The 53,390-nt window shown below is 58.1% G+C and carries 59 protein-coding genes and 4 tRNA genes (1 of these 63 only partly in view); 56 read left to right on the top strand and 7 right to left on the bottom strand.

What is annotated here, in order from left to right:
- The first annotated feature begins 91 nt into the window (after positions 1–91).
- The 50 genes from birA to bfr all read left to right on the top strand — a co-directional run bounded on the left by birA (position 92) and on the right by bfr (position 36,672).
- Positions 92–1,048 carry a bifunctional biotin--[acetyl-CoA-carboxylase] ligase/biotin operon repressor BirA gene (gene birA / locus J7E36_RS06430; protein ID WP_215001011.1) on the top strand — a complete coding sequence of 319 codons (957 nt, stop codon included), beginning with the start codon at positions 92–94 and terminating at the stop codon, positions 1,046–1,048.
- Entirely contained in the window at positions 1,038–1,787 is a 750-nt protein-coding gene (locus J7E36_RS06425; RefSeq protein WP_215001009.1) for a pantothenate kinase, read from the top strand. The genes birA and J7E36_RS06425 overlap by 11 nt, the downstream gene beginning before the upstream one ends.
- Before the next feature lie 7 nt (positions 1,788–1,794).
- Positions 1,795–2,253, top strand: coding sequence for a hypothetical protein (locus tag J7E36_RS06420; RefSeq protein WP_215001007.1), 459 nt, complete (start codon positions 1,795–1,797; stop codon positions 2,251–2,253).
- Between the two features lie 142 nt (positions 2,254–2,395).
- Positions 2,396–2,480: transfer RNA gene (locus J7E36_RS06415), tRNA-Tyr, on the top strand.
- A 25-nt stretch (positions 2,481–2,505) separates the two neighbouring features.
- Positions 2,506–2,579, top strand: a tRNA-Gly gene (locus tag J7E36_RS06410).
- Positions 2,580–2,605: 26 nt separating this feature from the next.
- A tRNA-Thr gene (locus J7E36_RS06405) sits at positions 2,606–2,681 on the top strand.
- Between the two features lie 85 nt (positions 2,682–2,766).
- A complete protein-coding gene (tuf, locus tag J7E36_RS06400) occupies positions 2,767–3,960 on the top strand; it encodes an elongation factor Tu (RefSeq protein ID WP_003186103.1) in 1,194 nt (397 codons plus the stop codon).
- 53 nt (positions 3,961–4,013) lie between these two features.
- Positions 4,014–4,089 (top strand) — tRNA-Trp (locus J7E36_RS06395).
- Between the two features lie 44 nt (positions 4,090–4,133).
- Positions 4,134–4,502 (top strand): preprotein translocase subunit SecE, encoded by a 369-nt coding sequence (gene secE / locus J7E36_RS06390; RefSeq protein ID WP_215001004.1) that lies wholly within the window; start codon positions 4,134–4,136, stop codon positions 4,500–4,502.
- Positions 4,503–4,511: 9 nt separating this feature from the next.
- Complete coding sequence (gene nusG, locus J7E36_RS06385; protein ID WP_010443972.1) at positions 4,512–5,045, top strand: transcription termination/antitermination protein NusG; 534 nt, start codon at positions 4,512–4,514, stop codon at positions 5,043–5,045.
- Between the two features lie 117 nt (positions 5,046–5,162).
- The gene (gene rplK, locus J7E36_RS06380) at positions 5,163–5,594 is read left to right on the top strand and encodes a 50S ribosomal protein L11 (protein WP_003176435.1); all 432 of its coding nucleotides are present in this window, start codon (positions 5,163–5,165) and stop codon (positions 5,592–5,594) included.
- Positions 5,594–6,289: a 50S ribosomal protein L1 gene (gene rplA, locus J7E36_RS06375; protein ID WP_030138521.1), complete on the top strand. Its 696-nt coding sequence runs from the start codon at positions 5,594–5,596 to the stop codon at positions 6,287–6,289. The genes rplK and rplA overlap by 1 nt, the downstream gene beginning before the upstream one ends.
- Before the next feature lie 199 nt (positions 6,290–6,488).
- Positions 6,489–6,989: a 50S ribosomal protein L10 gene (gene rplJ, locus J7E36_RS06370; RefSeq protein WP_215001001.1), complete on the top strand. Its 501-nt coding sequence runs from the start codon at positions 6,489–6,491 to the stop codon at positions 6,987–6,989.
- 78 nt (positions 6,990–7,067) lie between these two features.
- Positions 7,068–7,433: a 50S ribosomal protein L7/L12 gene (gene rplL, locus J7E36_RS06365; protein ID WP_215000998.1), complete on the top strand. Its 366-nt coding sequence runs from the start codon at positions 7,068–7,070 to the stop codon at positions 7,431–7,433.
- Positions 7,434–7,653: 220 nt separating this feature from the next.
- Positions 7,654–11,727 carry a DNA-directed RNA polymerase subunit beta gene (gene rpoB, locus J7E36_RS06360; protein ID WP_215000995.1) on the top strand — a complete coding sequence of 1,358 codons (4,074 nt, stop codon included), beginning with the start codon at positions 7,654–7,656 and terminating at the stop codon, positions 11,725–11,727.
- A gap of 64 nt (positions 11,728–11,791) precedes the next feature.
- A complete protein-coding gene (gene rpoC, locus J7E36_RS06355) occupies positions 11,792–15,991 on the top strand; it encodes a DNA-directed RNA polymerase subunit beta' (protein ID WP_215000992.1) in 4,200 nt (1,399 codons plus the stop codon).
- Between the two features lie 216 nt (positions 15,992–16,207).
- Positions 16,208–16,579 carry a 30S ribosomal protein S12 gene (gene rpsL, locus J7E36_RS06350; RefSeq protein WP_003186084.1) on the top strand — a complete coding sequence of 124 codons (372 nt, stop codon included), beginning with the start codon at positions 16,208–16,210 and terminating at the stop codon, positions 16,577–16,579.
- A gap of 104 nt (positions 16,580–16,683) precedes the next feature.
- Positions 16,684–17,154 carry a 30S ribosomal protein S7 gene (rpsG, locus tag J7E36_RS06345; RefSeq protein ID WP_003186074.1) on the top strand — a complete coding sequence of 157 codons (471 nt, stop codon included), beginning with the start codon at positions 16,684–16,686 and terminating at the stop codon, positions 17,152–17,154.
- Positions 17,155–17,184: 30 nt separating this feature from the next.
- Positions 17,185–19,290: an elongation factor G gene (gene fusA, locus J7E36_RS06340; protein WP_215000990.1), complete on the top strand. Its 2,106-nt coding sequence runs from the start codon at positions 17,185–17,187 to the stop codon at positions 19,288–19,290.
- A gap of 31 nt (positions 19,291–19,321) precedes the next feature.
- A complete protein-coding gene (gene tuf / locus J7E36_RS06335) occupies positions 19,322–20,515 on the top strand; it encodes an elongation factor Tu (RefSeq protein WP_215000987.1) in 1,194 nt (397 codons plus the stop codon).
- Between the two features lie 157 nt (positions 20,516–20,672).
- On the top strand, positions 20,673–20,984 hold the full coding sequence (rpsJ, locus tag J7E36_RS06330) for a 30S ribosomal protein S10 (RefSeq protein WP_003186070.1): 312 nt from the start codon (positions 20,673–20,675) through the stop codon (positions 20,982–20,984).
- 80 nt (positions 20,985–21,064) lie between these two features.
- Positions 21,065–21,700, top strand: coding sequence for a 50S ribosomal protein L3 (rplC, locus tag J7E36_RS06325; protein ID WP_003186059.1), 636 nt, complete (start codon positions 21,065–21,067; stop codon positions 21,698–21,700).
- A gap of 12 nt (positions 21,701–21,712) precedes the next feature.
- Positions 21,713–22,315: a 50S ribosomal protein L4 gene (rplD, locus tag J7E36_RS06320; RefSeq protein WP_003186057.1), complete on the top strand. Its 603-nt coding sequence runs from the start codon at positions 21,713–21,715 to the stop codon at positions 22,313–22,315.
- The gene (gene rplW / locus J7E36_RS06315; protein ID WP_002555488.1) at positions 22,312–22,611 is read left to right on the top strand and encodes a 50S ribosomal protein L23; all 300 of its coding nucleotides are present in this window, start codon (positions 22,312–22,314) and stop codon (positions 22,609–22,611) included. Before rplD ends, rplW begins: the two co-directional genes overlap by 4 nt.
- Positions 22,612–22,625: 14 nt before the next feature.
- Entirely contained in the window at positions 22,626–23,450 is an 825-nt protein-coding gene (gene rplB / locus J7E36_RS06310; RefSeq protein WP_003186055.1) for a 50S ribosomal protein L2, read from the top strand.
- Positions 23,451–23,466: 16 nt separating this feature from the next.
- Positions 23,467–23,742 carry a 30S ribosomal protein S19 gene (rpsS, locus tag J7E36_RS06305; protein ID WP_002555486.1) on the top strand — a complete coding sequence of 92 codons (276 nt, stop codon included), beginning with the start codon at positions 23,467–23,469 and terminating at the stop codon, positions 23,740–23,742.
- Between the two features lie 11 nt (positions 23,743–23,753).
- On the top strand, positions 23,754–24,086 hold the full coding sequence (gene rplV, locus J7E36_RS06300) for a 50S ribosomal protein L22 (RefSeq protein WP_003103908.1): 333 nt from the start codon (positions 23,754–23,756) through the stop codon (positions 24,084–24,086).
- Positions 24,087–24,099: 13 nt separating this feature from the next.
- On the top strand, positions 24,100–24,786 hold the full coding sequence (gene rpsC / locus J7E36_RS06295; RefSeq protein ID WP_003176422.1) for a 30S ribosomal protein S3: 687 nt from the start codon (positions 24,100–24,102) through the stop codon (positions 24,784–24,786).
- A 12-nt stretch (positions 24,787–24,798) separates the two neighbouring features.
- Positions 24,799–25,212 carry a 50S ribosomal protein L16 gene (gene rplP / locus J7E36_RS06290; protein WP_003186052.1) on the top strand — a complete coding sequence of 138 codons (414 nt, stop codon included), beginning with the start codon at positions 24,799–24,801 and terminating at the stop codon, positions 25,210–25,212.
- On the top strand, positions 25,212–25,403 hold the full coding sequence (gene rpmC / locus J7E36_RS06285; protein ID WP_002555481.1) for a 50S ribosomal protein L29: 192 nt from the start codon (positions 25,212–25,214) through the stop codon (positions 25,401–25,403). The genes rplP and rpmC overlap by 1 nt, the downstream gene beginning before the upstream one ends.
- Before the next feature lie 2 nt (positions 25,404–25,405).
- Complete coding sequence (rpsQ, locus tag J7E36_RS06280) at positions 25,406–25,672, top strand: 30S ribosomal protein S17 (RefSeq protein ID WP_040071277.1); 267 nt, start codon at positions 25,406–25,408, stop codon at positions 25,670–25,672.
- Positions 25,673–25,695: 23 nt separating this feature from the next.
- Complete coding sequence (gene rplN, locus J7E36_RS06275; protein WP_002555479.1) at positions 25,696–26,064, top strand: 50S ribosomal protein L14; 369 nt, start codon at positions 25,696–25,698, stop codon at positions 26,062–26,064.
- Between the two features lie 11 nt (positions 26,065–26,075).
- Positions 26,076–26,390, top strand: coding sequence for a 50S ribosomal protein L24 (gene rplX, locus J7E36_RS06270; protein WP_003186046.1), 315 nt, complete (start codon positions 26,076–26,078; stop codon positions 26,388–26,390).
- Between the two features lie 20 nt (positions 26,391–26,410).
- Positions 26,411–26,950, top strand: a complete 540-nt coding sequence (gene rplE, locus J7E36_RS06265; protein WP_003186044.1) for a 50S ribosomal protein L5 — start codon at positions 26,411–26,413, stop codon at positions 26,948–26,950.
- Positions 26,951–26,963: 13 nt separating this feature from the next.
- A complete protein-coding gene (gene rpsN / locus J7E36_RS06260) occupies positions 26,964–27,269 on the top strand; it encodes a 30S ribosomal protein S14 (protein WP_003186042.1) in 306 nt (101 codons plus the stop codon).
- A 210-nt stretch (positions 27,270–27,479) separates the two neighbouring features.
- The gene (gene rpsH / locus J7E36_RS06255) at positions 27,480–27,872 is read left to right on the top strand and encodes a 30S ribosomal protein S8 (RefSeq protein WP_003186040.1); all 393 of its coding nucleotides are present in this window, start codon (positions 27,480–27,482) and stop codon (positions 27,870–27,872) included.
- A 12-nt stretch (positions 27,873–27,884) separates the two neighbouring features.
- Positions 27,885–28,418 carry a 50S ribosomal protein L6 gene (gene rplF, locus J7E36_RS06250; protein ID WP_003186039.1) on the top strand — a complete coding sequence of 178 codons (534 nt, stop codon included), beginning with the start codon at positions 27,885–27,887 and terminating at the stop codon, positions 28,416–28,418.
- A gap of 10 nt (positions 28,419–28,428) precedes the next feature.
- Positions 28,429–28,779: a 50S ribosomal protein L18 gene (gene rplR, locus J7E36_RS06245; RefSeq protein ID WP_003186037.1), complete on the top strand. Its 351-nt coding sequence runs from the start codon at positions 28,429–28,431 to the stop codon at positions 28,777–28,779.
- Positions 28,780–28,782: 3 nt separating this feature from the next.
- Positions 28,783–29,283: a 30S ribosomal protein S5 gene (rpsE, locus tag J7E36_RS06240; protein ID WP_003186035.1), complete on the top strand. Its 501-nt coding sequence runs from the start codon at positions 28,783–28,785 to the stop codon at positions 29,281–29,283.
- A 2-nt stretch (positions 29,284–29,285) separates the two neighbouring features.
- Positions 29,286–29,462: a 50S ribosomal protein L30 gene (rpmD, locus tag J7E36_RS06235; protein ID WP_003186033.1), complete on the top strand. Its 177-nt coding sequence runs from the start codon at positions 29,286–29,288 to the stop codon at positions 29,460–29,462.
- Positions 29,463–29,465: 3 nt separating this feature from the next.
- Complete coding sequence (gene rplO / locus J7E36_RS06230) at positions 29,466–29,903, top strand: 50S ribosomal protein L15 (RefSeq protein WP_003186032.1); 438 nt, start codon at positions 29,466–29,468, stop codon at positions 29,901–29,903.
- The gene (gene secY / locus J7E36_RS06225) at positions 29,904–31,232 is read left to right on the top strand and encodes a preprotein translocase subunit SecY (protein ID WP_003186029.1); all 1,329 of its coding nucleotides are present in this window, start codon (positions 29,904–29,906) and stop codon (positions 31,230–31,232) included.
- A gap of 30 nt (positions 31,233–31,262) precedes the next feature.
- Positions 31,263–31,379, top strand: a complete 117-nt coding sequence (gene rpmJ, locus J7E36_RS06220) for a 50S ribosomal protein L36 (protein WP_002555468.1) — start codon at positions 31,263–31,265, stop codon at positions 31,377–31,379.
- 130 nt (positions 31,380–31,509) lie between these two features.
- Positions 31,510–31,866, top strand: a complete 357-nt coding sequence (gene rpsM, locus J7E36_RS06215; protein ID WP_003194635.1) for a 30S ribosomal protein S13 — start codon at positions 31,510–31,512, stop codon at positions 31,864–31,866.
- A 30-nt stretch (positions 31,867–31,896) separates the two neighbouring features.
- Positions 31,897–32,286: a 30S ribosomal protein S11 gene (rpsK, locus tag J7E36_RS06210; protein WP_002555466.1), complete on the top strand. Its 390-nt coding sequence runs from the start codon at positions 31,897–31,899 to the stop codon at positions 32,284–32,286.
- 18 nt (positions 32,287–32,304) lie between these two features.
- Positions 32,305–32,925 carry a 30S ribosomal protein S4 gene (rpsD, locus tag J7E36_RS06205; protein ID WP_003176404.1) on the top strand — a complete coding sequence of 207 codons (621 nt, stop codon included), beginning with the start codon at positions 32,305–32,307 and terminating at the stop codon, positions 32,923–32,925.
- A 22-nt stretch (positions 32,926–32,947) separates the two neighbouring features.
- On the top strand, positions 32,948–33,949 hold the full coding sequence (locus tag J7E36_RS06200; protein ID WP_003186012.1) for a DNA-directed RNA polymerase subunit alpha: 1,002 nt from the start codon (positions 32,948–32,950) through the stop codon (positions 33,947–33,949).
- Positions 33,950–33,991: 42 nt separating this feature from the next.
- Positions 33,992–34,378: a 50S ribosomal protein L17 gene (gene rplQ / locus J7E36_RS06195; RefSeq protein ID WP_003186009.1), complete on the top strand. Its 387-nt coding sequence runs from the start codon at positions 33,992–33,994 to the stop codon at positions 34,376–34,378.
- Positions 34,379–34,600: 222 nt separating this feature from the next.
- Complete coding sequence (locus J7E36_RS06190; RefSeq protein ID WP_215000984.1) at positions 34,601–36,049, top strand: catalase; 1,449 nt, start codon at positions 34,601–34,603, stop codon at positions 36,047–36,049.
- Between the two features lie 158 nt (positions 36,050–36,207).
- Positions 36,208–36,672: a bacterioferritin gene (bfr, locus tag J7E36_RS06185; protein ID WP_215000980.1), complete on the top strand. Its 465-nt coding sequence runs from the start codon at positions 36,208–36,210 to the stop codon at positions 36,670–36,672.
- A gap of 153 nt (positions 36,673–36,825) precedes the next feature.
- On the opposite strand, the gene uvrA is transcribed toward bfr, so the two are convergent.
- Positions 36,826–39,660 carry an excinuclease ABC subunit UvrA gene (gene uvrA, locus J7E36_RS06180; protein WP_215000978.1) on the bottom strand — a complete coding sequence of 945 codons (2,835 nt, stop codon included), beginning with the start codon at positions 39,658–39,660 and terminating at the stop codon, positions 36,826–36,828.
- A gap of 179 nt (positions 39,661–39,839) precedes the next feature.
- On the opposite strand from uvrA, the gene J7E36_RS06175 reads away from it, so the two are divergent.
- Together J7E36_RS06175 and J7E36_RS06170 are read left to right on the top strand one after the other, a co-directional pair.
- Positions 39,840–41,237, top strand: a complete 1,398-nt coding sequence (locus tag J7E36_RS06175) for an MFS transporter (protein WP_215000975.1) — start codon at positions 39,840–39,842, stop codon at positions 41,235–41,237.
- A 9-nt stretch (positions 41,238–41,246) separates the two neighbouring features.
- Positions 41,247–41,762 (top strand): single-stranded DNA-binding protein, encoded by a 516-nt coding sequence (locus J7E36_RS06170; protein ID WP_024778338.1) that lies wholly within the window; start codon positions 41,247–41,249, stop codon positions 41,760–41,762.
- A 93-nt stretch (positions 41,763–41,855) separates the two neighbouring features.
- On the opposite strand, the gene J7E36_RS06165 is transcribed toward J7E36_RS06170, so the two are convergent.
- Positions 41,856–42,413, bottom strand: a complete 558-nt coding sequence (locus J7E36_RS06165; protein ID WP_215000972.1) for a cysteine hydrolase family protein — start codon at positions 42,411–42,413, stop codon at positions 41,856–41,858.
- A 98-nt stretch (positions 42,414–42,511) separates the two neighbouring features.
- Between J7E36_RS06165 and J7E36_RS06160 the strand changes: the two genes are divergently transcribed.
- From J7E36_RS06160 to J7E36_RS06150, 3 genes are all read left to right on the top strand, one after another.
- Complete coding sequence (locus J7E36_RS06160) at positions 42,512–43,501, top strand: GlxA family transcriptional regulator (RefSeq protein ID WP_215000969.1); 990 nt, start codon at positions 42,512–42,514, stop codon at positions 43,499–43,501.
- 237 nt (positions 43,502–43,738) lie between these two features.
- On the top strand, positions 43,739–44,848 hold the full coding sequence (locus tag J7E36_RS06155) for a DUF3182 family protein (RefSeq protein WP_215000966.1): 1,110 nt from the start codon (positions 43,739–43,741) through the stop codon (positions 44,846–44,848).
- The gene (locus J7E36_RS06150) at positions 44,838–45,596 is read left to right on the top strand and encodes an alpha/beta hydrolase family protein (RefSeq protein WP_215000963.1); all 759 of its coding nucleotides are present in this window, start codon (positions 44,838–44,840) and stop codon (positions 45,594–45,596) included. The genes J7E36_RS06155 and J7E36_RS06150 overlap by 11 nt, the downstream gene beginning before the upstream one ends.
- 125 nt (positions 45,597–45,721) lie before the next feature.
- On the opposite strand, the gene J7E36_RS06145 is transcribed toward J7E36_RS06150, so the two are convergent.
- The 4 genes from J7E36_RS06145 to J7E36_RS06130 are packed head-to-tail and all read right to left on the bottom strand — an operon-like array spanning position 45,722 to position 49,749.
- Positions 45,722–46,726: a lysylphosphatidylglycerol synthase domain-containing protein gene (locus tag J7E36_RS06145; RefSeq protein WP_215000960.1), complete on the bottom strand. Its 1,005-nt coding sequence runs from the start codon at positions 46,724–46,726 to the stop codon at positions 45,722–45,724.
- Positions 46,713–48,011 (bottom strand): cardiolipin synthase ClsB, encoded by a 1,299-nt coding sequence (gene clsB / locus J7E36_RS06140; RefSeq protein ID WP_215000957.1) that lies wholly within the window; start codon positions 48,009–48,011, stop codon positions 46,713–46,715. Before clsB ends, J7E36_RS06145 begins: the two co-directional genes overlap by 14 nt.
- Positions 48,008–48,826 (bottom strand): endonuclease/exonuclease/phosphatase family protein, encoded by an 819-nt coding sequence (locus tag J7E36_RS06135; RefSeq protein ID WP_215000954.1) that lies wholly within the window; start codon positions 48,824–48,826, stop codon positions 48,008–48,010. The genes clsB and J7E36_RS06135 overlap by 4 nt, the downstream gene beginning before the upstream one ends.
- Positions 48,823–49,749 (bottom strand): DUF72 domain-containing protein, encoded by a 927-nt coding sequence (locus tag J7E36_RS06130; RefSeq protein WP_215000951.1) that lies wholly within the window; start codon positions 49,747–49,749, stop codon positions 48,823–48,825. Before J7E36_RS06130 ends, J7E36_RS06135 begins: the two co-directional genes overlap by 4 nt.
- Before the next feature lie 256 nt (positions 49,750–50,005).
- Between J7E36_RS06130 and J7E36_RS06125 the strand changes: the two genes are divergently transcribed.
- Positions 50,006–52,090: a mechanosensitive ion channel family protein gene (locus J7E36_RS06125; RefSeq protein ID WP_215000949.1), complete on the top strand. Its 2,085-nt coding sequence runs from the start codon at positions 50,006–50,008 to the stop codon at positions 52,088–52,090.
- A 53-nt stretch (positions 52,091–52,143) separates the two neighbouring features.
- On the opposite strand, the gene J7E36_RS06120 is transcribed toward J7E36_RS06125, so the two are convergent.
- Positions 52,144–53,390 carry the 3' portion of an Lhr family helicase gene (locus J7E36_RS06120; protein ID WP_215000946.1) on the bottom strand. It continues 3,067 nt past the right edge of the window, so 1,247 of the gene's 4,314 nt are visible here — the last part of the coding sequence; its start codon lies beyond the right edge, outside the window; it ends in the stop codon at positions 52,144–52,146.

Genomic DNA, 53,390 nt, shown 5'->3' with positions numbered 1-53,390 from the left:
TGTTTTGCCCGCAGGAAAGTCATTTTGTGTTTCTATGCAACCGTCCTGTGCATGGCTATCATGCGGGCCTCATTGTCAGGGCGCAGTCCGCATGCTCACGTTGCTAAAACTTTTGAAGGACGGGCGCTTCCATTCGGGCCAGGCGCTGGGTATTGCGCTGGGTATCAGTCGCAGTGCTGTGTGGAAGCAGTTGCAGCACCTGGAGGTGGAGCTAGGGTTATCGATTCATAAGGTCCGAGGCAGGGGGTACCAGCTGGCTAAGCCGCTATTGCTTCTGGATGCGGCGCAAATATGTGAAAACGGGCTTTATGTGTGGCCTGTTCACATATTTGACTCCATCGACTCCACCAACGCCGAAGCGCTACGTTCCATCGAGCGTGGGGTAGAGGCCCCGTTTCTGGTTTTAGCCGAGCGACAGACAGCTGGTCGTGGTCGCCGCGGGCGTAAATGGGTCAGTCCGTTTGCTGACAATCTTTATCACAGTCTGGTGCTGCGTATTGATGGCGGCATGCGACAGATCGAAGGTTTGAGCCTCGTCGTAGGGCTTGCTGTCATGCATGCATTGCGTGATCTTGGAGTTGTAGAGGCTGCCCTGAAGTGGCCCAACGATATCTTGGTGGGTGAAAAGAAGATTGCCGGCATTCTGCTTGAGTTGGTTGGTGATCCGGCTGATGTTTGTCACGTTGTCCTGGGTGTAGGAATCAACGTGAATATGCAATCGGCAGATGAGGTCGACCAGCAGTGGACCTCCATGAGTCTTGAGGCGGGTCGGGACTTTGACCGCAATGAGTTGGTCGCTCGGCTGGGTGCGAAGCTGCAGCACTACTTGACGCTCCATCATGCGTCAGGATTTGCCGCTATCCAGTCGGAGTGGGAGAAATATCATTTGTGGCAGGGTCGAGCGGTGTCGCTTATTGCGGGTATCAACCGCATTGACGGTATTGTTGTGGGTATCGACCACCAGGGTGCGCTGCGTTTGAAGGTGGGCGGTGTGGAAAAAACATTTAGCGGCGGTGAGCTCAGCTTGAGGTTGCGTGATGATTCTTGAGCTCGATTGCGGCAATAGTTTTATCAAGTGGCGTGTTCTTCGTATTGATGCGGTGACGCCCGTCGATGGTGGGGTAGTCAGCTCCGACAGCGACCTATTGGCGAGTCTGAGAGATGCCACAAAGTTTCAACTGAAGAAATGCCGGCTTGTCAGTGTCCGGACAGCCGAAGAAACAAACTCGCTAGTCGGCATGTTGGTTGATGCATTCGGCGTGTCCGTGGTTCGTGCTGTGCCCACCAGGGAAATGGCGGGTGTGAGAAACGGCTACGAAGACTATGAGCGCTTGGGCCTCGATCGGTGGCTGGCCCTGCTCGGCGGGTTCCATCTTGCTTCGGGTGCCTGTTTGGTGCTTGATTTCGGGACAGCCATTACCGCTGATTTCGTAGCGGCGGATGGTGAGCACCTTGGCGGTTTTATCTGTCCTGGGATGCCTTTGATGCGCAACCAACTGCGCACCCATACCCGACGAATCCGTTATGACGATACAGCAGCCGAGTTGGCCCATGAAAGCCTCGCTCCCGGTCGAGCGACTGTCGAGGCCGTGGAGCGCGGTTGCATGCTGATGCTCAGAGGGTTTGTCCTGACTCAGCTTGAACTGGCACGGCAATACTGGGGACAGGATTTCGTGGTGTTTCTCACTGGGGGGGATGCCAGCCTGGTTTCCGGGGTTGTCCCTGACGCCAAGGTGGTGCCTGATCTGGTTTTTGTCGGGCTGGCGATGGCTTGTCCTTTGTCTTGAGGTTTCTATGCGGTGGCTGTTTCTGTTGTTGCTGGTTTTGAATGTCTTCTACTACGTCTGGCACCAGCAGGAGGCCCCGCTCCGTGCCAAGGATGTGACCCCGCTGAGTTTGTATCGCGGTTCCCAGCAAGATATTCACCTCTTGAGCGAAACGGCTGATGGGCTTGCCAGGCGCGACCCTGCACATTCCGCTGACGCACAAAAAGTTACTTGCGTTTATCTGGGGGGCTTGACCCGTCCGGAGATGGCAAGGCAACTGGAGCAGCGGCTGGCGGCCTCGGGTATCGTGGCGCGTACCGTTGCGCTGAGCTCGCAAAACTCGCCTGAGCTTGAGGGTTTCTGGGTGCAGGTATCGCCAGACGGTGGTGCGAAGGTGAGCGAAACACTGCTGCAAAACCTTTCCAAAGAATTCAATGAGTTAAAACGTAAAATAATGCCCTGTGAAGGGGTTGCACCTGCTGGGTAGTTTGCATAGAATGGCGCCCGCTTCGCAGCGAAGACCTAAATCGGTCAGCGTCACGAAGTGAAGTCAACGCAGCTAACCTCAGGTTTTTAATGAGAAAATGCTTGACAGAAGGCTGGCATGATATAGAATGCCGGCTCGCTTAGGAGGGGTTCCCGAGCGGCCAAAGGGATCAGACTGTAAATCTGACGTCTACGACTTCGAAGGTTCGAATCCTTCCCCCTCCACCAGTTTCTAGCGTGAGCTGCAAGCTCCGCGGGTATAGTTTAGTGGTAGAACCTCAGCCTTCCAAGCTGATGATGCGGGTTCGATTCCCGCTACCCGCTCCATGTTTGCAGGTTGTGCAAAGTGTTTCGCTCTTGTAGCTCAGTTGGTAGAGCACACCCTTGGTAAGGGTGAGGTCAGCGGTTCAAATCCGCTCAAGAGCTCCATATAACAAGGCAGATATGAAAATATCTGCCTTTGTTTTAATGGCTTGTGTGACTCGCTAAATTTCTTCTCCGAAGGGTGATTTCGATGGCTAAGGAAAAGTTCGAACGTAATAAGCCGCACGTCAACGTTGGTACCATTGGTCACGTCGACCACGGTAAAACCACTTTGACCGCTGCTCTGACCCGTGTCTGCTCCGAGGTTTTCGGTTCGGCCAAGGTTGACTTCGACAAGATCGACAGCGCCCCGGAAGAGAAAGCTCGCGGTATCACCATCAACACCGCTCACGTTGAATACGATTCGGCCGTGCGTCACTACGCACACGTTGACTGCCCAGGTCACGCCGACTACGTAAAAAACATGATCACCGGTGCTGCCCAGATGGATGGCGCGATTCTGGTTTGCTCGGCCGCTGATGGTCCGATGCCGCAAACCCGTGAGCACATCCTGCTGTCTCGTCAGGTAGGTGTTCCGTACATCGTTGTCTTCCTGAACAAGGCTGACATGGTTGACGACGCTGAACTGCTGGAGCTGGTTGAGATGGAAGTGCGCGACCTGCTGAGCACTTACGATTTCCCAGGTGATGACACTCCAATCATCATCGGTTCGGCTCTGATGGCTCTGAACGGCCAAGACGATAACGAAATGGGCACCACTGCTGTCAAGAAGTTGGTGGAAACTCTGGATAGCTACATCCCAGAGCCAGAGCGTGCTATCGACAAGCCGTTCCTGATGCCTATCGAAGACGTATTCTCGATCTCCGGTCGCGGTACTGTTGTGACTGGTCGTGTAGAGCGTGGCATCGTCCGTATCCAGGAAGAAGTTGAGATCGTTGGTCTGCGCGACACTCAGAAGACTACCTGCACCGGCGTTGAAATGTTCCGCAAGCTGCTCGACGAAGGTCGTGCTGGCGAGAACTGCGGCGTACTGCTGCGCGGCACCAAGCGTGACGACGTTGAGCGTGGCCAGGTTCTGGTCAAGCCAGGTACCGTCAAGCCGCACACCAAGTTCACCGCAGAAGTCTACGTTCTGAGCAAGGAAGAAGGCGGTCGTCACACTCCGTTCTTCAAGGGCTACCGTCCACAGTTCTACTTCCGGACCACTGACGTGACCGGTAACTGCGAACTGCCAGAAGGCGTTGAAATGGTAATGCCAGGTGACAACATCCAGATGACTGTCACTCTGATCAAGACCATCGCGATGGAAGACGGTCTGCGTTTCGCTATCCGTGAAGGCGGTCGTACCGTCGGCGCAGGCGTCGTAGCCAAGGTCATCGAGTAAACAGTTGTAATGTCTTTTTCGGGCCGGCATAATGGTCGGCCTGATTTTGTTTTAGGTCAGTAGCTCAATTGGCAGAGCGACGGTCTCCAAAACCGTAGGTTGGGGGTTCGATTCCCTCCTGACCTGCCAGATTCACTCGGTGTGTCTGGCTTTCTTTTCACAGGATCTGATAGATGACTCCTAAAGCTGAAGCTCAAGGCTCTCGCTTCGATCTGCTGAAGTGGCTAGTAGTAGTCGCCTTGGTGGTTGTTGGCGTTGTTGGCAATCAGTATTACTCTGCTTCGCCGATCCTGTACCGCGTACTTGCATTGCTTGCCATTGCTGCTATTGCTGCCTTCGTGGGTCTGCAAACAGCCAAGGGCAAGTCTTTCTTTGTACTCGCTAAGGAAGCTCGCACCGAGATTCGTAAAGTCGTATGGCCGACTCGCCAAGAAACCACGCAGACCACGTTGATCGTTGTGGCTGTTGTTCTGGTAATGGCGTTGCTGTTGTGGGGGCTTGATTCCCTGCTCGGTTGGCTTGTTTCCTTGATTGTTGGCTAAGGGTGTCCCGTGGCTAAGCGTTGGTACGTTGTGCATGCTTACTCGGGTTACGAGAAGCATGTCATGCGCTCGCTGATTGAGCGCGTAAAGCTGGCTGGCATGGAAGACGGCTTTGGCGAAATTCTGGTCCCCACTGAAGAAGTGGTTGAGATGCGTAATGGCCAGAAACGCAAAAGTGAACGCAAGTTCTTTCCGGGCTATGTGCTGGTACAGATGGACATGAACGAAGGGACTTGGCACTTGGTCAAGGATACCCCTCGGGTGATGGGTTTCATTGGCGGTACCGCTGATAAGCCTGCGCCAATTACCGATAAAGAGGCGGAAGCGATTCTGCGTCGCGTTGCTGATGGTAGCGACAAGCCGAAGCCGAAGACATTGTTTGAGCCGGGTGAAGTGGTTCGCGTCACCGACGGTCCATTCGCTGATTTCAATGGCACGGTTGAAGAAGTTAACTACGAAAAGAGCCGGATCCAAGTGGCAGTGCTCATTTTCGGTCGCTCTACTCCGGTAGAGCTAGAGTTCAGTCAGGTCGAGAAGGTCTGATTGAGCAGGCATCCCAACCCCGCAGCCCTAGGCTGTGGGGTTTTGTCGTCACTGGGATAAACGCGCAAGTAACCGGGGAGCCTTTCGAGGCGTTCGAACCCGTAATTGGAGTGCCTCATGGCCAAGAAAATTACCGCTTACATCAAGCTGCAAGTGAAGGCCGCTCAGGCTAACCCAAGCCCACCTGTTGGTCCTGCCCTGGGTCAGCACGGCGTGAACATCATGGAATTCTGCAAGGCCTTCAACGCCCGTACTCAGGGTCTTGAGCCAGGTCTGCCGACTCCAGTGATCATCACTGTCTACAGCGACCGTAGCTTCACTTTCGAAACAAAAAGCACCCCTGCTTCGGTTCTGCTGAAGAAGGCTGCAGGTTTGACCAGCGGTTCCGCTCGTCCAAACACCGTTAAGGTTGGCACCGTTACCCGTGCTCAGCTGGAAGAAATCGCGAAAACCAAAAACGCGGATCTGACTGCAGCTGATATGGATGCAGCCGTGCGTACTATCGCCGGTTCTGCTCGTAGCATGGGCCTTAACGTGGAGGGTGTGTAATGGCTAAGCTGACCAAGCGTCAAAAGGCTATCGCCGGCAAAATCGAAGCAGGCAAGGCCTACAACTTTGTAGACGCCGCCGCTCTGCTGGCTGAGCTGTCGACTGTCAAGTTCAGCGAGTCGTTCGACGTTGCTGTGAACCTGGGCGTTGACCCACGTAAATCCGACCAGGTCGTGCGTAGCGCTACCGTGCTGCCACACGGCACCGGCAAGACCGTTCGTGTTGCCGTGTTCACCCAGGGCCCAGCAGCTGAAGCTGCTCTGGCTGCTGGCGCTGATCGCGTAGGCATGGACGATCTGGCTGCTGAAATGAAAGGCGGCGACCTGAACTATGACGTCGTTATCGCATCCCCGGATGCCATGCGCGTTGTAGGCCAGTTGGGTCAGATCCTCGGTCCACGTGGTCTGATGCCTAACCCTAAAGTTGGCACCGTAACCCCAGACGTAGCCACCGCGGTTAAAAACGCCAAGGCTGGTCAGGTTCGTTATCGCACCGACAAAAACGGCATCATCCACACTTCCGTTGGCAAGATCGGCTTCGACGCCGTCAAGCTGAAGGAAAACGTTGAAGCCCTGATCGCTGATCTGAAGCGCATCAAGCCAGCTTCTTCGAAAGGTATCTACGTCAAGCGCGTTACCCTGAGCACCACCATGGGCCCAGGTCTGATCATCGATCAGAGCTCGCTCGACGCGTAAGACTCAGGTTGGCGCGAGTCATTGCGCCAATCAAAAAAATTGGGGTCCCTGCCTGGCGGGGGCTATCCAAGACCGTAGGCGACGCAAGTCTTAAACCACAAGCCTACGCAGATGGTGCTCCCGGTTCCTTACCGAATCAGACACCAAAACGACATTCGGTTTCGATCGGATGAAACGGTAACAAGCAGGAGTTAAACCCGTGGCAATTAATCTCGAAGACAAGAAGGCCATCGTCGCTGAAGTCAACGAGGCTGCCAAAGCTGCCCTGTCCGCTGTCGTGGCTGATGCCCGTGGCGTAACAGTAGGCGCAATGACCGGACTCCGTAAAGAGGCTCGTGAAGCTGGCGTTTATGTACGTGTCGTACGTAACACCCTGCTCAAGCGCGCTGTTGCTGACACTGAATACAGTGTCCTCAACGACGTGTTCACTGGCCCGACCCTGATCGCGTTCTCCAAGGATCATCCAGGCGCTGCTGCCCGTTTGTTCAAGGAATTCGCCAAGGGTCAGGACAAGTTCGAGATCAAGGCAGCTGCGTTCGAGGGCAAGTTCCTCGCAGCTAATCAGATCGATGTACTGGCAACACTGCCGACCCGCGACGAAGCCATTTCGCAGCTGATGAGCGTGATTCAAGGCGCTACCAGCAAGCTGGCTCGTATTCTGGCTGCAGTTCGCGAGCAAAAAGAAGCTGCCGCAGCCTAAGGCTGAGCATTTTCTCTCGCGCTTTTTTGTTTATTTCGATGGCCGCGTAGGCCGTCCCCCAATTTAGGAATTAGAGTCATGTCTATCTCTCAAGACGATATCCTCAACGCCGTAGCTGAAATGTCCGTCCTGCAGGTTGTTGAGCTGATCAAAGCTTTCGAAGAAAAATTCGGCGTTTCTGCTGCTGCTGCTTCCGCCGGTCCAGCTGCTGCTGTTGCCGTTGCTGAAGAGCAAACCGAATTCAACGTCATGCTGACCGAAGCTGGCGAGAAGAAAGTAAACGTGATCAAGGCAGTACGTGAACTGACCGGTCTGGGCCTGAAAGAAGCCAAGGCTGTAGTTGACGGCGCTCCTGCCATGGTTCTGGAAGCTGTTGCCAAAGACGCAGCTGACAAAGCCAAGGCCACTCTGGAAGAAGCAGGCGCTAAAGTCGAGCTGAAGTAAGCATCGACTTTGCGTCTCCAGCCCGAGCGTTAAGCGACAGGCTGATGGCTGGTGGCTCTTGCCACCGGCCTTTTTCCGTTATTGGCAGCCGACTGGGTTGGTGCTGATAACGAGCTGTAACCACCCGATGTGGTGGCGCAAACCATGGGGTTTGCACGATTTTCTGGCTGCTCCCGTCGGGAGGGGCCAAACAAGCAGGTGACCAAGCTGGGGAACGCTGATGGCTTACTCATATACTGAGAAAAAACGTATCCGCAAGGACTTTAGCAAGTTGCCGGACGTCATGGATGTGCCGTACCTCCTGGCCATCCAGCTGGATTCGTATCGTGAATTCTTGCAAGCGGGAGCGACTAAAGATCAGTTCCGCGACGTGGGCCTGCATGCGGCCTTCAAATCCGTTTTCCCGATCATTAGCTACTCCGGCAATGCTGCGCTGGAGTACGTCGGTTATCGCCTGGGCGAACCGGCATTTGATGTCAAAGAATGCGTATTGCGCGGTGTAACTTACGCCGTACCTTTGCGGGTAAAAGTGCGCCTGATCATTTTCGACAAAGAGTCGTCGAACAAAGCGATCAAGGACATCAAAGAGCAAGAAGTCTACATGGGTGAAATCCCCCTGATGACTGAGAACGGTACCTTCGTAATCAACGGTACCGAGCGTGTAATCGTTTCCCAGCTGCACCGTTCTCCGGGCGTGTTCTTCGACCACGACCGTGGCAAGACGCACAGCTCCGGCAAACTGCTTTACTCCGCGCGCATCATTCCTTACCGCGGTTCGTGGCTGGACTTCGAGTTCGATCCGAAAGACTGCGTGTTCGTGCGTATCGACCGTCGTCGCAAGTTGCCTGCTTCGGTGCTGCTGCGTGCGCTCGGCTATACCACCGAGGAAGTGCTGGACGCGTTCTACACCACCAACGTCTTCCACGTGCAGGGTGAAAACCTCAGCCTGGAGCTGGTGCCTCAGCGCCTGCGCGGTGAGATCGCCGTCCTCGATATCCAGGATGACAAAGGCAAGGTGATTGTCGAGCAGGGTCGTCGTATCACCGCTCGCCACATCAACCAGCTGGAAAAAGCCGGGATCAAAGAGCTGCAGGTGCCTCTGGACTACGTCCTGGGTCGTACCACCGCCAAGGTCATCGTGCATCCGGCCACCGGCGAAATCCTGGCAGAGTGCAACACCGAGCTGAACACCGAGATCCTGGCAAAAATCGCCAAGGCCCAGGTCGTTCGCATCGAAACTCTCTACACCAACGACATCGACTGCGGTCCGTTCATCTCCGATACGTTGAAGATCGACTCCACCGGCAACCAACTGGAAGCCCTGGTCGAGATCTATCGCATGATGCGTCCTGGCGAGCCGCCAACCAAGGATGCTGCCGAGACCCTGTTCAACAACCTGTTCTTCAGCCCTGAGCGCTATGACCTGTCTGCGGTCGGCCGGATGAAGTTCAACCGTCGTATCGGTCGTACCGAGATCGAAGGTTCGGGCGTACTGAACAAGGATGACATCGTTGCGGTGCTCAAGACCCTGGTCGATATCCGTAACGGCAAAGGCATCGTCGATGACATCGACCACCTGGGTAACCGTCGTGTTCGCTGTGTAGGCGAAATGGCCGAGAACCAGTTCCGTGTTGGCCTGGTGCGTGTAGAACGCGCGGTCAAGGAACGTCTGTCGATGGCTGAAAGCGAAGGCCTGATGCCGCAAGACCTGATCAACGCCAAGCCTGTGGCTGCGGCGGTGAAGGAGTTCTTCGGTTCGAGCCAGCTGTCCCAGTTCATGGACCAGAACAACCCGCTGTCCGAGATCACCCACAAGCGTCGTGTCTCCGCACTCGGCCCAGGTGGTCTGACCCGTGAGCGTGCAGGCTTCGAAGTTCGTGACGTACACCCGACGCACTATGGTCGTGTCTGCCCGATCGAAACGCCGGAAGGTCCGAACATCGGTCTGATCAACTCCCTGGCGGCCTATGCGCGCACCAACCAGTACGGCTTCCTCGAAAGCCCGTACCGTGTGGTGAAAGACGCCCTGGTCACCGACGAGATCGTGTTCCTGTCCGCCATCGAAGAGGCCGATCACGTGATCGCCCAGGCTTCGGCCACGATGAACGACAAGAAAGTCCTGACCGACGAGCTGGTGGCTGTTCGTCACCTGAACGAATTCACCGTCAAGGCGCCGGAAGACGTCACCTTGATGGACGTCTCGCCGAAGCAGGTTGTTTCGGTGGCCGCGTCGCTGATTCCGTTCCTCGAGCACGACGACGCCAACCGTGCGTTGATGGGTTCGAACATGCAGCGTCAGGCTGTACCAACCCTGCGCGCCGACAAGCCGCTGGTAGGTACCGGCATGGAGCGTAACGTTGCCCGTGACTCCGGCGTTTGCGTCGTGGCTCGTCGTGGCGGTGTGATCGACTCCGTTGATGCCAGCCGTATCGTGGTTCGTGTTGCCGATGATGAAGTCGAGACTGGCGAAGCCGGTGTCGACATCTACAACCTGACCAAATACACCCGCTCCAACCAGAACACCTGCATCAACCAGCGTCCGCTGGTGAGCAAGGGTGATCGGGTTCAGCGCAGCGACATCATGGCCGACGGCCCGTCCACCGACATGGGTGAACTGGCGCTGGGTCAGAACATGCGCATCGCGTTCATGGCGTGGAACGGCTTCAACTTCGAAGACTCCATCTGCCTGTCCGAGCGTGTTGTTCAGGAAGACCGCTTCACCACGATCCACATCCAGGAACTGACCTGTGTGGCCCGTGACACCAAGCTTGGTCCAGAGGAAATCACGGCGGACATCCCGAACGTGGGTGAAGCTGCACTGAACAAGCTGGACGAAGCCGGTATCGTTTATGTAGGTGCTGAAGTAGGCGCAGGCGACATCCTGGTGGGCAAGGTCACTCCGAAAGGCGAGACCCAGCTGACGCCGGAAGAGAAGCTGTTGCGTGCGATCTTCGGTGAAAAAGCCAGCGACGTAAAAGACACCTCCCTGCGCGTGCCGACTGGCACCAAGGGTACCGTCATCGACGTACAGGTCTTCACTCGCGACGGCGTTGAGCGTGACGCTCGTGCACTGTCCATCGAGAAGACTCAGCTCGACGAGATCCGCAAGGACCTGAACGAAGAGTTCCGTATCGTTGAAGGCGCAACTTTCGAACGTCTGCGTGCAGCGCTGGTTGGCCACAAGGCCGAAGGCGGCGCGGGGCTGAAGAAAGGTCAGGAAATCACCGACGAAGTACTCGACGGTCTTGAGCATGGCCAGTGGTTCAAACTGCGCATGGCTGAAGACGCTCTGAACGAGCAGCTCGAGAAGGCCCAGGCCTATATCGTTGATCGCCGCCGTCTGCTGGACGACAAGTTCGAAGACAAGAAGCGCAAACTGCAGCAGGGCGATGACCTGGCTCCAGGCGTGCTGAAAATCGTCAAGGTCTACCTGGCAATCCGTCGCCGCATCCAGCCGGGCGACAAGATGGCCGGTCGTCACGGTAACAAGGGTGTGGTCTCCGTGATCATGCCGGTTGAAGACATGCCGCACGATGCCAATGGCACCCCGGTCGATGTGGTCCTCAACCCGTTGGGCGTACCTTCGCGTATGAACGTTGGTCAGATCCTCGAAACCCACCTGGGCCTCGCGGCCAAGGGCCTGGGCGAGAAGATCAACCGTATGGTCGAAGAGCAGCGCAAGGTCGCTGACCTGCGTAAGTTCCTGCACGAGATCTACAACGAGATTGGCGGTCGCAACGAAGAGCTGGACACCTTCACCGACCAGGAAATCCTGGATCTGGCGAAGAACCTGCGCGGCGGCGTCCCAATGGCTACCCCGGTGTTCGACGGTGCCAAGGAAAGCGAAATCAAGGCCATGCTGAAACTGGCAGACCTGCCGGAAAGCGGCCAGATGCAGCTGTTCGACGGCCGTACCGGCAACAAGTTCGAGCGTCCGGTTACCGTTGGCTACATGTACATGCTGAAGCTGAACCACTTGGTAGACGACAAGATGCACGCGCGTTCTACCGGTTCTTACAGCCTGGTTACCCAGCAGCCGCTGGGTGGTAAGGCGCAGTTCGGTGGTCAGCGTTTCGGGGAGATGGAAGTCTGGGCACTGGAAGCATACGGTGCTGCTTACACTCTGCAAGAAATGCTCACAGTGAAGTCGGACGATGTGAACGGTCGGACCAAGATGTACAAAAACATCGTGGACGGCGATCACCGTATGGAGCCGGGCATGCCCGAGTCCTTCAACGTGTTGATCAAGGAAATTCGTTCCCTCGGCATCGATATCGATCTGGAAACCGAATAACACGTGACGCGAATCGAGAGCGGGGCTGTTTCGCCCGCTCTCTGCTCCGCCAGGAGGAAAGGCCTTGAAAGACCTACTGAATTTGCTGAAAAACCAGGGTCAAGTCGAAGAGTTCGACGCCATCCGTATTGGATTGGCCTCGCCTGAGATGATCCGTTCGTGGTCGTTCGGTGAAGTAAAAAAACCGGAAACCATCAACTACCGTACGTTCAAACCTGAGCGTGACGGCCTGTTCTGCGCCAAGATCTTTGGCCCGGTCAAGGATTACGAGTGCCTGTGCGGTAAGTACAAGCGCTTGAAGCATCGTGGTGTGATCTGCGAGAAGTGCGGCGTTGAAGTCGCACTGGCAAAAGTTCGTCGTGAGCGCATGGCGCACATCGAGCTGGCTTCGCCGGTTGCCCACATCTGGTTCCTGAAATCGCTGCCGTCGCGTATCGGCTTGCTGATGGACATGACCCTGCGTGATATCGAACGTGTTCTCTACTTCGAGAGCTATGTCGTTATCGACCCGGGCATGACCACCCTTGAAAAAGGTCAGCTGCTCAACGACGAGCAGTATTTCGAAGCGCTGGAAGAGTTCGGCGACGACTTCGATGCCCGCATGGGTGCCGAAGCTGTCCGTGAGCTGCTGCACGCGATCGACCTGGAGCACGAGATTGGCCGCCTGCGCGAAGAAATTCCGCAAACCAACTCCGAAACCAAGATCAAGAAGCTGTCCAAGCGTCTGAAGTTGATGGAAGCCTTCCAGGGTTCCGGCAACCTGCCAGAGTGGATGGTGCTGACCGTTCTGCCGGTTCTGCCGCCAGACCTGCGTCCACTGGTTCCGCTCGATGGCGGTCGTTTCGCGACGTCCGACCTCAACGACCTGTATCGCCGGGTGATCAACCGTAACAACCGCTTGAAGCGCCTGCTTGACCTGTCCGCGCCGGACATCATCGTGCGCAACGAAAAGCGTATGTTGCAGGAAGCGGTCGACGCCCTGCTCGACAACGGTCGTCGTGGCCGCGCTATCACCGGTTCCAACAAGCGTCCTCTGAAATCCCTGGCTGACATGATCAAGGGTAAGCAGGGTCGTTTCCGTCAGAACTTGCTCGGTAAACGTGTTGACTACTCCGGTCGTTCGGTTATTACCGTAGGCCCGACCCTGCGTCTGCACCAGTGCGGTCTGCCGAAGAAGATGGCCCTCGAGCTGTTCAAACCGTTCATTTTCGGCAAGCTGGAAATGCGTGGTCTGGCGACCACCATCAAGGCCGCCAAGAAGATGGTCGAGCGCGAGCTGCCAGAGGTCTGGGACGTTCTCGCCGAAGTGATTCGCGAACACCCGGTACTGCTCAACCGTGCACCGACCCTTCACCGTCTGGGTATCCAGGCGTTTGAACCGGTACTGATCGAAGGTAAGGCTATCCAGCTGCACCCGCTGGTCTGTGCTGCGTACAACGCCGACTTCGACGGCGACCAGATGGCCGTGCACGTACCGCTGACGCTGGAAGCCCAGCTCGAAGCGCGTGCGTTGATGATGTCGACCAACAACATCCTGTCGCCAGCCAACGGTGAGCCAATCATCGTTCCGTCGCAGGACGTTGTATTGGGCCTGTACTACATGACGCGTGAAGCGATCAACGCCAAGGGCGAAGGTCGTGTGTTCGCGGATCTGCAGGAAGTCGACCGTGTGTTCCGTGCCGGCGAAGCCGCACTGCACGCCAAGGTCAAGGTGCGGATCAACGAAACCGTGAACGATCGTGATGGCGGCAGCGTGAGCGGCACCCGCATCGTCGACACCACTGTCGGCCGTGCGCTGTTGTTCCAGGTCGTGCCAAAAGGCCTGTCCTTCGACGTCGTCAACTTGCCGATGAAGAAGAAAGCGATCTCCAAGCTGATCAACCAGTGCTACCGCGTGGTTGGTTTGAAAGAGACCGTGATCTTCGCTGACCAGCTGATGTACACCGGTTTTGCCTATTCGACCATTTCCGGCGTTTCCATCGGTGTTAACGACTTCGTTATCCCGGATGAAAAAGCCCGCATCATCGGTGCTGCTACCGAAGAAGTGAAAGAGATCGAAAGCCAGTACGCCTCCGGCCTGGTCACCCAGGGCGAGAAGTACAACAAGGTCATCGACCTCTGGTCCAAGGCGAACGACGAAGTTTCCAAGGCGATGATGGCCAACCTCTCGAAAGAGAAGGTCATCGACCGTCATGGCGACGAAGTCGAGCAGGAGTCCTTCAACTCGATGTACATGATGGCCGACTCGGGCGCACGGGGTTCTGCTGCGCAGATCCGTCAGCTCGCCGGTATGCGTGGCCTGATGGCCAAGCCGGACGGCTCCATCATCGAGACCCCGATTACCGCGAACTTCCGTGAAGGTTTGAGCGTACTCCAGTACTTCATCTCCACGCACGGTGCTCGTAAGGGTCTTGCGGATACCGCGTTGAAAACGGCGAACTCCGGTTACCTGACCCGTCGTCTGGTAGACGTGGCGCAGGATCTGGTCGTGACCGAGATCGATTGCGGCACCGAGCATGGCCTGCTGATGACACCGCACATTGAAGGCGGTGACGTTGTAGAGCCATTGGGTGAGCGCGTATTGGGTCGTGTCATTGCCCGTGACGTATTCAAGCCAGGTACCGAGGACGTCATCGTTCCTGCCGGCACCCTGGTGGACGAGAAGTGGGTCGAGTTCATCGAACTGAACAGCATCGACGAAGTGATCGTGCGTTCGCCGATCAGCTGCGAAACCCGCTACGGCATCTGCGCCAAGTGCTACGGTCGCGACCTGGCTCGTGGTCACCAGGTGAACATCGGTGAAGCGGTCGGCGTTATCGCCGCCCAATCCATCGGTGAGCCGGGTACCCAGCTGACGATGCGTACGTTCCACATCGGTGGTGCGGCAAGCCGGACCTCCGCGGCCGACAGCGTTCAGGTGAAGAATGGCGGTACCGTCCGTCTGCACAACCTGAAGCACGTTGAGCGTGTCGATGGCCACCTGGTGGCGGTGTCCCGTTCCGGTGAGCTGGCGATCGCTGATGACTTCGGTCGTGAGCGCGAGCGCTACAAACTGCCGTACGGTGCCGTGATTTCGGTGAAGGAAGGCGACAAGGTCGACGCTGGCGCAATCGTGGCCAAGTGGGATCCGCACACTCACCCGATCGTTACCGAAATGAAAGGTACCGTGACCTACGTGGGCATGGAAGAAGGCATCACGATCAAGCGTCAGACCGACGAATTGACCGGTATGACCAACATTGAAGTACTCGACGCCAAAGATCGTCCAGCTGCCGGTAAGGACATCCGTCCTGCCGTGAAGATGGTCGACGACAACGGCAAGGACCTGTTGCTGCCAGGCACTGATGTAATCGCTCAGTACTTCCTGCCAGCCAACGCCCTGGTCGGTGTTGCGGACGGTGCGCGGATCGCGATCGGTGATGTTATCGCCCGTATCCCGCAGGAAACTTCGAAAACCCGCGACATCACCGGTGGTCTGCCGCGTGTTGCCGACTTGTTCGAAGCCCGTCGTCCGAAAGAAGCCTCGATTCTGGCTGAAGTCAGCGGCACCATCGCGTTCGGTAAAGAGACCAAGGGCAAGCGTCGCCTGGTCATCACCCCGAACGACGGTAGCGATCCGTACGAAGAGCTGATTCCGAAGTGGCGCCACCTGAACGTCTTCGAAGGCGAACAGGTAAACCGCGGCGAAGTTATCTCCGACGGCCCGAGCGATCCACACGACATCCTGCGTCTGCTGGGTGTGAGTGCGCTGGCCAAGTACATCGTGAACGAGATCCAGGACGTTTACCGCCTGCAAGGCGTGAAGATCAACGACAAGCACATCGAGACCATCCTGCGTCAGATGCTGCGTAAGGTCGAGATCGCTGAATCCGGCGACTCGAGTTTCATCAAGGGCGACCAGATGGAACTGACTCACGTACTGGTGGAAAACGAGCGCCTGGCAGCTGAAGACAAGTTCGTCTCCAAGTTCACTCGCGTGCTGCTGGGTATCACCAAGGCGTCGTTGTCCACCGAATCGTTCATCTCGGCGGCTTCCTTCCAGGAAACCACCCGCGTACTGACCGAAGCGGCGGTAACCGGCAAGCGCGACTACCTGCGCGGCCTGAAAGAAAACGTGGTCGTGGGTCGTCTGATCCCGGCCGGTACCGGTTTGGCCTACCACAGCGAACGCAAGCGTCGCCGTGATGCAGACAAGCCGTTGCGTGTAAGCGCCAGTGAAGTGGAAGCTGCACTGACCGAAGCACTGAACTCGAGCGGTAACTGAGTTCTGCGGTAATTGAGTGCCTGGCCCTGGTCGCCTCTTCCGGCGGATCGAGACAAATTGTCGAGATCCGGCGGGCGGGGAGGTCGGGGCCTTGCCTTGACTGGGGGCGAGATCCTCTTTAGACTCTTGATCCCCTAAATTTGGCGGGAATTCGTTCCTGCCATTTTGCTTTTCTTGCAAGACAATAGCGTCGCAAGACAACAGTGGAGCTAGTAGATGGCAACTATCAACCAGCTGGTACGTCAGCCGCGTAAGCGTATCGTCGAGAAATCCGACGTGCCTGCGCTGCAGAACTGCCCGCAACGTCGTGGCGTATGCACCCGTGTGTATACCACCACGCCGAAAAAACCTAACTCGGCACTGCGTAAAGTATGCCGTGTGCGCCTGACCAACGGTTTCGAGGTTTCCTCGTACATCGGCGGTGAAGGCCACAACCTGCAAGAGCACAGCGTGGTACTGATCCGCGGCGGTCGTGTAAAAGACTTGCCAGGTGTTCGTTACCACACCGTTCGCGGTTCTTTGGATACTTCCGGCGTTAAAGGTCGTAACCAGGGTCGTTCGAAATACGGTACCAAGCGTCCGAAATAATCGGCCGTTTTTTGCAGTTTTTAATTTTATTGAGTCGATAAGAGTAAGGTCGGGCACGCATCAGCTGTCCCGGGCTAACCTGAAGACCGTTTGAGGGCTTATCAATGCCAAGACGTCGCGTAGCAGCCAAACGTGAGATTCTGGACGATCCGAAATACGGAAGCCAGATTCTCGCCAAGTTCATGAACCACGTAATGGAAAGCGGCAAGAAAGCCGTTGCCGAGCGTATCGTTTATGGCGCACTGGACAAAGTTAAGGAACGCAAGAACAGCGATCCCCTGGAAATCTTCGAGAAAGCTCTCGACGCCATCGCTCCGCTGGTCGAAGTGAAGTCGCGCCGTGTAGGCGGTGCTACTTACCAGGTTCCGGTCGAGGTTCGTCCGTCCCGTCGTAACGCCCTGGCAATGCGCTGGCTGGTAGACTTCGCCCGCAAGCGCGGCGAGAAGTCCATGGCTCTGCGTTTGGCTGGTGAACTGTTGGACGCTGCTGAAGGTAAAGGTGCTGCAGTTAAGAAGCGTGAAGACGTGCACCGTATGGCTGAAGCCAACAAGGCTTTCTCGCACTACCGCTTCTAATTCTAGCGTCACTCAATTTGCGAGGGCTTTATGGCTCGTACTACACCGATTAATCGCTACCGTAACATCGGTATCGTCGCTCACGTGGATGCGGGTAAAACCACCACCACCGAGCGCGTCCTTTTTTACACCGGCAAAAGTCACAAAATGGGCGAGGTGCATGACGGCGCCGCGACCACAGACTGGATGGTGCAGGAGCAGGAGCGTGGTATTACCATTACTTCTGCTGCTATCACCGCCTTCTGGAAAGGTTCCGAGAAGCAGTACGCGCACGAGCATCGCTTCAACGTTATCGATACCCCGGGCCACGTAGACTTCACCATTGAAGTTGAGCGTTCCCTGCGCGTACTCGACGGCGCTGTCGTTGTGTTCTGTGGTACTTCGGGTGTTGAGCCTCAGTCGGAAACCGTATGGCGTCAGGCCAACAAATACGGCGTTCCACGTCTTGTTTATGTAAACAAGATGGACCGTGCTGGTGCCAACTTCCTGCGCGTGATCGCTCAGATCAAGCAGCGTCTGGGTCACACTCCGGTGCCTATCCAGCTCGCGATCGGCTCGGAAGACAACTTCCAGGGCCAGATCGACCTGATCAACATGCAAGCGGTCTACTGGAATGACTCGGACAAGGGCATGGTCCCTGTTCGCAAGGACATTCCTGCCGAACTGTTGGAAGAAGCCGAGCAATGGCGCAGCAACATGGTCGAGGCTGCGGCTGAAGCCAATGAAGAGCTGATGAACAAATACCTCGAGGGTGAAGAACTCACCAACGAGGAAATCAAGGCCGCCCTGCGTCAGCGTACTATCGCTGGTGAGATCGTTCTTGCTGTTTGCGGCTCCTCCTTCAAGAACAAGGGTGTTCCCCTGGTTCTCGACGCCGTTATCGACTTCCTGCCGGCTCCAACCGACATTCCTGCTATCAAGGGTTCCAACCCGGATAACGAGGAAGAGGAAATGGAGCGTCACGCAAGTGACGACGAGCCGTTCGCGGCCTTGGCATTCAAGATCGCTACCGACCCATTCGTGGGTACCTTGACCTTTGTCCGCGTTTACTCGGGCGTGTTGGCCTCCGGCGACGGCGTGATCAACTCGGTAAAAGGCAAGAAAGAGCGCGTGGGTCGTATGGTGCAGATGCACGCAAACGCCCGCGAAGAAATCAAGGAAGTACGCGCTGGCGACATCGCGGCCTTGATCGGCATGAAGGATGTCACCACGGGTGAAACCTTGTGCAACGCTGACAAGCCAATCATCCTGGTTCGCATGGACTTCCCGGAGCCGGTTATTTCGGTTGCCGTTGAGCCAAAAACCAAGGATGACCAGGAAAAAATGGGTATCGCTCTGGGCAAGCTTGCTCAGGAAGACCCGTCTTTCCGCGTCAAGACTGATGAAGAGACTGGTCAAACGATCATCTCTGGCATGGGCGAGCTGCACCTGGACATCCTGGTTGACCGGATGCGCCGTGAGTTCAACGTCGAAGCCAACATCGGCAAGCCTCAGGTTTCCTATCGTGAGCGCATCACGAAGAACTGTGAAATCGAAGGCAAGTTCGTTCGCCAGTCCGGCGGTCGTGGTCAGTTCGGCCACTGCTGGATCCGTTTTGCGCCTGCTGACGAAGGTCAGGAAGGTCTGCAATTCGTGAACGAAGTCGTAGGCGGTGTGGTTCCCAAGGAATACATCCCGGCGATCCAGAAAGGTATCGAAGAGCAGATGAAGAACGGCGTTGTTGCCGGCTATCCGCTGATCGGCCTGAAGGCGACCGTGTTCGACGGTTCTTACCACGACGTCGACTCCAACGAGATGGCGTTCAAGGTGGCTGCTTCCATGGCGACCAAGCAACTGGCCCAGAAGGGCGGTGGTGAGTTGCTCGAGCCGATCATGGCGGTAGAAGTCGTTACGCCTGAAGACTACATGGGTGATGTCATGGGCGACCTTAACCGTCGTCGTGGCATGATTCTGGGTATGGAAGATACGGTTTCCGGCAAGGTTATTCGTGCCGAGGTTCCGTTGGGCGAGATGTTCGGTTACGCAACCGACGTTCGTTCCATGTCTCAGGGGCGCGCAAGCTACTCCATGGAATTCAAAAAATACAATACAGCTCCGTCGCATATCGTCGAAACTGTTACCAAAAAACAAGGCTGATTCAGCCCCTTTAGGCTAGGAGTTAATTGTCGTGGCTAAAGAAAAATTTGATCGTTCCCTACCGCACGTCAACGTTGGCACCATTGGTCACGTTGACCACGGTAAAACCACTCTGACTGCTGCTCTGACTCGCGTCTGCTCCGAAGTTTTCGGTTCGGCCGTTGTTGCTTTCGACAAAATCGACAGCGCTCCGGAAGAAAAGGCTCGTGGTATCACCATCAACACCGCGCACGTTGAGTACAACTCTTCGATCCGTCACTACGCTCACGTTGACTGCCCAGGTCACGCTGACTACGTGAAGAACATGATCACCGGTGCTGCCCAGATGGACGGCGCGATCCTGGTTTGCTCGGCCGCTGATGGTCCGATGCCACAAACCCGTGAGCACATCCTGCTGTCCCGTCAGGTAGGCGTTCCGTACATCGTTGTCTTCCTGAACAAGGCTGACATGGTTGACGACGCTGAGCTGCTGGAACTGGTTGAGATGGAAGTGCGCGACCTGCTGAGCACTTACGACTTCCCAGGTGATGACACTCCAATCATCATCGGTTCGGCTCTGATGGCTCTGAACGGCCAAGACGACAACGAAATGGGCACCACTGCTGTCAAGAAGCTGGTGGAAACTCTGGACAGCTACATCCCAGAGCCAGTTCGTGTTATCGACAAGCCGTTCCTGATGCCGATCGAAGACGTATTCTCGATCTCGGGTCGCGGTACTGTTGTAACTGGTCGTATCGAGCGCGGTATCGTCAAGGTTCAGGATCCGCTGGAAATCGTAGGTCTGCGTGACACCACTGTCACCACCTGCACCGGTGTTGAAATGTTCCGTAAGCTGCTCGACGAAGGTCGTGCTGGCGAGAACTGCGGCGTTCTGCTGCGTGGTACCAAGCGTGACGACGTTGAGCGTGGCCAGGTTCTGGTCAAGCCGGGTTCGGTCAAGCCGCACACCAAGTTCGAAGCTGAAGTGTACGTTCTGAGCAAAGAAGAAGGCGGCCGTCACACTCCGTTCTTCAAAGGCTACCGTCCACAGTTCTACTTCCGGACCACTGACGTGACCGGTAACTGCGAACTGCCGGAAGGCGTTGAAATGGTAATGCCAGGCGACAACATCAAAATGGTTGTCACCCTGATCAAGACCATCGCAATGGAAGACGGTCTGCGTTTCGCCATTCGTGAAGGCGGTCGTACCGTCGGCGCTGGTGTCGTAGCCAAAATCATCGAGTAAGCTGTTTTTTGAGTCGACTTTGATGAGTTGAAAAAGCCCCCGCTTAGCGGGGGCTTTTTTATTGGGTTGACACCTATCGGGGGCGTCTATAGAATTGCGCCTCCTTTTAACGGGCGTATTGCGCCCGGTGGGAATAGCAGCCGGAGTCTGAAATCCAATGCAAAATCAGCAAATCCGTATCAGGTTGAAGGCTTTTGACCATCGCCTGATCGACCAATCCACCCAGGAAATCGTGGAAACCGCGAAACGTACTGGTGCTCAAGTGCGTGGTCCAATTCCACTGCCTACCCGTAAAGAGCGGTTCACCGTTCTGGTCTCCCCGCACGTCAACAAAGACGCGCGTGACCAGTACGAGATCCGTACTCATAAGCGCGTACTGGACATCGTCCAGCCAACGGATAAAACCGTTGATGCTCTTATGAAGCTTGATCTTGCGGCCGGTGTGGAAGTGCAGATCAGCCTCGGCTAAGACTCGGTCTTAGTCGTGTAACGCTCTGAAATGGGCGGCCATAGCGGGTGAAAGCCCCGTACACTCATGAGGTTTACAACATGACTATTGGTGTAGTCGGTCGTAAATGCGGTATGACTCGCATTTTCACCGAAGAAGGTGTCTCCATTCCGGTCACGGTCATTGAGATCGAGCCGAATCGCGTCACCCAGTTCAAAACTGAAGAGACCGATGGCTATCGTGCAGTGCAAGTCACTGTCGGCGAGCGTCGCGCTTCGCGTGTAACAGCTGCTCAAGCTGGCCACTTCGCCAAGGCGAACGTTGCCGCTGGTCGTACCGTAATGGAATTCCGTCTTGAAGAAGGCGAGTACCAGGCCGGCGATCTGATCAACGCTGAAATCTTCGCCGCTGGCCAACTGGTTGATGTAACCGGTCAGTCCAAGGGTAAAGGCTTCCAGGGTACGATCAAGCGTTGGAACTTCCGCGGGCAAGATAACACCCACGGTAACTCCGTATCCCACCGCGTTCCAGGCTCTATCGGCCAGTGCCAGACTCCTGGTCGTGTATTCAAGGGCAAAAAAATGTCCGGTCATATGGGCGCTGAGCGCGTGACCGTGCAGTCCCTCGAAGTAGTGCGCGTGGACGCTGAACGCAATCTGTTGTTGGTCAAGGGTGCTGTTCCTGGCGCTACTGGCGGCAACTTGGTTGTACGTCCAGCAGCCAAGGCTCGCGGTTAAGGGGAAGCTGACATGCAATTAAATGTAAATGACGCTCAAGCGATCGAAGTTTCCGAACTGACATTTGGCGGCGAATTCAACGAGACGCTGGTTCACCAAGCAGTCGTGGCCTACATGGCCGGCGGCCGTCAAGGTAGCAAGCAGCAAAAGACCCGTTCCGACGTTTCCGGTGGCGGCAAGCGCCCATGGCGTCAGAAAGGTACTGGCCGTGCTCGTGCCGGTACTATTCGTAGCCCAATCTGGCGTGGCGGTGGTACCACTTTCGCAGCTCGTCCTCAGGATCACTCCCAGAAGCTGAACAAGAAGATGTATCGCGCAGCAATGCGTTCCATCCTTGCTGAGCTGGTGCGTACTGATCGTCTGGTCGTGGTTCAGGACTTCGCTGTTGAAGCACCGAAAACCAAAGATCTGCTGAACAAGCTGAATGGCATGGGCCTGACTGACGTCCTGATCGTGTCTGACGCTGTTGATCAGAACCTGTACCTGGCTGCTCGCAACCTGCCGCACGTCGATGTTCGTGACGTCCAAGGTTCCGATCCGGTCAGTCTGATCGCATACGACAAGGTGTTGATCACCGTGTCGGCCGTGAAGAAATTCGAGGAGCTGCTGGGATGAACCAGGAACGCGTATTTAAAGTTCTGCTTGGCCCGCACGTTTCCGAGAAGGCTACGGTTCTGGCAGACAAGAAAGGCCAGTTCGTTTTCAAGGTTGCGACCGACGCAACCAAGCTGGAAATCAAGAAGGCTGTCGAAAGCCTGTTCAGCGTGAAAGTGGAGCGCGTGACTACCCTGAACGTTCTGGGTAAAAGCAAGCGCACTGCTCGCGGTCTGGGCAAGCGTAATGACTGGAAGAAGGCAGTTATCTCCCTTCAGCCAGGCCAAGATCTCGATTTCAGCAGCAGTGCTGAGTAAGGAAGGGGTGCATCATGGCAATCGTTAAATGCAAACCGACTTCCCCTGGCCGCCGTTTTGTGGTCAAGGTGGTCAACCAGGAGCTGCATAAAGGCGCTCCTCACGCACCGCTGCTCGAGAAAAAATCGAAGTCTGGTGGTCGTAACAACAATGGCCGTATTACCACTCGTCACATCGGTGGTGGTCATAAGCAGCATTATCGTCTGGTCGACTTCCGTCGCAACGACAAGGATGGCATCGCTGCCACCGTCGAGCGTATCGAATACGATCCAAACCGTACTGCTCACATCGCTCTGCTGCTGTATGCAGATGGCGAGCGTCGCTACATCATCGCCCCTAAAGGCGTGAGCGCTGGCGACCAGCTGATCGCAGGTGCCCTGGCACCGATCAAGCCGGGCAACGCTCTGCAACTGCGCAACATTCCAGTTGGTAGCACCGTACACGGCATCGAATTGAAGCCAGGTAAAGGCGCGCAAATCGCTCGTTCCGCTGGTGCTTCGGCTCAGCTGATCGCTCGTGAAGGTGTCTACGTGACCCTGCGTCTGCGTTCTGGTGAGATGCGTAAAGTCCTGGCTGAATGCCGTGCGACCCTGGGCGAAGTCTCGAACTCCGAGCACAGCCTGCGTTCGCTGGGTAAAGCTGGTGCCAAACGCTGGCGTGGCGTTCGCCCAACCGTTCGTGGTGTTGCCATGAACCCGGTTGACCACCCACATGGTGGTGGTGAAGGTCGTACCTCTGGTGGTCGTCATCCGGTATCGCCATGGGGCTTCCCGACTAAGGGCGCGAAGACTCGTGGTAATAAGCGTACCGACAAAATGATCGTCCGTCGTCGCAAGTAAATAGAGGGATACGACAGTGCCACGTTCTCTGAAAAAAGGTCCTTTTATTGATCTTCACCTACTGAAGAAGATCGAAGTGGCGGCGGAAAAGAACGATCGCAAACCAGTTAAAACCTGGTCGCGTCGTTCGATGATCCTGCCACAAATGGTCGGTCTGACCATCGCAGTACACAACGGTCGCCAGCACGTCCCAGTTCTCGTGAACGAAGACATGGTCGGCCACAAACTGGGCGAGTTCGCCGGTACCCGCACATACCGTGGGCACGTGGCTGACAAGAAAGCCAAGCGTTAAGGGGTAAGGAAATGGAAGTAGCCGCTAAGTTGTCGGGCGCTCGAATCTCCGCCCAGAAAGCCCGCTTGGTCGCCGACCAGATCCGCGGGAAGAAGGTGGGCGAAGCGCTCAACCTGTTGGCTTTCAGCAGTAAGAAAGCCGCCGAGATCATGAAAAAAGTGCTGGAGTCGGCCGTAGCCAACGCCGAGCATAACGAAGGCGCAGACGTTGATGACCTGAAGGTCAGCACCGTTTTCGTCAACGAAGGGCGTTCGCTGAAGCGCATCATGCCACGTGCCAAAGGCCGTGCTGATCGCATCGTCAAGCGGTCTTGCCATATCACTGTCAAGGTTGCTGACAAGTAACGGAGTCGAAGAGATGGGTCAGAAAGTACATCCCATTGGCATTCGCCTGGGAATCGTCAAGGAGCACACCTCCGTCTGGTACGCAGACGGTCGGACTTATGCGGACTACTTGTTCGCTGATCTGAAGGTGCGTGAGTATCTCCAAGACAAACTAAAAAGCGCGTCCGTAAGCCGTATCGATATCCATCGTCCGGCTCAAACTGCACGTATCACCATCCACACCGCTCGTCCAGGTATCGTTATCGGGAAGAAAGGTGAAGATGTTGAGAAACTGCGTCAGGACCTGACCAAGCAAATGGGTGTGCCTGTGCACATCAATATCGAAGAGATCCGCAAGCCGGAGCTCGACGGTATGCTGGTTGCGCAGAGCGTAGCTCAGCAGCTGGAGCGTCGCGTCATGTTCCGTCGCGCTATGAAGCGCGCTGTACAGAACGCCATGCGCATTGGTGCCAAAGGCATCAAAATCCAAGTGAGCGGTCGTCTCGGCGGTGCTGAAATCGCACGTACTGAATGGTATCGCGAAGGTCGTGTGCCACTGCACACCCTGCGTGCCGACATCGACTATGCCAACTACGAAGCTCACACCACCTACGGTGTGATCGGTGTAAAGGTTTGGATCTTCAAAGGCGAAGTAATTGGTGGTCGCCAAGAAGAACTGAAACCACAAGCACCAGCGCCTCGTAAAAAAGCTGCTAAGTAAGGGGTACGCCAAATGTTGCAACCAAAGCGTACGAAGTTCCGCAAGCAAATGACCGGTCACAACCGTGGCCTGGCATTGCGCGGTAGCAAAGTCAGCTTCGGCGAGTTCGCGCTGAAGTCTGTTGCTCGTGGTCGTCTCACCGCTCGTCAGATCGAGTCAGCGCGTCGTGCACTGACCCGTCACGTAAAACGTGGCGGCAAGATCTGGATCCGTGTATTCCCGGACAAGCCTGTCACCAAGAAGCCACTCGAAGTTCGGATGGGTAAAGGTAAGGGTAACGTGGAGTACTGGGTTGCCCAGATTCAGCCAGGCAAAGTCCTGTATGAGATCGAGGGTGTTTCTGAAGAGCTGGCGCGTGAGGCTTTCGCCCTGGCTGCTGCAAAGCTGCCGCTCGCCACCTCCTTTGTTAAACGGACGGTGATGTGATGAAAGCGAATGAGCTTCGTGAAAAATCAGCACAGCAGCTGAACGAGCAACTGCTCGGCCTGCTGCGCGACCAGTTCAATCTGCGTATGCAGAAAGCAACTGGCCAGTTGGGGCAGTCTCATCTGCTCTCGCAAGTTAAGCGTGACATCGCTCGCGTGAAAACTGTGCTCAACCAGCAGGCAGGTAAGTGATCATGGCTGAAGCCGAAAAAACTGTCCGTACGCTGACTGGCCGTGTTGTCAGCGACAAGATGGACAAAACCATCACCGTTCTGATCGAGCGTCGCGTTAAGCACCCGATCTACGGTAAATACGTTAAGCGTTCGACTAAGCTGCACGCGCACGACGAAACCAATCAGTGCCACATCGGCGACAAAGTCACTATTCGTGAAACTCGTCCGATGGCCAAGACCAAGTCTTGGGCGCTGGTTGATATTCTCGAACGCGCTGTGGAAGTCTAAGGGCTAGGGGTCGGAGAAATTATATGATTCAGACTCAATCCATGCTCGATGTGGCCGATAACAGCGGCGCTCGCCGCGTTATGTGCATCAAGGTGCTGGGTGGCTCCCATCGTCGTTACGCTGGTATCGGTGACATCATCAAGGTTACCGTCAAGGAAGCAATTCCTCGCGGTAAGGTGAAAAAAGGCCAAGTGATGACTGCTGTTGTAGTCCGCACTCGCCATGGCGTTCGTCGTGCTGACGGCTCCATCATCCGCTTTGATGGCAACGCTGCTGTTCTGTTGAACAACAAGCAAGAGCCGATCGGCACCCGTATCTTTGGGCCAGTGACCCGTGAACTTCGTACCGAGAAGTTCATGAAGATCGTCTCGCTCGCCCCAGAAGTGCTGTAAGGAGATCCGACATGCAAAAGATTCGTCGTGACGACGAGATCATCGTGATCGCCGGCAAAGACAAAGGTAAGCGCGGTAAGGTGCTGAAGGTTCTTGCTGACAACCGTCTGGTTGTGGGTGGTCTGAACCTGGTCAAGCGTCATACCAAGCCTAACCCGATGTCGGGCGTACAGGGCGGTATCGTCGAGAAAGAAGCGCCACTGCACGCTTCCAACGTCGCCATCTTCAATGGCGAAACCAACAAGGCTGACCGCGTTGGTTTCAAAGTAGAAGACGGTAAGAAAATTCGTGTCTTCAAGTCGACCCAAAAAGCGGTTGATGCTTGAACACTGCTAGGTAGAAGACCATGGCACGACTAAAAGAGATTTACCGGAAGGAAATCGCACCGAAACTTAAGGAAGAACTTAAGCTTTCGAACGTGATGGAAGTTCCGCGCGTTACCAAAATCACCCTGAACATGGGTCTGGGCGAAGCGATCGGCGACAAAAAAGTCATCGAGCACGCTGTTGCTGACCTGGAAAAGATCACCGGTCAGAAGGTCGTTGTGACTTACGCTCGGAAATCCATCGCTGGCTTTAAAGTCCGTGAAGGTTGGCCGATCGGCGTCAAAGTGACCCTGCGCCGTGAGCGTATGTACGAGTTCCTGGATCGTCTGCTGTCGATCTCCCTGCCTCGGGTTCGCGACTTCCGCGGCCTGAATGCCAAGTCCTTCGATGGTCGTGGCAACTACAGCATGGGCGTAAAAGAGCAGATCATTTTCCCGGAAATCGATTACGACAAGATCGATGCTCTCCGCGGTCTGGACATTACCCTGACCACCACTGCTCGGACGGATGACGAAGGTCGCGCACTGCTGCGCGCTTTCAAATTCCCGTTCCGCAACTGATTGGAGTAGGAAAATGGCCAAGAAGAGCATGAAGAACCGTGAGCTGAAGCGTCAGCTCACCGTTGCCAAGTACGCCACCAAGCGTGCAGCGCTGAAAGCTATCATCGTTGATCTGAACGCAAGTCCAGAAGCGCGTTGGGAAGCTACCGTAGCCCTGCAGAAGCAGCCACGTGACGCAAGCGCTTCGCGCATGCGTAACCGCTGCCGCCTGACTGGTCGTCCGCACGGCGTGTACCGCAAGTTCGGCCTCGGTCGTAACATGCTGCGTCAAGCTGCTATGCGTGGTGACGTTCCAGGTCTGGTTAAAGCCAGCTGGTAAGCACTGTCAAAGTCTCGGTGTTCGGGGTCTCAGGATCCTGACCGCCGGTGACCTTGAATCTGAATCAAGCCCCTTTTGGGGCTTGATTCATTTCTGGGCTGTGTCTAGAATACCCGGCTCGCCTGAGCCCGTGTTTTTATTGCACGGTTGCACTCGGCGACACGTACTAGCCGAAAGGCTAATTTTTTGTGTATTAGGAGCGTCTAGCCCATGAGTATGCAGGACCCGTTAGCGGACATGCTAACTCGTATCCGTAATGCCCAGATGGCTGAAAAGTCCGTCGTAAGCATGCCATCTTCTACTTTGAAGGTAGCTGTTGCCAAAGTCCTGAAGGACGAAGGTTACATTGCGGGTTATCAGATCAGCAGCGAAATCAAGCCGCTGCTTTCCATCGAGCTGAAGTACTTCGAAGGCCGTCCGGTCATCGAGGAAGTGAAGCGCGTTAGCCGTCCAGGCCTGCGTCAGTACAAGTCCGTTGATGATCTGCCAAAAGTTCGTGGCGGTCTCGGTGTGTCTATCGTCTCCACCAACAAAGGTGTGATGACGGATCGTGCTGCGCGCGCTGCCGGTGTCGGCGGCGAAGTTCTTTGCACTGTGTTCTAAGGGGGGATAAGCATGTCACGCGTCGCTAAGAACCCCGTTAAGCTGCCAGCCGGTGTCGAAGTCAAATTCGCAGGCCAACAGCTTTCGGTGAAGGGTGCCAAGGGCACTCTGCAACTGAACATCCATTCGTCCGTTGAGATCGTTGAAGAAGCCGGTGAGCTGCGTTTCGCTGCTCGCAATGGCGATCAACAGACTCGCGCAATGGCTGGTACCACTCGTGCGTTGGTAAACAACATGGTCCAAGGCGTAAGCCAAGGCTTCGAGCGCAAGCTCCAGCTGGTCGGTGTTGGTTACAAAGCGCAAGCAAAAGGCACAGTGCTGAACCTGGCTCTTGGCTTCTCGCACCCAGTGGATTACGAACTGCCGGAAGGCATCACCGCTGAGACTCCTAGCCAGACCGATATCCTGATCAAGGGCATCGACAAGCAGCTGGTAGGTCAAGTGGCCGCCGAGATCCGCGACTTCCGTCCACCAGAGCCGTACAAAGGCAAAGGTGTGCGCTACGCGGACGAAGTCGTCCGTCGTAAAGAAGCCAAGAAGAAGTAGGGCATAGCAAATGACCGACAAAAAAGTTACTCGACTGCGTCGCGCTCGCAAAGCACGCCTGAAAATGCACGAACTCGAAGTCGTGCGTCTCTGCGTGTTCCGCTCGTCGCAGCACATCTACGCCCAGGTCATTTCGGCCGACGGCAACAAAGTCCTGGCAAGTGCCTCGACTTTGGATAAAGAACTGCGTGATGGCGCCACTGGCAACATCGACGCGGCCACTAAGGTTGGCCAGCTGGTCGCTACGCGTGCTAAAGCCGCTGGCGTCTCGCAGGTGGCTTTCGACCGCTCTGGCTTCAAGTACCACGGCCGCGTCAAGGCGCTGGCTGATGCTGCTCGTGAAGCTGGGCTGGAGTTCTAAGTTATGTCAAATAACGACCAAAAGCGCGACGAAGGCTACATCGAGAAGCTGGTTCAAGTTAACCGCGTAGCCAAAACCGTCAAAGGCGGCCGTATCTTCACTTTCACCGCGTTGACCGTGGTGGGTGATGGTAAAGGCCGTGTTGGCTTCGGCCGTGGCAAGTCGCGTGAAGTGCCTGCTGCGATCCAGAAGGCAATGGAAGCTGCTCGCCGCAACATGATCCAGGTTGATCTGAACGGCACCACCCTGCAGTACGCAATGAAGTCTGCCCATGGCGCTTCGAAGGTGTACATGCAGCCTGCTTCTGAAGGTACCGGTATCATCGCTGGCGGCGCTATGCGTGCCGTCCTCGAAGTTGCTGGCGTTCAGAACGTTCTGGCCAAGTGCTACGGCTCGACTAACCCGGTAAACGTGGTCCATGCCACTTTCAAGGGTTTGAAAGCCATGCAGTCTCCTGAATCCATTGCCGCCAAGCGTGGCAAAAGCGTCAAGGAGATCTTCTGATCATGGCTACCGTAAAAGTTACGCTGATCAAAAGCATGACCGGCCGCATCCCTAACCACAAACTGTGCGTTAAGGGTCTGGGTCTGCGTCGCATCGGTCACACTGTAGAAGTCCTGGATACTCCCGAGAATCGCGGGATGATCAACAAGGCTTACTACATGCTGCGTGTCGAGGGTTAATCGATGAAACTCAATGATCTGAGTCCAGCGCCGGGTTCCCGTCGCGAAAAGCATCGTCCGGGCCGTGGTATCGGTAGTGGTTTGGGTAAGACCGGTGGCCGTGGCCACAAAGGTCAGACCTCCCGCTCCGGTGGCACCATTGCTCCAGGCTTTGAAGGCGGTCAACAGCCGCTGCATCGTCGTCTGCCGAAGTTCGGTTTCGTTTCCCTGAAAGCCATGGACCGCGCAGAAGTGCGTCTGTCCGAGCTGGCCAAAGTGGACGGCGACATCGTCACCGTGCAGTCCCTGAAGGATGCCAACGTGATCAACCAGAACGTTCAGCGTGTGAAAATCATGCTGTCGGGCGAAGTTGCTCGTGCTGTCACCATCGGAAAGGGAATCGGCGCCACCAAAGGTGCGCGTGCGGCTATCGAAGCAGCTGGCGGCAAGTTCGAGGAATAAATGGCTAAGCAAGGTGCTCTCTCTGCGCTCGGCAAAGGCGGTATGTCTGAACTCTGGGCTCGTCTGCGTTTTCTGTTCCTGGCGATTATCGTCTACCGAATAGGCGCACACATCCCGGTTCCAGGTATCAACCCGGACCGACTCGCGGACCTGTTTCGACAGAATGAGGGGACCATTCTTAGCTTGTTCAACATGTTTTCCGGCGGCGCGCTGGAGCGGATGAGCATCTTTGCATTGGGGATCATGCCGTACATTTCGGCATCGATCATCATGCAGCTGATGAGCGCCGTGAGCCCGCAGCTGGAGCAGTTGAAGAAGGAAGGTGAAGCTGGCCGTCGCAAGATCAGCCAGTACACCCGCTACGGCACTGTCGTTCTCGCCCTCGTTCAAGCCATTGGCATGTCCATTGGCCTGGCGGGGCAGGGCGTTTCGTTCACTGCTGACTTCAGCTTTCATTTCGTTGCGGTAACCACTTTTGTGGCGGGCGCGATGTTCATGATGTGGCTGGGTGAGCAGATTACTGAGCGTGGTGTTGGCAACGGTATCTCGATGTTGATATTCGCAGGTATCGTCGCCGGTCTTCCGAGAGCGATCGGGCAGTCTTTCGAGTCTGCGCGTCAGGGTGATATCAACATTTTCGCCTTGGTAGCCATCGGTCTGCTGGCAGTAGCGATTATCGGTTTCGTGGTGTTCATTGAGCGTGGTCAGCGTCGTATTGCTGTTCACTACGCCAAGCGTCAGCAGGGCCGCAAGGTGTTTGCTGCGCAGACCAGCCACTTGCCGTTGAAGGTGAACATGGCCGGCGTAATTCCGGCTATTTTCGCGAGCAGCATCCTGCTGTTCCCGGCTTCGTTGGGTGCCTGGTTCGGCCAGTCTGAAGGTATGGGCTGGTTGCAGGACATCTCGCAGTCGATCGCTCCTGGTCAGCCGTTGAATATTCTGCTGTTTAGTGCAGGGATTATTTTCTTCTGCTTCTTCTATACGGCGTTGATGTTCAATCCGAAAGACGTAGCGGAAAACCTGAAGAAGTCCGGTGCCTTTATTCCGGGTATCCGTCCAGGTGAGCAGTCTGCGCGCTACATTGATGGCGTTCTGACTCGCTTGACCATGTTCGGTGCTCTTTACATGACGGCCGTCTGTCTGTTGCCCCAGTTCCTGGTGGTTGCGGCAAACGTACCGTTCTACCTTGGCGGGACCTCGTTGCTGATCGTGGTCGTGGTTGTGATGGACTTCATGTCCCAAGTACAATCGCACCTCGTTTCGCACCAGTACGAATCCCTGATGAAGAAAGCCAACCTGAAGGGCTACGGCAGCGGCATGTTGCGCTGAGTAGCATCCATAAGGTTCGAGGAGTTGGTGATGAAAGTTCGTGCATCGGTGAAAAAGCTGTGCCGCAACTGCAAGATTATTCGCCGCGAAGGTGTTGTTCGGGTAATTTGCAGCGCGGAACCGCGTCACAAACAGCGCCAAGGCTGAGTGTGATTGTGCTTTAAGCCCGGCAGCTAGTGCGCTGCCGGGTTGATTATTTGTTATTACAGCGATATTATCTCGCGCCCTATTTCTTGGCTTCCGGGGCGTAGGTAGCTGTCAATTGGAGTCCCACTGAATGGCCCGTATTGCAGGCGTTAACATTCCAGATAACAAGCATACTGTTATCTCGCTGACCTACATCTATGGTGTTGGTCGCACCACTGCACAGAAAATTTGTGCAGTTGCTGGGGTCAACCCAGCCGCAAAGATCAAGGATCTGAGCGACGAGCAAATTGAACAGCTGCGTGGCGAAGTGGCGAAGTTCACCACTGAAGGTGACCTGCGTCGCGAAATCAACATGAAAATCAAGCGCTTGATGGACCTCGGTTGCTATCGCGGTCTGCGTCATCGTCGTGGTCTGCCAGTACGCGGTCAGCGTACCAAGACCAACGCGCGTACCCGTAAAGGTCCGCGTAAGCCGATCCGCAAGTAATCGCCCCAGCGAATCGACAGGAATTTAATCATGGCAAAACCTGCTGCTCGTCCTCGTAAAAAAGTTAAAAAGACAGTGGTTGATGGCATCGCCCACATCCATGCTTCTTTTAACAACACCATCGTGACCATTACCGACCGTCAAGGTAACGCTCTTTCCTGGGCTACCTCCGGTGGTTCGGGTTTCCGCGGTTCCCGCAAGTCCACCCCGTTCGCTGCTCAAGTAGCTGCTGAGCGTGCTGGTCAAGCTGCGCTGGAATACGGCCTGAAAAACCTCGACGTCAACGTCAAGGGTCCAGGTCCAGGTCGTGAATCCGCAGTCCGCGCTTTGAACGGCTGTGGCTACAAGATCGCCAGCATCACCGACGTGACGCCAATCCCGCACAACGGGTGCCGTCCGCCGAAGAAGCGCCGCGTGTAATCCAGGAGATTGTAAAGAATGGCTCGTTACATTGGTCCAAAATGCAAACTCGCTCGTCGTGAAGGCACCGATCTCTTTCTGAAGAGCGGCGTGCGCGCGATCGAATCGAAGTGCAACATTGAAGCAGCACCTGGTATCCACGGCCAACGCCGCGGTCGCCAGTCCGACTACGGCACCCAACTGCGTGAAAAGCAGAAGGTCCGTCGTATCTACGGCGTTCTCGAGCGTCAATTCAGCGGCTACTACAAAGAAGCTGCTGGCAAGAAAGGCGCAACCGGCGAAAACCTGTTGCAACTGCTCGAATGCCGTCTGGACAACGTTGTATACCGTATGGGTTTCGGTTCTACTCGTGCCGAATCCCGTCAGCTGGTATCGCACAAGTCGATCAGCGTTAACGGTCAAACCGTAAACGTTCCGTCCTACCAGGTTCGTGCTGGTGACGTGGTTGCTGTTCGCGAGAAAGCAAAGAACCAACTTCGCATTGTCCAAGCTCTCGATCTGTGTGCCCAACGTGGCCGCGTAGAATGGGTAGAAGTAGACACTGAGAAGAAGTCGGGCGTTTTCAAGAACGTTCCTGCTCGCAGTGATCTGTCCGCCGACATCAACGAAAGCCTGATTGTCGAGCTCTACTCCAAGTAAGGGCTAGAAAATAGGTGCATCCATGCAGATTTCGGTAAATGAGTTCCTGACACCCCGCCATATTGATGTGCAGGTTGTCAGTCCAACCCGCGCCAAGATCACACTCGAGCCTCTCGAGCGTGGTTTCGGCCACACCCTGGGCAACGCGCTGCGCCGCATCCTGTTGTCCTCAATGCCCGGCTGTGCAGTAGTCGAGGCCGAGATTGACGGTGTGCTCCATGAGTACAGCGCCATCGAAGGTGTACAGGAAGACGTAATTGAAATCCTGTTGAACCTTAAAGGTCTGGCTATCAAGCTGCACGGTCGTGACGAAGTTACGCTGACCTTGTCGAAGAAGGGTTCGGGGGTGGTTACCGCTGCCGATATTCAGCTGGATCATGATGTCGAGATCGTTAACCCCGATCACGTAATCGCTAACCTGGCGTCTAACGGCGCCCTGAACATGAAGCTCACCGTAGCTCGTGGTCGTGGTTATGAACCGGCAGACTCGCGTCAGAGCGATGAAGACGAAAGCCGCAGCATCGGTCGCTTGCAGCTTGACTCTTCGTTCAGCCCGGTTCGCCGTATCGCATACGTGGTGGAAAACGCCCGTGTCGAGCAGCGTACCAACCTGGACAAGCTGGTTATTGATCTGGAAACCAACGGTACCCTGGATCCTGAAGAGGCCATTCGCCGCGCTGCAACCATTCTGCAACAGCAGTTGGCTGCGTTCGTCGACCTCAAGGGTGACAGTGAGCCAGTGGTTGTCGAGCAGGAAGACGAGATCGATCCGATCCTGCTTCGCCCGGTTGACGATCTGGAACTGACTGTACGTTCGGCTAACTGCCTTAAGGCGGAAAACATCTACTACATCGGTGACCTGATTCAGCGTACCGAAGTAGAGCTGTTGAAGACTCCGAACCTGGGCAAGAAATCCTTGACTGAAATCAAGGACGTTCTGGCCTCCCGCGGTCTGTCCCTCGGCATGCGCCTCGACAACTGGCCGCCTGCAAGTCTTAAGAAGGACGACAAGGCGACTGCCTGATCGTCGTAATCACCGAACGTTGTGTTTGGTAAGGAATGAACCATGCGTCATCGTAAAAGTGGTCGTCACCTGAGCCGCACCAGCTCGCACCGCAAGGCCATGTTCCAGAACATGGCGGTGTCGCTGTTCGAGCACGAGCTGATCAAAACTACACTGCCGAAAGCCAAAGAACTGCGCCGCGTTGCTGAGCCGCTGATCACTCTGGCCAAGACAGATAGCCTGGCTAACCGCCGTCTGGCTTTCGACCGTACCCGTTCGAAAGCTATCGTTGGTAAGCTCTTCAACGACCTGGGCAAGCGTTATGCTACCCGTGAGGGTGGCTACCTGCGCATCCTCAAGTGCGGTTTCCGCGCTGGCGACAACGCGCCTATGGCGTATGTCGAGTTGGTTGATCGTGCTACCAGCGGTGAAGCTGTATCCGCTGAGTAAGTCGGCAACAAACAAAAAACCGGGCCTTGTGCCCGGTTTTTTGTGCCTGCGGGAAAAGTGCCGCGCCGTCTCGCCTGGCTTCGCTATTGGCAATTCGGCGGCGTTAGATAATAACTATCGATGTCCATGATTTAATAAATTTGGATGCTGTCACTAACATGATCAATACTCCATTCCAGCCGATTAGCCGGCAGTTCGAAGACCGACCCAGGAAGATTGAGCATGAGCCAGATCAAAACGCTTACGACCGCCAGCGGCGCTCCTGTCGCCGATAACCAGAATTCTCGTTCCGCCGGCCCGCGCGGCCCGCTGTTGCTCGACGATTTTCACCTGATCGAGAAGCTCGCTCATTTCAACCGGGAGAACATTCCCGAGCGTCGCGTGCACGCCAAAGGCTCGGGTGCTTACGGCACGTTTACCGTAACCCAGGACATTACCCCATACACCAGCGCCAAGCTGTTCGAGGCGGTCGGCAAACAAACCCCGACCTTCCTGCGTTTTTCCACTGTAGGCGGTGAGCGCGGTTCTGCCGACACCGAGCGCGATCCACGGGGTTTTGCTCTGAAGTTCTACACCGAGGAAGGTAACTGGGACATCGTTGGCAACAACACGCCGGTATTCTTTATCCGTGATCCGCTGAAATTTCCGGACTTCATCCATACCCAGAAGCGCCTGCCACAAAGCAATTTGAAAAGCGCGCAGATGATGTGGGATTTCTGGTCGCACTCGCCTGAGGCGCTGCACCAGATCACCATTCTGTTCTCGGACCGCGGCATCCCTGATGGCTACCGGCACATGCATGGTTTCGGCAGCCATACCTACAGCCTGATCAACGCCCAAGGCGAGCGTCACTGGGTGAAGTGGCACTACAAGACCCAGCAAGGGATCAAGAACCTGGCACCGGCCGAAGCGGCACGCCTGGCCGGCACTGACCCGGATTACGCCCAGCGTGATTTGTTCAATGCGATCGAGGACGGTGATTTCCCGAAATGGAAGGTCTGCATCCAGATCATGACCGAGGCCCAGGCTGCGGCTCACTATGAGAATCCGTTCGATGTAACCAAAACCTGGTCGCAGAAAGAGTTTCCGTTGATCGAAGTGGGTGTACTCGAGCTCAACCGTAACCCGCTGAACTACTTTGCTGAAGTCGAGCAGGCAACGTTTGGTCCGAGCAATATGGTGCCGGGCGTTGGTCTCTCGCCGGATCGCATGCTGCAAGGCCGTGTATTCGCCTACGCGGATGCACACCGCTACCGTGTTGGCACCAATCACCAGCAATTGCCGGTGAATGCGCCGCACAGCCCGGTCAATAGTTACCAGCGTGATGGTGCCATGGCGTTCGGCAGCAATGGCGGCGCGACACCGAACTATGAGCCTAACAGCTACATAGAGACGCCCAAACAGGCGCCGCATTATGCGGAGCCGGCGTTGGCGCTGAGCGGGGCGGCGGATCGTTACGATCATCGCGAAGACACCGATTACTACAGCCACGCCGGTGCGCTGTTCCGCTTGATGAATGATGAGCAAAGAGCCCTGCTGATCAGCAACATCGCCGGCGCCATGGGCGGTGTATCGGCGGATGTCGTTGATCGCCAGTTGCAGCATTTCTTCAGGGCGGATGCCGCTTACGGGGAAGGCATTGCCAAAGCGTTGGGCGTACAGCTTAACTAAGTCTAAACGAGAAGCAGAACCGCCCTCATTAGGGCGGTTTTTGCGCTATTTCGGTCGGTTTTCTCAGATTTTCTTCGCTTTTATTGCGACGGGGCAGTGACCTGGCGGTCAGCTTGGTTCAAACTAACGCCTTTCAAGGCTTGTGGAGATGTAGGGCGATGCAAGGTCACCCGGACGTAATCGATTACCTCAACACGTTGCTGACAGGCGAACTGGCAGCCCGTGATCAATATTTCATCCACTCGCGGATGTACGAGGATTGGGGGTTTACCGAGCTCTACGAACGTATCAACCATGAGATGGAAGAAGAGGCACAGCACGCCGATGCACTGATGCGCCGGATCCTGATGCTCGAAGGCACGCCGCGCATGCGCCCGGACGATCTGGACATCGGCACTACCGTGCCTGACATGCTCGCTGCCGACCTGCGCCTGGAATACAAGGTCCGCGCTGCGCTGTGCAAGGGCATCGAGCTTTGCGAGTTGCACAACGACTACGTGACCCGCGAGATCCTGCGCATTCAGCTCAACGATACCGAAGAAGACCATACCTACTGGCTTGAGAAGCAGCTGGGTCTGATCAAGTTGATCGGGTTGGAGAATTACCTGCAGTCGCAGTTCTGATCGCTACGTAGCGGAACGCGGAGCGTCCCCGGCTGCGCTCCCACGCGGAGAATGGAACGCAGAGCGTCCCCAGATGCATTCCCACGCGGAGCGTGGGAACGAGGCCCCTGCCATCGATGAGATGACAGGGGCTTTTTCTTGCCTGGGAAATGATCAGTCCCGATCACGCTCCAACAATGGCTTGAGGTAGTAGCCAGTGTAGGACTGCTTCATCTCGGCCACTTGTTCAGGCGTACCCACGGCAATGATCTGGCCGCCCTTGGAGCCACCCTCAGGCCCCAGGTCCACCAGCCAGTCGGCAGTCTTGATCACGTCCAGGTTATGTTCGATCACCACCACGGTGTTGCCGTGGTCGCGAAGTCGATGCAGCACGTCGAGCAGTTGCTGGATATCGGCGAAGTGCAGGCCTGTGGTCGGCTCATCGAGGATATACAGGGTCTTGCCGGTGTCGCGCTTGGACAGCTCGCGGGACAGCTTGACCCGCTGGGCTTCACCGCCGGACAAGGTCGTCGCCGACTGCCCCAGCTTGATGTACGACAGGCCCACGTCCATCAGCGTCTGGAGCTTGCGCGCCAATGCCGGCACTGCATCGAAGAACACCCGCGCCTCTTCAATGGTCATTTCAAGGGTTTCGTGGATGTTCTTGCCCTTGTACTTGATCTCCAGGGTTTCGCGATTGTAGCGCTTGCTCTTGCACACGTCGCACGGCACGTAGATGTCCGGCAGGAAGTGCATTTCCACCTTGATCAGGCCATCGCCCTGGCAAGCTTCGCAGCGCCCACCCTTGACGTTGAACGAGAACCGCCCCGGACCATAGCCCCGGGAGCGCGACTCCGGCACGCCGGCGAACAGTTCGCGGATCGGCGTGAACAACCCGGTGTAGGTTGCCGGGTTGGAGCGCGGCGTACGGCCGATCGGGCTCTGGTCGATGTCGACGACCTTGTCCAGGTGTTCCAGGCCCTTGATGCTGTCGTGGGCGGCAGCTTCCAGGGTGGTGGCACCGTTCAGGGCCGTGGCACTGAGGGGGAACAGGGTGTTGTTGATCAGCGTCGATTTGCCGGAGCCGGACACACCGGTAACGCAGGTCAGCAAGCCAATCGGGATTTCCAGATCGACGTTGCGCAAGTTGTTGCCGCGAGCGCCCTTGAGGGTCAACGACAGCTTCTTGTTACGCGGCGTTCGCTTGGCCGGGACCTTGATCTTCACCCGGCCCGACAGGTACTTGCCGGTCAGGGAGTCAGGATGGGCCATGACTTCGGCGGCGGTGCCCTGGGCCACGATATGCCCGCCATGCACGCCCGCCCCTGGACCGATGTCCACGACGTAGTCGGCCAGGCGGATCGCGTCTTCGTCGTGTTCGACCACGATCACCGTGTTGCCGATGTCCCGCAGGTGCTTGAGGGTGCCGAGCAGCCGATCGTTGTCGCGTTGGTGCAGGCCAATGGACGGCTCGTCGAGGATGTACATCACCCCGACCAGGCCGGCGCCGATCTGGCTCGCCAGGCGGATACGCTGGGCTTCGCCGCCGGACAGGGTGTCCGCGCTGCGATCAAGGGTCAGGTAGTCCAGCCCCACGTTCACCAGGAATTGCAGGCGTTCACTGATTTCCTTGAGGATCTTGTCGGCGATTTCACCGCGGCGGCCGGTGAGCTTCAGGCCGGCGAAGTACTCGGTGGCATCGCCGATCGGCAGGTTGGTCACTGCCGGCAGGGTCTTTTCACCGACCCACACATGCCGCGCCTCGCGCCGCAAGCGGGTGCCACGGCAATCGGGGCAAGGTTGGGTGCTGAGGAACTTGGCCAGTTCTTCGCGCACGCTGGCCGATTCGGTCTCGCGGTAGCGCCGCTCCAGGTTCGGCACGATGCCCTCGAACGGGTGGGAGCGCTTGACGATATCGCCACGGTCGTTGAGGTACTTGAAGTCGACGCTTTGCGAGCCGCTGCCGTGGAGGATGGATTTCTGCTGCTCGGCGGGCAGTTCGTTGAACGGCTTGTCCAGGCTGAACTTGTAATGGCTCGCCAGCGACCCGAGCATCTGGAAGTAATAGACGTTGCGCCTGTCCCAGCCGCGAATCGCACCTTCGGCCAGGGTCAGCTCGCCATTGACCAGGCGCTTGGTGTCGAAGAACTGCTTGACCCCCAGGCCATCGCAGGTCGGGCAGGCGCCGGCGGGGTTGTTGAAGGAGAACAGCTTGGGTTCCAGCTCGCTGATGGCGTGGCCGCAAATCGGACAGGCGAAGCGCGCGGAGAAAATGATTTCTTCGCCGGGCTCGTCGTCCATTGGCGCCACCAGGGCAATGCCGTCGGCCAGCTTCAGGGCGGTCTCGAAGGACTCGGCCAGCCGCTGCTGCAGGTCGGCGCGAACCTTGAAACGGTCGACCACCACATCGATCGAGTGCTTCTTCTGTTTATCCAGCTTCGGCAGTTCGTCCAGCTCGCAGAGCTTGCCGTTGACCCGGGCCCGCACGAAACCCTGGGCGCGCAGTTCTTCGAAGACCAGCAGGTGTTCGCCCTTGCGCTCGCGCACCACCGGGGCCAGCAGCATCAGCTTGCTGCCTTCGGGCTGGGCCAGCACCAGGTCGACCATCTGGCTGACGGTCTGGGCTTCCAGGGGAATGTCGTGGTCGGGGCAGCGGGGAATACCGACTCGCGCATACAGCAGGCGCAGGTAGTCGTAGATCTCGGTGATGGTACCGACGGTCGACCGCGGGTTATGGGAGGTCGATTTCTGTTCGATGGAAATCGCCGGCGACAGCCCTTCGATGGTGTCGACGTCGGGTTTTTCCATCATCGACAGGAACTGCCGGGCATAGGCCGACAGCGATTCGACATAGCGTCGCTGGCCTTCTGCGTACAGGGTGTCGAAAGCCAGCGATGACTTGCCGGATCCGGACAGGCCGGTGATGACGATCAGCTTGTCCCGTGGCAGGGTCAGGTCGATGTTCTTCAGGTTGTGGGTACGGGCCCCACGAATCAGGATCTTGTCCAAAGTGGCCTCGCTCGGCGGGCGTCGAAAACGTAGGAGTATACGGGCAAACACTGGATGGATGCACACTATTGAAAGTGCGTTTGCAGCTATACATGAAGACTGCGCGGCAAACCGTCGCCATATACCCCCTCAATCGATGGGACTGGTAGAATCGCCGCCGGTTCACATGAGGTTTTTCCATGCACGATCCCCACAGCGAACGCATGAGTAGCGGCGAGACCCGCGCAGCAGGCGGCCTTGCCCTGGTGTTCGCCTTCCGCATGCTGGGCATGTTCATGGTGTTGCCGGTGCTGGCGACCTATGGCATGGACCTGGCGGGCGCCACCCCGGCCCTCATCGGATTGGCAATTGGCGCCTATGGCCTGACCCAGGCGATTTTCCAGATCCCGTTCGGGATCATTTCCGATCGTATCGGCCGGCGTCCGGTCATCTACCTGGGGTTGATCGTCTTCGCTCTCGGCAGCGTACTGGCGGCCAACGCCGATTCGATCTGGGGCGTGATTGCCGGACGGGTCCTGCAAGGCGCCGGGGCCATTTCCGCGGCCGTCATGGCGCTGCTGTCGGATCTGACCCGCGAGCAGCACCGGACCAAGGCCATGGCCATGATCGGCATGACGATCGGCCTGTCGTTCGCCGTCGCCATGGTCGTAGGCCCGCTGTTGACCCGTGCGTTCGGCTTGTCGGGCCTGTTCCTGGCGACCGGCGGCATGGCGCTGGTCGGTATCCTGATCGTGGCGTTCATGGTGCCGCGTGCCACCGGGCCGTTGCAGCACCGTGAATCCGGGGTGGCGCGCCAGGCGCTGATCCCGACGCTCAAGCACCCGGACCTGCTGCGCCTGGACCTCGGCATTTTCGTGCTGCATGCCATGCTGATGTCCAGTTTCGTGGCTTTGCCACTGGCGCTGGTCGAGAAGGCCGGCCTGCCCAAGGAGCAGCACTGGTGGGTGTACCTGACTGCGCTGCTGATTTCGTTTTTCGCGATGATCCCGTTCATCATCTATGGCGAGAAGCGACGCAAAATGAAACGAGTTTTACTCGGCGCCGTCCTGACGCTGATGCTCACTGAGCTATTCTTCTGGCAGTTCGGCGATAGCTTGCGGGCCCTGGTGATCGGTACGGTGGTGTTCTTTACCGCGTTCAATCTGCTGGAAGCCTCGCTGCCGTCGCTGATCAGCAAGGTTTCACCGGCCGGCGGCAAGGGCACGGCAATGGGGGTTTACTCCACCAGCCAGTTCCTCGGTTCGGCGTTGGGCGGGATTCTCGGCGGTTGGCTGTTCCAGCATGGCGGTTTGTCGGTTGTGTTCCTGGGATGCGCCGCGCTGGCTGCACTTTGGCTGGTCTTTGCTGTTACCATGCGCGAACCTCCGTATGTGACGAGCCTGCGCTTGCCGTTGTCGCCCGAAGCCATCCGCGAAGCAGGCCTGACCGAGCGCCTCAAGGCCGTCGTTGGAGTAACCGATGCAGTGGTGGTCGCCGACGAAGCGGCCGTTTATATCAAACTGGACACCGAATTATTGGATCGTGCGACGCTCGAGCGCCTGGTGAACAACCCGGCCCCGACTCCGTGCGAAGCCTAGGAGAACGTTATGGCCCGTGGGGTTAACAAAGTCATATTGGTCGGCACTTGCGGCCAGGATCCCGAAGTTCGCTACCTGCCGAACGGCAACGCCGTGACCAACCTGAGTCTGGCGACCAGCGAACAGTGGACCGACAAGCAGACCGGCCAGAAGGTCGAGAAGACCGAATGGCACCGCGTGTCGATGTTCGGCAAAGTGGCGGAGATCGCCGGCGAATACCTGCGCAAGGGTTCGCAGGTGTACATCGAAGGCAAGCTGCAGACCCGCGAGTGGGAAAAAGACGGCATCAAGCGCTACACCACCGAAATCGTGGTCGACATGCAAGGCACCATGCAACTGCTGGGCGGTCGTCCACAGGGTGACCAGCAGCAAGGTGGCAACAACTACCAGCAATCGGCCCCGCGTCAGCAGGCACCACGTCCGCAATCGGCCCCTCAGCCACAGCGCGAGCGTCCGGCCCCACAGCAGGCCGCGCCGCAACCGGCTCCGGATTTCGACAGCTTCGACGACGATATTCCGTTCTAAAGCAGCGGGAAGCTTCAAGCCCTGAGCTTCAAGCTGAAAAAATAAAAACCGCGCCTGGATGGATTCCAGGCGCGGTTTTTTTTTACTTGCAGCTTAAAGCTGCGCCTGCCCCAGAAACTGCTCCGTGCTCACCATCCCCGCATAAGCAAAGCCCAGCGCCGCCATGAATGCCGCATGCACGTGAGCCGCAGGAACGACCACCCCGTTGAACTCCAGGTCGCGCGTCGCGCAGGCATCGTGGATCACGGTGACGCCATAGCCCAGGTCCGCCGCCGCACGGGTAATGCCGTCGACGCACATATGGCTCATGTTGCCGACGATGACCAACTGCTCGATGCCGTGGTGCTCAAGGATGGATTGCAATTCTGTGTCACGAAATGAGTTGACGAAGTGCTTGAGCACCACCGGTTCGTCGGCGCGATTGAGGACCTTGGGGTGCAACTGCGCGCCTTCGGAGCCTGGGGTGAAGAACGGCGCTTCGTCGGAGGTGAATTCGTGGCGAATGTGCACCACCTGGTTGCCGGCCTGGCGAAAGGCTTCGATCAACCGTGCGGCGTTGTCGGCGGCGGCGTCGGCGCCGACCAATGGCCATTTCCCTTGGGGGAAGTAGTCGTTCTGGATATCGACTACGATGAGCGCTTGCTTGGACATGAGGGTTTCCTTGATCAGTTTGGGTGTGGAGCCAGTATTGGCTTCTGCCATCGATTCGAGGATTGGCCGCAACGACAATAAGCGAGGGAAAACTGACAATGGCGCAGCAAAGGGCAGTCGCCGAGCTGGGGATATTGGTTTACCCCGGCGCACAGCTGGCGGCGGTGCACGGTTTGACCGATCTGTTTGCCGTGGCGCAGCGGATCGCGGCCGAGCAAGCCGGTGCGCAGTTGCCACGACTACGGGTGAGTCATTGGCGGGCGGAGACCGGCGAGTTACCGCAGCGGGTGTTCGACAGTGAGCCCGGCCCGGCGGGCAAACTGGTTGCGTTGCTGATTCCGCCGTCCATTGCCGGTTTCAGCGAAGGGCTGGTCTGCCCGGCGCTGATGGATTGGCTGCGCGCGCAACATGCCGGCGGCACGGTGCTGGGCGGGGTGTGCGTGGGCTCGATCCTGCTGGCGGAAAGCGGTTTGCTCGATGGGCGCAGCGCTACCACTCACTGGACGTCGGCCAAGACCTTTGCCGAGCGTTACCCGAAGATTAAACTCGACGCCGACAAACCCATCGTCGACGACGGCGACCTGATCACTTCTGCCGGGCTGATGGCTTGGTCGGAATTGGGCCTGCGGCTGGTGAACCGTCTGTTGGGCCCGAGCATCGCGACGCGCACGGCGCAATTCCTGGTGATCGAGCACAGCGACAGCGCGAGCGAGTGCGGCAGCAATTTCGCGCCCATTCTCGGGCATGGCGATGCGGCGATTCTCAAGGTCCAACATTGGTTGCAAGGCAGTGGCGCGGTGGACGTCTCCCTGGCGGCGATGGCTGAACAGGCCGGCCTGGAAGAGCGCACCTTCCTGCGCCGGTTTCGCAGCGCCACCGGTCTTAAACCGACCGAATACTGCCAGCACCTGCGGGTGGGCAAAGCCAGGGAAATGCTCGAGTTCACCAATGGCACCATTGATCACATTGCCTGGAGCGTCGGTTACCAGGACCCGAGTGCCTTTCGGGCGACCTTCAGGAAAATCACCGGTTTGGCGCCGAGTGATTATCGGGCGCGGTTCGGGGTGGGGCCGGGCGCTGCGAAATAACCGGACCTGTGGCGAAGGAGCTTGCTCCTTCGCCACAGGGTTGGGCGCCTGATCCAACGTATCGTGCAATTCGCGGGATCGCTGCCGTACGTCGTGCAGAATGAAACAGGCCAGGTGCCAATCATTTTGGCGCACCACACCGGTTTTCCTCGCCGCCAACGCTCTCGCCACACCGTTGGCCTGATCTCTGCACCTTGTTACCCACAGCCATCGAGCGCAGGTAAAAAAGGGCAACGCATGACGTCAGCCAATCGCAACAAAACGGTAATGGCCCTTTCGGTCAATCCTCACGCGCCGCTTCACGAAGTGGAAACCAACCGAGCGCTGGCCCGCTGGCTGGCGCAGATCCTCGGCCTGGAATACGGCGGCCCTCATGACCTGCAGCAACCTGCCGGGCAGAATCTGTACCTGTTGCCCACCCAAACCCTGATCGGCACCGCAAGCGCGCAACGCTTGGGCGTCAATGGGCCGGAAGATCTGTGGGGCGGTTTCGTCGAGCATGATTTCATTTGCACCAAGGCGATCACCCACGGTCTGTTGAACAAGGACGCAGTGGCGCCGGAGGGCTGGTCACCGCTGTTCGCCAAGTTGACCCGTGGTGCGGTGCTGGACGGCGTGACGGTGTTTTCCCTCAGGGATGCACGCTCGGCTGCCGAGCATCTGCTGTACACCGGGCCGATTCGTCTCAAGCCTATCCACGCCTGTGCCGGACGCGACCAACGGGTCATCAAGAGCCTGGCGCAGTTCGATGAAATGGCCGCCGGGCCCGAGGCCCAGGCACTGTTTCGCGACGGCGTGGTGCTGGAGCAGAACCTCAACGAGGTCAAGACCCAGAGCGTCGGCCAGAGCTTCATCAACGGCAAGGTCCTGAGTTATTGCGGTGTGCAACACCTGACCCAGGACAGCAAAGGGCTGGAGTTGTACGGCGGCTCGGACTTGCTGGTGGTGCAGGGCGGCTATATCGAACTGCTCAGGCTTGAACTGCCCGACGACGTGCGTGAGGCGGTGCGCTTGGCGCAGGTGTTCGATGCTGCGGCCAACCAGGCCTATCCGGGTTTTTATGCCTCCCGGCGCAATTACGACATTGCCCAAGGCCTCGATCACGCCGGCCAGGCCCGTGGCGGTGTGCTGGAACAGTCATGGCGCATGGGCGGGGCGAGCAGCGCCGAACTGGCGGCGCTGGAGGTGTTTGTCCTGGACCCCGCGACCAGCGTGGTGCAGGTGTCCTCGGTGGAAACCTACATCGACCAGCCGCTGCCCCAGGGAGCCAAAGAGGTGTATCGCGGCGCGGCGGACAATGGCGACTTCCTTCTCAAATACGTAACGGTTCAATCCTATGACGGCTAGAAGCGAAACCATTCAGATCGAGATCGACGATGAGCGGATGGACGGGACGTTCCTGAGCCCCAAGTCGAAGGTCCCCGGCGTGCTGTTCGTGCACGGTTGGGGCGGCAGCCAGGAGCGCGACCTGGAGCGGGCCAAGGGCATTGCCGGGCTGGGTTGCGTGTGCCTGACCTTTGACTTGCGCGGTCATACCGGCGGGGCGGGCATTCCCCTGGCCCGGGTCACCCGTGACGATAACCTGCGGGATTTGCTGGCGGCCTACGACCGGCTGCTGGCGCACCCGGCCCTGGACACCTCGGCGATTGCCGTGGTGGGCACCAGCTATGGCGGCTACCTGGCCTCGATCCTGACCTCGTTGCGCCCGGTGCGCTGGCTGGCCTTGCGGGTGCCAGCGCTGTACCGCGACGAGCAATGGCACACCCCCAAGCGTGACCTGGACAAGAGCGACCTGCTGGATTACCGCAGCACTCTGGTGCATGCCGGCACCAATCGGGCCTTGCACGCGTGTTCGCAGTTCACCGGCGATGTGTTGCTGGTGGAATCCGAGAGCGACGACCATGTACCCCACGCCACCATCATGAGCTACCGGGCGGCGTGTCAGCAGACGCATTCGTTGACTCATCGAATCATCGACGGCGCCGACCACGCCTTGAGCGACCCCGTGTCACAGCAGGCCTACACCTCGATCCTGGTGGACTGGATCACGGAAATGGTGGTCGGAGAGCGGTTGAGCATTATTCAGGAACGGTGATTTGTAGCGACAATGAGAGCCCTATCGCGAGCAGGCTCGCTCCCACAGGGATAGGCCACAGCAGATCCAATGTGGGAGCGAGCCTGCTCGCGATGAGGCCCGGCGAGGCAATCCATTATTCAGATTTATGACTTGAGCCCCGGCTTCACCCGCAACGCCTTGGCCTTCGCCTCGATCACCAGGTACATCACCACTGTGATCAACAACGGCAGGATGAAGTAGATCGCCCGATAGGCGATCAGCCCCGCCAGCAGGCTGCCTCGCGATACCTCATGTTGCAGCAACGCGATAAACACCGCCTCCAGCACCCCGAGCCCCGCCGGGATGTGGGTGATGACCCCGGCAATGCTGCTGATCAGCAACACCCCGAGCACTACCGGGTAGTCCAGTTTGCCGGGCAGCAAGGTGAAGATCACCGCCGCCATCAACGACCAGTTCAGCGCCCCCAGCGCCAGTTGCAGCACGGCCATGCGCAGCGACGGCAGGTTGATTTCCATGCCGCGAATCGTCCAGGCCCGGCGCTTGGAGAAGCGGCAGGCCACGAGGTAACCCGCGCTCGCCAGCAGCAACAGCACGCCCACGCCCTGCAACGCTCCGCTGCTGAGTTTCCAGCCCGGTGGCATCGTCACCAGGCCGCTGCTGAACACCACGCCCGCCAGGGTCATGTAGCCGAACCAGTTGGTGGCCAGGCTCAGCCCGAGAATCTTGGCGATGTTGCCCGTGCTGACCCCCAGCCGCGAATACAGTCGATAACGCATGGCGATACCGCCGACCCAGGCACTGAGGTTGAGGTTGAAGGCATAGCTGATCACCCCCACTGGCAGGATCTGCCGCCAGCCGAGTTTCTGGCGGATATAGGTACGGCCGATCAGATCGAAGCAGGCGTAGGTGATGAAGCTGGCAACGGTCAACGCGCCGGCGATGATCAAGGTCCGCACCTTGAAATCGGCCAGGGTGTCGAACACTTCGGACCAGTCGATGCGCCGGGCCAGGGTGGTGAACAACACGATCAGCAGCAGGAAGAACACCACCGTCAGCGGGCGTTTCCAGCGGCCCCAGCGCGACTTGGGCTGGCTCTCGTTCCGGGCCTGGGCATCGCTTGGCGCGGTGTGCGCCTCAGAGTGGTTCATGGGGTTCGCTCCGAACCGCCGTCGGCGGCGCAAAAGGTTTCAGACGCGGTTTATGGGCCGGCAACCAACCGGCCCAGGCCGGAAAGTGGCGCAAGAAGTGGAACACCATGAAACCGATGGTCATGCGCCAGATCAGGCCGCGCTTGGCTTGGTTTTCGCGCATGACGGTGCAATGGTTGCGGCTCAGGTACTCGAGGCGCTCGTACAATTCACGGTTGAACGCGCGGTCGCGGATCAGCACGTTGGCTTCCAGGTTCAAGGACAGGCTCAGCGGGTCCAGGTTGCTCGAACCGACGGTGCTCCAGTCCTCATCCACCAGGGCGACCTTGCCGTGCAGCGGCCGCTCGCAATATTCGTAGATCACCACACCGGCCTTGAGCAGGTAGCCATAGAGCATTCGCGCCGCGAGCTTGGCGATCATCATGTCCGGTTGCCCTTGCAGGATCAGCCGCACTTCCACCCCCCGACGCGCCGCGTTGCGCATTTCGCGCAGCAACCGAAAGCCGGGGAAGAAATAGGCGTTGGCGATCACCACGCGACGCTGGGCGCTGCGCAGCACTTGCAGGTAGACCTCTTCGATGTCGGTCTGGTGATCGTGGTTATCGCGATAGACCAGGCGCACCTGGCCATCGTGATCAGTGAAGGCCAATTCGTTGCGGCGGCTGCGGCGCCGTTGCCACCAGTATTTCGCCCGACCCGGCCGGCCACTCTGCATCAGGGCGAAGTGATGGATATCGACCACCGCCGGGCCTTTGATTTCCACCGAGTAATCCTGCTTGGCCTCGGGGCCGAAATCGCCCAGATGGTCGGCGGAAAAATTGATCCCGCCAATGAATGCGATCACGCCATCGACCACCACCACCTTGCGGTGCAGGCGCCGGAACCAGTTGGTGCGGATCCCGAGGTGAAGGGGCGCGGGGTCGAACATTTGCAGGCGCACGCCGGCATCGCTTAACGACGCGAGGAAATCCGGCGTCAGCTCGCCACAGCCGAAGCCGTCCAGGCTCAGGGTAACGCGCACACCTCGCTGGGCGGCGTCCACCAGCAGGTCGCGCAGTTCGTTGCCGACCTTGTCCTCGAACAGGATGAAGGTCTCGATAAGCACTTCCTGCTCGGCCCGGCGGATGGCCTCGAACACCCGCGGGAAATACTCCTCGCCGTTCTCCAGCAGGGTGACGCGGTTGTTGCCGTGCCAGGCGTATTCAACGTCCACCCGCGCCGGGTTGCGCTCAGTGGGCGGCGCATCGACTTGTTCGACTGTCGCCTTGTTCATGGTCGCGCTCATAGTTCGATCTCCACCGACAGCGGTGCGTGGTCGGAAAGGTGCGACCAGGGGCGGACGTTCAGCACCTGGGCGTGACGGGCCTTGAGGTTGCGCACGTAGATGCGGTCCAGGCGCAGCAGGGGCAGGCGTGCCGGAAAGCTGCGCGCCGGCTTGCCCCATTGTTCGGCGAACACCTCGCGCAGGCCGCAAGGTTGGAGCAGTTCGCTGGCCTTGCCGCGCCAGTCGTTGAAATCGCCTGCGACGATCACCGGCGCCTCGGGCGGCAACTCGCTTAACCTTTGGCAAAGCAGTTTCAGCTGCTCGATCCGATGGCTTTCGCGCAGCCCGAGGTGTACGCAAATCGCGTGGATGTGCGGTCCTTCGTCGCTGTCGCCCGGCAGGCGCAGCACGCTGTGAAGCATGCCGCGGCTTTCGTGGCCGCTGATGGACACGTCCAGGTTTTCGTGGCGCACGATCTGGAATTTCGACAGCAACGCATTGCCGTGGTCGCCCGCCGGGTACACCGCGTTGCGCCCGTAGGCGAACTGCGGCCAGAGGCTGTCGGCGAGGAATTCGTATTGGGGCATGCTCGGCCAGTTGGCAAAACGCTGGGGGTGGTGTTCGTGGGTGCCGTGGACTTCCTGCAAAAACACCACATCGGCGGACACGCTGCGCACGGCTTCGCGCAGTTCCGGCAGGATGAAGCGACGGTTCAATGCCGTGAAGCCTTTATGGGTGTTGACCGTCAGCACGGTGAAGCGGTTGGTGGGCGCCTGCTCCGGGGCAGCGCTTTGAGTCGGCTCGCGGGTTGCTTCGGTGGACTCGGGAGCGCTCATGGCAAGACCCCCTCGGCCGGAAGCACACCGGGTGCGGTGGCAAGGTCCCGGGTCAGGTCGAAGCGGCCCAGCAAGTGGCGCGCGTCATAGGGCGCGCGGACCTTGATGTCGTTGTCGAAGTAGCAGAACACTTGCCGGCTCTTGCGCGCCCGCGGTTTCTTCTTCGGGTCGATCAACTGAGCGTCGTCCGGCTGCGTGCCGTGGCTCCAGGCTTCGATCCGGTCACCCCAGCGTTTCAGCGCGGCATCGGTGTAGCCGCTGGCGTACAGCTCTTCGGCACCGTGCAGGCGGATGTAGATAAAGTCGCTGGTGACGTCTTCGCGATAGGGCCATTTGCCGGCGGTGTCGGCGATCACCAGGGCCACGTCATAGCGCTTGAGCAGGGTGATGAAGAGCGGGTCGATGAAGCTTTCATGACGGATTTCGACGGCGTGGCGCAGCGGCCGTTTTTTATCCGCCGTGGTGCTGGCGTGACCGTCCAGGCGCGGCTCATGTTCGCGGGCGAAAGCCGCGGCGCCTTCGGTGTCGTGGGGCAATTGCTTGAGAAAGGCCTCGAACAGTTCCGGGTCGAATTTGAAGCTCGGTGGAAACTGCCAGAGAATCGGGCCGAGTTTTTCCTTGAGCTCCAGGATGCCGGAGGCGAAGAAATTCGCCATGGGCTTGTGCACGTCACGCAGGCGCTTGATGTGGGTGATGAACCGCGGCGCCTTGACGCTGAACACAAAGCCCGACGGCGTCTCGGCGTACCACTGGGCATACCGTTCGGGACGTTGCAGGGCGTAGAACGATCCATTGATTTCGATGCTGTTGACCGCTCGCGAGGCGAATTGCAATTCACGCTTCTGAGTCAGCCCCTTCGGGTAGAAATCCCCGCGCCAGGGCGTGTAGCGCCAACCGGAAATACCAATGTGGATCGCCGTCATGTGTCCCTCCCGTGCCAATGACCTCGTACCGCCTGTGTCTTGTGATGACTGTCGGGTGGGGCAGAAAGTTTCGGCGGAGTGCCGGGCGGTGAAGGCGGGCAAGGTTTTGTCTAATCATTCCCACGCTCTGCGTGGGAATGCAGCCTGGGACCGCTCTGCGTCCCCAAAGCCGAACGCGGGAACGATGCGCTGACCGAACTTGCCGGCCCATTGTTGATCAGTTCCTTACCGACCCCCCATGAAGGAGCCCCGCGTCTTGTCTCGATTGAGCGCTGCATTCCTGCTGATCCTGCTGGCGTTGACCGGCAACATCGCCCTTGGCGCGCCGGCCGTGCCCGGCACGCCGGCGGCCACTGAAGCCCCCGCTGAGCCCGAGCCACTGGTACAGGGCGGCCTGCTGGGCGCCATCAGTTCGAGCATCGACGATGTCCAGGACAAACTCGACCTCAACCAGAGCCTGGTGGACGCCTGGCGCCTGCGGGCGGATCGGGCGGCGGACGAAGTGGATCGGCTGGTGGACCAGACGTCCCGTTCCTCCTGGCGGGTGGCCGGGGACTTCCTGTTGTTGTCGGGTGTCTGGATCGGCGCTTTTGCGTTGATCTGGGCGGGCGCGCGGCTGTTGGTGCGACGCCTCGGCCAGCGCCGCTGGCTGCGCACCCGTCAGCGGCTCCACGACTTGCTCGGTTATCTGCTGCCTTACACTGTGCCGGCGCTGGTCTGCCTGCCGCTGACCCTGTACGTCAGCCACTTCTTGCAGGTTTCGGTCGGGCGCGCCCTGGCGCTGTGTTTCGCCTACGCCACCAGCAGCGGCATCTTCTCCACCTCGGTGCTGCTCTGCGTGATCGTGATGTTCAATGCCGGTCACAAACGTCGGGCGGTGGCGATGATCCGGCGCTTCAGCCCTCGACCGCTGTTCATGATCGGCTTTCTCGCGGCCCTCAGCGACGCCCTGACCAGCCCGCAGATCGCCCGGCAGCTGGGCGGCAATATCACCAGCAGCGTCGCGGTATTCACCGGCTTGTTCGCATCGGTGATCTTTGGCTGGCTGGTGATTCGCATGCGCCGGCCGGTGGCGCACCTGATCCGCAACCGGCCGCTGGCCCAGCGCTTGAAGCAACCGGCCTTGCAGGAATCCCTGCGGATTTTTTCCGGGCTCTGGTATTGGCCGATCCTGCTGATGGTGCTGGTGTCGGCGGTGAGTCTGATCGGCGTCGGCGAGGACAATCAGAAGGCCCTGCGTTGCGCGTTGTTCACTACGATCCTGCTGATCGCGATGGTGTTTCTCAGCACGGTGTTCCAGCACGTCTTCAAGTCGCCCAAGGTCGAGACCCTCCAGCGCAACAGCGCCTACAAGGGCCGACTGCTGAGCCTGGTGCATGCGTTGTTGCGGATCGTCATGGCAGTGGCGTTCATTGAAATCCTCGGGCGGATCTGGGGGATTTCGCTGTTCGAATTCGCCTCGCGCAACGCCGTCGGGCGCGCGATCAGCGATTCCTTGAGCCGCATCGGCTTGATCTTCCTGGTGACCTGGTTGACGTGGGTGGTGCTCGACACGGCCATCCAGGAGGCCTTGAAGCCGCCGCTGAACAAGCGTGGGGCACGCCAGCCCAGCACGCGGATCAAGACCATCCTGCCGCTGTTGCGCAACGCGGCAAAAATCATCCTGGTGGTGATCTGCGCGATCACCACCATGGCCAACCTGGGCATCAACGTCGCACCGTTGCTGGCCGGTGCCGGGGTGGTGGGATTGGCGATCGGCTTCGGTTCGCAGCAACTGGTGCAGGACGTCATCACCGGATTGTTCATCATCATCGAGGACACGTTGTCCATCGGCGACTGGGTGGTGCTCGACTCCGGCCACGCCGGCACCGTCGAGGGCTTGACCATCCGCACCCTGCGCCTGCGCGATGGCAAGGGTTTCGTGCATTCGGTGCCGTTTGGCCAGATCAAGGCCGTGACCAACCAATCCCGGCAATTCGCCTTTGCATTTTTCTCCGTGCAGTTCACCTACGACACCGACGTGGACCAGGCCATCGAGTTGATCCGCGAAGCCGGGCGTTCGATCTCCGAGGACCCGTTCCTCAAGTTCAACCTGCAAGGGCCGCTGGACGTGTTCGGCGTGGACCGGATGGACCTCAACGGCGTGGTCCTCACTGCGCAGTTCCGCACGGTGTCCGGCGGGCAATACGCGGTGAGCCGGGCGTTCAACCAGCGGCTGAAGAAGCTTGTGGATAACAATCCGGCGGTGCATTTTGCGCAGACTTATCCACAGCAGGTGATGGTGCCGAAGCGGTTGGTTGAAGCGCCCGAGGAAGGGGACGGGTTGCCCGAGCAACCTTGATCGTTCCCCCTGTGGGAGCGAGCCTGCTCGCGATGAGGCCCGCCCAGACACCCTCAACCTTTCTGGATGAGCTTGCTACGCACCTCAGCCGTCGCCTGCACATCCAATTCCAACCAGAAATGCAACTTACCGGCAATCTGCGCAGCCGCCGGCAATCCATCCCGATACACCAGACGATTACTCGCCAGCGCCGGCACTTTCGCCCCCGGCAGCAAGGTGCCGGCGAGGTTCAGCGGGTCGACACCACACACAGCAATCACGCTGCCATCGCCAGGACGGCGACGCACTTCGCGCAGCAGCGGGATGGCTTCGGGCAGGGCGAACTGTTCGCCCGCCAGCCCACTGACGAAGCGCCCGCCGCGAATTTCACCGCGTGCCTCCAGGCGATGGAACGTGCGCAGCAACTCCCGCCAGCTCGGCAGCCAGTCGGCCTCCCGTTCCAGCAGGCGCCAGAACACCACGCCGTAACGGCGCAGCAAGGTCATGGCGATGTGTTCCAGGGTCTCGGGCGGCGTGGGCGCGGGGCGGTTGCCTTCTGTCGGTGCGGGCTGGCTGCGGCGCAATAACGCCCAGCGACCGGCGTCGTCCATGCCGCCGACAAACGCCCCGCGCCCGCGTCGACTGCTGCGGGCCTGGCGTTTGCTGGCGGGGGTGATCAGCGCGCGCAAGCCGGCGAAACTGTCGGCGTTCACCAGACCGGCGCCCACCAGTTCCTGCAAGGCAATTTCCAGTTCGGCGCCCAGCAGGTGGGCTTCGTGCAGCAGCTCATCAAAAAACAGGGCGCCGTGGTCGCGGAGGGCCTGATGGACTTTTTGCGTCTTGGGCGACAGCTCGCTGAACGGTGTCTGCTCGGCCAGATTGCTCCACAGCGCAACCTGATTGCGCGGCAACAACACCACTGGCGTGCTGCGCAGGGCGCTGGCCGAGAGCTTCTGCCGCGCGCTCAGGCGCGTCCAGACCAGTTTGCCGCTGCGACACAACTCATCGAGCCAGCTCGGCGAATAATCCTTGATCCGTCCGGGCAGCAGGTCGCTGTCCCAGGCCGAGGCAGCGGCCGGGTAGCCTTCGAACTGGCTGATGATCGACGGCAGCACCGCGCTGCCCCGACCTTGGGTCGACGGCGACAGGTGCTGCCAGTCGAACAGGAACCGCATGAAGTCCTGCAGCATCACCGGCTCGATTTCCCGGCGCAGGCGCTTGACGGTGTAGCGATGGATACGCGCGAGCAAATGCCGCTCGCACCATTCCTCCTGGCCGGTCCCCGGCGTGAACCGGCCGCGCAGCACATAGCCTTGCTGCT

It is taken from the genome of Pseudomonas fluorescens (genome assembly GCF_018614775.1).
GTDB lineage: Bacteria > Pseudomonadota > Gammaproteobacteria > Pseudomonadales > Pseudomonadaceae > Aquipseudomonas > Aquipseudomonas fluorescens_BY.
Note: the sequence above shows the minus strand (reverse complement) of the source record. Positions and strands in the feature narration are given on the sequence as shown.

Coding starts and splice junctions, on each gene's coding strand:
- rpsG (WP_003186074.1), top strand. CDS start 16,684: ATGCCAAGACGTCGCGTAGCAGCCAAACGTGAGATTCTGGACGATCCG.
- rplR (WP_003186037.1), top strand. CDS start 28,429: ATGACCGACAAAAAAGTTACTCGACTGCGTCGCGCTCGCAAAGCACGC.
- fusA (WP_215000990.1), top strand. CDS start 17,185: ATGGCTCGTACTACACCGATTAATCGCTACCGTAACATCGGTATCGTC.
- rpmD (WP_003186033.1), top strand. CDS start 29,286: ATGGCTACCGTAAAAGTTACGCTGATCAAAAGCATGACCGGCCGCATC.
- rpsC (WP_003176422.1), top strand. CDS start 24,100: ATGGGTCAGAAAGTACATCCCATTGGCATTCGCCTGGGAATCGTCAAG.
- rpsN (WP_003186042.1), top strand. CDS start 26,964: ATGGCCAAGAAGAGCATGAAGAACCGTGAGCTGAAGCGTCAGCTCACC.
- secY (WP_003186029.1), top strand. CDS start 29,904: ATGGCTAAGCAAGGTGCTCTCTCTGCGCTCGGCAAAGGCGGTATGTCT.
- secE (WP_215001004.1), top strand. CDS start 4,134: ATGACTCCTAAAGCTGAAGCTCAAGGCTCTCGCTTCGATCTGCTGAAG.
- J7E36_RS06165 (WP_215000972.1), bottom strand. CDS start 42,413: ATGTCCAAGCAAGCGCTCATCGTAGTCGATATCCAGAACGACTACTTC.
- rpoB (WP_215000995.1), top strand. CDS start 7,654: ATGGCTTACTCATATACTGAGAAAAAACGTATCCGCAAGGACTTTAGC.
- rpsE (WP_003186035.1), top strand. CDS start 28,783: ATGTCAAATAACGACCAAAAGCGCGACGAAGGCTACATCGAGAAGCTG.
- J7E36_RS06145 (WP_215000960.1), bottom strand. CDS start 46,726: ATGAACCACTCTGAGGCGCACACCGCGCCAAGCGATGCCCAGGCCCGG.
- rpsD (WP_003176404.1), top strand. CDS start 32,305: ATGGCTCGTTACATTGGTCCAAAATGCAAACTCGCTCGTCGTGAAGGC.
- rpmJ (WP_002555468.1), top strand. CDS start 31,263: ATGAAAGTTCGTGCATCGGTGAAAAAGCTGTGCCGCAACTGCAAGATT.
- rplF (WP_003186039.1), top strand. CDS start 27,885: ATGTCACGCGTCGCTAAGAACCCCGTTAAGCTGCCAGCCGGTGTCGAA.
- clsB (WP_215000957.1), bottom strand. CDS start 48,011: ATGAGCGCGACCATGAACAAGGCGACAGTCGAACAAGTCGATGCGCCG.
- rpsK (WP_002555466.1), top strand. CDS start 31,897: ATGGCAAAACCTGCTGCTCGTCCTCGTAAAAAAGTTAAAAAGACAGTG.
- rpsQ (WP_040071277.1), top strand. CDS start 25,406: ATGGCTGAAGCCGAAAAAACTGTCCGTACGCTGACTGGCCGTGTTGTC.
- J7E36_RS06200 (WP_003186012.1), top strand. CDS start 32,948: ATGCAGATTTCGGTAAATGAGTTCCTGACACCCCGCCATATTGATGTG.
- rplW (WP_002555488.1), top strand. CDS start 22,312: ATGAACCAGGAACGCGTATTTAAAGTTCTGCTTGGCCCGCACGTTTCC.
- rplL (WP_215000998.1), top strand. CDS start 7,068: ATGTCTATCTCTCAAGACGATATCCTCAACGCCGTAGCTGAAATGTCC.
- rplN (WP_002555479.1), top strand. CDS start 25,696: ATGATTCAGACTCAATCCATGCTCGATGTGGCCGATAACAGCGGCGCT.
- J7E36_RS06425 (WP_215001009.1), top strand. CDS start 1,038: ATGATTCTTGAGCTCGATTGCGGCAATAGTTTTATCAAGTGGCGTGTT.
- J7E36_RS06155 (WP_215000966.1), top strand. CDS start 43,739: ATGACGTCAGCCAATCGCAACAAAACGGTAATGGCCCTTTCGGTCAAT.
- rplB (WP_003186055.1), top strand. CDS start 22,626: ATGGCAATCGTTAAATGCAAACCGACTTCCCCTGGCCGCCGTTTTGTG.
- rpmC (WP_002555481.1), top strand. CDS start 25,212: ATGAAAGCGAATGAGCTTCGTGAAAAATCAGCACAGCAGCTGAACGAG.
- rplX (WP_003186046.1), top strand. CDS start 26,076: ATGCAAAAGATTCGTCGTGACGACGAGATCATCGTGATCGCCGGCAAA.
- rpsJ (WP_003186070.1), top strand. CDS start 20,673: ATGCAAAATCAGCAAATCCGTATCAGGTTGAAGGCTTTTGACCATCGC.
- rplA (WP_030138521.1), top strand. CDS start 5,594: ATGGCTAAGCTGACCAAGCGTCAAAAGGCTATCGCCGGCAAAATCGAA.
- tuf (WP_003186103.1), top strand. CDS start 2,767: ATGGCTAAGGAAAAGTTCGAACGTAATAAGCCGCACGTCAACGTTGGT.
- rpsL (WP_003186084.1), top strand. CDS start 16,208: ATGGCAACTATCAACCAGCTGGTACGTCAGCCGCGTAAGCGTATCGTC.
- J7E36_RS06130 (WP_215000951.1), bottom strand. CDS start 49,749: ATGACGGCGATCCACATTGGTATTTCCGGTTGGCGCTACACGCCCTGG.
- bfr (WP_215000980.1), top strand. CDS start 36,208: ATGCAAGGTCACCCGGACGTAATCGATTACCTCAACACGTTGCTGACA.
- J7E36_RS06190 (WP_215000984.1), top strand. CDS start 34,601: ATGAGCCAGATCAAAACGCTTACGACCGCCAGCGGCGCTCCTGTCGCC.
- rplD (WP_003186057.1), top strand. CDS start 21,713: ATGCAATTAAATGTAAATGACGCTCAAGCGATCGAAGTTTCCGAACTG.
- rplP (WP_003186052.1), top strand. CDS start 24,799: ATGTTGCAACCAAAGCGTACGAAGTTCCGCAAGCAAATGACCGGTCAC.
- J7E36_RS06175 (WP_215000975.1), top strand. CDS start 39,840: ATGCACGATCCCCACAGCGAACGCATGAGTAGCGGCGAGACCCGCGCA.
- J7E36_RS06135 (WP_215000954.1), bottom strand. CDS start 48,826: ATGAGCGCTCCCGAGTCCACCGAAGCAACCCGCGAGCCGACTCAAAGC.
- rplC (WP_003186059.1), top strand. CDS start 21,065: ATGACTATTGGTGTAGTCGGTCGTAAATGCGGTATGACTCGCATTTTC.
- rpsM (WP_003194635.1), top strand. CDS start 31,510: ATGGCCCGTATTGCAGGCGTTAACATTCCAGATAACAAGCATACTGTT.
- J7E36_RS06170 (WP_024778338.1), top strand. CDS start 41,247: ATGGCCCGTGGGGTTAACAAAGTCATATTGGTCGGCACTTGCGGCCAG.
- rplK (WP_003176435.1), top strand. CDS start 5,163: ATGGCCAAGAAAATTACCGCTTACATCAAGCTGCAAGTGAAGGCCGCT.
- rplE (WP_003186044.1), top strand. CDS start 26,411: ATGGCACGACTAAAAGAGATTTACCGGAAGGAAATCGCACCGAAACTT.
- rplO (WP_003186032.1), top strand. CDS start 29,466: ATGAAACTCAATGATCTGAGTCCAGCGCCGGGTTCCCGTCGCGAAAAG.
- J7E36_RS06420 (WP_215001007.1), top strand. CDS start 1,795: ATGCGGTGGCTGTTTCTGTTGTTGCTGGTTTTGAATGTCTTCTACTAC.
- rpsH (WP_003186040.1), top strand. CDS start 27,480: ATGAGTATGCAGGACCCGTTAGCGGACATGCTAACTCGTATCCGTAAT.
- J7E36_RS06160 (WP_215000969.1), top strand. CDS start 42,512: ATGGCGCAGCAAAGGGCAGTCGCCGAGCTGGGGATATTGGTTTACCCC.
- rplQ (WP_003186009.1), top strand. CDS start 33,992: ATGCGTCATCGTAAAAGTGGTCGTCACCTGAGCCGCACCAGCTCGCAC.
- rplV (WP_003103908.1), top strand. CDS start 23,754: ATGGAAGTAGCCGCTAAGTTGTCGGGCGCTCGAATCTCCGCCCAGAAA.
- birA (WP_215001011.1), top strand. CDS start 92: ATGCTCACGTTGCTAAAACTTTTGAAGGACGGGCGCTTCCATTCGGGC.
- J7E36_RS06150 (WP_215000963.1), top strand. CDS start 44,838: ATGACGGCTAGAAGCGAAACCATTCAGATCGAGATCGACGATGAGCGG.